Annotated in this window: 57 protein-coding genes and 3 pseudogenes (2 of these 60 cut by a window edge); 25 read left to right on the top strand and 35 right to left on the bottom strand. The window is 39.5% G+C overall.

What is annotated here, in order from left to right:
* On the top strand, positions 1–392 hold the 3' end of the coding sequence (locus tag FD735_RS01730; RefSeq protein ID WP_139658345.1) for a Na/Pi cotransporter family protein. Its footprint begins 1,240 nt before the window's first position; the window shows 392 of its 1,632 coding nt (coding positions 1,241–1,632); its start codon lies beyond the left edge, outside the window; it ends in the stop codon at positions 390–392.
* Between the two features lie 95 nt (positions 393–487).
* On the opposite strand, the gene FD735_RS01725 is transcribed toward FD735_RS01730, so the two are convergent.
* The 14 genes from FD735_RS01725 to treP all read right to left on the bottom strand — a co-directional run bounded on the left by FD735_RS01725 (position 488) and on the right by treP (position 12,000).
* Entirely contained in the window at positions 488–784 is a 297-nt protein-coding gene (locus tag FD735_RS01725) for a bacteriocin immunity protein (protein WP_084939593.1), read from the bottom strand.
* A gap of 20 nt (positions 785–804) precedes the next feature.
* Positions 805–1,869 carry a glutamyl aminopeptidase gene (gene pepA / locus FD735_RS01720; RefSeq protein ID WP_033629346.1) on the bottom strand — a complete coding sequence of 355 codons (1,065 nt, stop codon included), beginning with the start codon at positions 1,867–1,869 and terminating at the stop codon, positions 805–807.
* A 103-nt stretch (positions 1,870–1,972) separates the two neighbouring features.
* The gene (gene yidD, locus FD735_RS01715) at positions 1,973–2,224 is read right to left on the bottom strand and encodes a membrane protein insertion efficiency factor YidD (RefSeq protein WP_084944034.1); all 252 of its coding nucleotides are present in this window, start codon (positions 2,222–2,224) and stop codon (positions 1,973–1,975) included.
* Positions 2,224–2,946, bottom strand: coding sequence for a pseudouridine synthase (locus FD735_RS01710; RefSeq protein ID WP_001222228.1), 723 nt, complete (start codon positions 2,944–2,946; stop codon positions 2,224–2,226). Before FD735_RS01710 ends, yidD begins: the two co-directional genes overlap by 1 nt.
* On the bottom strand, positions 2,933–3,502 hold the full coding sequence (gene scpB, locus FD735_RS01705; protein ID WP_139658344.1) for an SMC-Scp complex subunit ScpB: 570 nt from the start codon (positions 3,500–3,502) through the stop codon (positions 2,933–2,935). Before scpB ends, FD735_RS01710 begins: the two co-directional genes overlap by 14 nt.
* Before the next feature lie 18 nt (positions 3,503–3,520).
* A complete protein-coding gene (locus tag FD735_RS01700; RefSeq protein ID WP_139658343.1) occupies positions 3,521–4,249 on the bottom strand; it encodes a segregation/condensation protein A in 729 nt (242 codons plus the stop codon).
* Positions 4,249–4,983, bottom strand: a complete 735-nt coding sequence (gene xerD / locus FD735_RS01695; protein ID WP_304364612.1) for a site-specific tyrosine recombinase XerD — start codon at positions 4,981–4,983, stop codon at positions 4,249–4,251. Before xerD ends, FD735_RS01700 begins: the two co-directional genes overlap by 1 nt.
* On the bottom strand, positions 4,980–5,441 hold the full coding sequence (gene cbpB / locus FD735_RS01690; RefSeq protein ID WP_139658341.1) for a cyclic-di-AMP-binding protein CbpB: 462 nt from the start codon (positions 5,439–5,441) through the stop codon (positions 4,980–4,982). The genes xerD and cbpB overlap by 4 nt, the downstream gene beginning before the upstream one ends.
* Positions 5,438–5,959 (bottom strand): metallophosphoesterase, encoded by a 522-nt coding sequence (locus tag FD735_RS01685; RefSeq protein ID WP_139658340.1) that lies wholly within the window; start codon positions 5,957–5,959, stop codon positions 5,438–5,440. The genes cbpB and FD735_RS01685 overlap by 4 nt, the downstream gene beginning before the upstream one ends.
* The gene (locus tag FD735_RS01680; RefSeq protein ID WP_139658339.1) at positions 5,935–6,906 is read right to left on the bottom strand and encodes a nucleoside-triphosphate diphosphatase; all 972 of its coding nucleotides are present in this window, start codon (positions 6,904–6,906) and stop codon (positions 5,935–5,937) included. The genes FD735_RS01685 and FD735_RS01680 overlap by 25 nt, the downstream gene beginning before the upstream one ends.
* The gene (gene racE, locus FD735_RS01675) at positions 6,903–7,697 is read right to left on the bottom strand and encodes a glutamate racemase (protein WP_049477818.1); all 795 of its coding nucleotides are present in this window, start codon (positions 7,695–7,697) and stop codon (positions 6,903–6,905) included. Before racE ends, FD735_RS01680 begins: the two co-directional genes overlap by 4 nt.
* A 205-nt stretch (positions 7,698–7,902) precedes the next feature.
* Complete coding sequence (locus FD735_RS01670; RefSeq protein ID WP_084881296.1) at positions 7,903–8,148, bottom strand: YneF family protein; 246 nt, start codon at positions 8,146–8,148, stop codon at positions 7,903–7,905.
* 144 nt (positions 8,149–8,292) lie between these two features.
* Complete coding sequence (gene treC, locus FD735_RS01665) at positions 8,293–9,918, bottom strand: alpha,alpha-phosphotrehalase (RefSeq protein ID WP_139658338.1); 1,626 nt, start codon at positions 9,916–9,918, stop codon at positions 8,293–8,295.
* Positions 9,919–9,981: 63 nt separating this feature from the next.
* Positions 9,982–12,000: a PTS system trehalose-specific EIIBC component gene (gene treP / locus FD735_RS01660; protein ID WP_176553045.1), complete on the bottom strand. Its 2,019-nt coding sequence runs from the start codon at positions 11,998–12,000 to the stop codon at positions 9,982–9,984.
* Between the two features lie 184 nt (positions 12,001–12,184).
* Between treP and treR the strand changes: the two genes are divergently transcribed.
* Positions 12,185–12,898 carry a trehalose operon repressor gene (gene treR, locus FD735_RS01655; RefSeq protein WP_139658337.1) on the top strand — a complete coding sequence of 238 codons (714 nt, stop codon included), beginning with the start codon at positions 12,185–12,187 and terminating at the stop codon, positions 12,896–12,898.
* Between the two features lie 247 nt (positions 12,899–13,145).
* A pseudogene (locus FD735_RS09995) lies at positions 13,146–17,936 on the top strand (SIALI-17 repeat-containing surface protein); the annotation flags it as partial.
* A 68-nt stretch (positions 17,937–18,004) separates the two neighbouring features.
* On the opposite strand, the gene mraY reads toward FD735_RS09995, so the two are convergent.
* The 4 genes from mraY to rsmH are packed head-to-tail and all read right to left on the bottom strand — an operon-like array spanning position 18,005 to position 22,524.
* Positions 18,005–18,985 carry a phospho-N-acetylmuramoyl-pentapeptide-transferase gene (mraY, locus tag FD735_RS01645; RefSeq protein WP_049505153.1) on the bottom strand — a complete coding sequence of 327 codons (981 nt, stop codon included), beginning with the start codon at positions 18,983–18,985 and terminating at the stop codon, positions 18,005–18,007.
* Position 18,986: 1 nt separating this feature from the next.
* Positions 18,987–21,242 (bottom strand): penicillin-binding protein PBP2X, encoded by a 2,256-nt coding sequence (gene pbp2X, locus FD735_RS01640; protein ID WP_125441686.1) that lies wholly within the window; start codon positions 21,240–21,242, stop codon positions 18,987–18,989.
* Between the two features lie 3 nt (positions 21,243–21,245).
* Positions 21,246–21,563: a cell division protein FtsL gene (ftsL, locus tag FD735_RS01635; RefSeq protein ID WP_000840795.1), complete on the bottom strand. Its 318-nt coding sequence runs from the start codon at positions 21,561–21,563 to the stop codon at positions 21,246–21,248.
* A gap of 10 nt (positions 21,564–21,573) precedes the next feature.
* Positions 21,574–22,524, bottom strand: a complete 951-nt coding sequence (gene rsmH, locus FD735_RS01630) for a 16S rRNA (cytosine(1402)-N(4))-methyltransferase RsmH (RefSeq protein ID WP_000159386.1) — start codon at positions 22,522–22,524, stop codon at positions 21,574–21,576.
* A gap of 162 nt (positions 22,525–22,686) precedes the next feature.
* Here rsmH and FD735_RS01625 point away from each other — a divergent pair, with 162 nt between their 5' ends.
* From FD735_RS01625 to FD735_RS01605, 5 genes are read left to right on the top strand one after another with little or no spacing between them, the layout of a single operon-like run.
* Positions 22,687–22,881, top strand: a complete 195-nt coding sequence (locus FD735_RS01625; protein WP_001082470.1) for a helix-turn-helix transcriptional regulator — start codon at positions 22,687–22,689, stop codon at positions 22,879–22,881.
* Between the two features lie 15 nt (positions 22,882–22,896).
* A complete protein-coding gene (locus tag FD735_RS01620; protein ID WP_139658336.1) occupies positions 22,897–23,439 on the top strand; it encodes a DUF3278 domain-containing protein in 543 nt (180 codons plus the stop codon).
* 10 nt (positions 23,440–23,449) lie between these two features.
* A complete protein-coding gene (locus tag FD735_RS01615; RefSeq protein WP_139658335.1) occupies positions 23,450–23,791 on the top strand; it encodes a hypothetical protein in 342 nt (113 codons plus the stop codon).
* Positions 23,792–23,803: 12 nt separating this feature from the next.
* A complete protein-coding gene (locus FD735_RS01610) occupies positions 23,804–24,382 on the top strand; it encodes a DUF3278 domain-containing protein (protein ID WP_139658334.1) in 579 nt (192 codons plus the stop codon).
* Positions 24,379–24,855: a glutathione peroxidase gene (locus FD735_RS01605; RefSeq protein ID WP_070697442.1), complete on the top strand. Its 477-nt coding sequence runs from the start codon at positions 24,379–24,381 to the stop codon at positions 24,853–24,855. The genes FD735_RS01610 and FD735_RS01605 overlap by 4 nt, the downstream gene beginning before the upstream one ends.
* A gap of 22 nt (positions 24,856–24,877) precedes the next feature.
* Here the strand turns inward: FD735_RS01605 and FD735_RS01600 are convergent, their stop codons facing one another.
* The 10 genes from FD735_RS01600 to FD735_RS01555 form a co-directional block, all read right to left on the bottom strand.
* A complete protein-coding gene (locus tag FD735_RS01600) occupies positions 24,878–25,186 on the bottom strand; it encodes a DUF5960 family protein (protein WP_139658333.1) in 309 nt (102 codons plus the stop codon).
* Entirely contained in the window at positions 25,179–25,541 is a 363-nt protein-coding gene (locus FD735_RS01595; RefSeq protein ID WP_125422848.1) for a hypothetical protein, read from the bottom strand. Before FD735_RS01595 ends, FD735_RS01600 begins: the two co-directional genes overlap by 8 nt.
* A complete protein-coding gene (locus FD735_RS01590) occupies positions 25,538–26,953 on the bottom strand; it encodes a Y-family DNA polymerase (protein WP_139658332.1) in 1,416 nt (471 codons plus the stop codon). The genes FD735_RS01595 and FD735_RS01590 overlap by 4 nt, the downstream gene beginning before the upstream one ends.
* A gap of 3 nt (positions 26,954–26,956) precedes the next feature.
* A complete protein-coding gene (locus FD735_RS01585; protein ID WP_139658331.1) occupies positions 26,957–27,643 on the bottom strand; it encodes an XRE family transcriptional regulator in 687 nt (228 codons plus the stop codon).
* 204 nt (positions 27,644–27,847) lie between these two features.
* Positions 27,848–28,813: a hypothetical protein gene (locus tag FD735_RS01580; protein ID WP_042902005.1), complete on the bottom strand. Its 966-nt coding sequence runs from the start codon at positions 28,811–28,813 to the stop codon at positions 27,848–27,850.
* Between the two features lie 847 nt (positions 28,814–29,660).
* On the bottom strand, positions 29,661–30,518 hold the full coding sequence (locus FD735_RS01575) for an FRG domain-containing protein (protein WP_139658330.1): 858 nt from the start codon (positions 30,516–30,518) through the stop codon (positions 29,661–29,663).
* A gap of 102 nt (positions 30,519–30,620) precedes the next feature.
* Positions 30,621–31,310 (bottom strand): hypothetical protein, encoded by a 690-nt coding sequence (locus tag FD735_RS01570; RefSeq protein ID WP_139658329.1) that lies wholly within the window; start codon positions 31,308–31,310, stop codon positions 30,621–30,623.
* A 61-nt stretch (positions 31,311–31,371) separates the two neighbouring features.
* On the bottom strand, positions 31,372–32,034 hold the full coding sequence (locus FD735_RS01565; protein WP_139658328.1) for a hypothetical protein: 663 nt from the start codon (positions 32,032–32,034) through the stop codon (positions 31,372–31,374).
* A 16-nt stretch (positions 32,035–32,050) separates the two neighbouring features.
* Entirely contained in the window at positions 32,051–33,556 is a 1,506-nt protein-coding gene (locus FD735_RS01560; RefSeq protein WP_139658327.1) for a serine/threonine-protein kinase, read from the bottom strand.
* Positions 33,557–33,569: 13 nt separating this feature from the next.
* Positions 33,570–34,343, bottom strand: coding sequence for a hypothetical protein (locus FD735_RS01555; RefSeq protein ID WP_139658326.1), 774 nt, complete (start codon positions 34,341–34,343; stop codon positions 33,570–33,572).
* 284 nt (positions 34,344–34,627) lie between these two features.
* Here FD735_RS01555 and FD735_RS01550 point away from each other — a divergent pair, with 284 nt between their 5' ends.
* Positions 34,628–35,377 (top strand): hypothetical protein, encoded by a 750-nt coding sequence (locus tag FD735_RS01550; protein WP_139658325.1) that lies wholly within the window; start codon positions 34,628–34,630, stop codon positions 35,375–35,377.
* A gap of 58 nt (positions 35,378–35,435) precedes the next feature.
* Here FD735_RS01550 and FD735_RS01545 read toward each other — a convergent pair whose 3' ends face one another.
* Positions 35,436–38,231 (bottom strand): DNA methyltransferase, encoded by a 2,796-nt coding sequence (locus FD735_RS01545; protein WP_139658324.1) that lies wholly within the window; start codon positions 38,229–38,231, stop codon positions 35,436–35,438.
* 175 nt (positions 38,232–38,406) lie between these two features.
* Here FD735_RS01545 and FD735_RS01540 point away from each other — a divergent pair, with 175 nt between their 5' ends.
* The 6 genes and pseudogenes from FD735_RS01540 (at position 38,407) to FD735_RS01515 (ending at position 43,695) form a co-directional block, all read left to right on the top strand.
* Complete coding sequence (locus tag FD735_RS01540; RefSeq protein ID WP_139658323.1) at positions 38,407–38,943, top strand: hypothetical protein; 537 nt, start codon at positions 38,407–38,409, stop codon at positions 38,941–38,943.
* Between the two features lie 81 nt (positions 38,944–39,024).
* Entirely contained in the window at positions 39,025–39,339 is a 315-nt protein-coding gene (locus tag FD735_RS01535) for a hypothetical protein (RefSeq protein ID WP_139658322.1), read from the top strand.
* Positions 39,339–40,415 carry a cell division protein FtsK gene (locus tag FD735_RS01530; RefSeq protein WP_139658321.1) on the top strand — a complete coding sequence of 359 codons (1,077 nt, stop codon included), beginning with the start codon at positions 39,339–39,341 and terminating at the stop codon, positions 40,413–40,415. Before FD735_RS01535 ends, FD735_RS01530 begins: the two co-directional genes overlap by 1 nt.
* Before the next feature lie 879 nt (positions 40,416–41,294).
* Positions 41,295–41,858: pseudogene (locus FD735_RS01525) on the top strand (replication protein); the annotation flags it as partial.
* Positions 41,859–42,079: 221 nt separating this feature from the next.
* Positions 42,080–42,340 (top strand): MerR family transcriptional regulator, encoded by a 261-nt coding sequence (locus FD735_RS01520; RefSeq protein ID WP_139658319.1) that lies wholly within the window; start codon positions 42,080–42,082, stop codon positions 42,338–42,340.
* A gap of 89 nt (positions 42,341–42,429) precedes the next feature.
* Entirely contained in the window at positions 42,430–43,695 is a 1,266-nt protein-coding gene (locus tag FD735_RS01515) for a site-specific integrase (RefSeq protein ID WP_139658318.1), read from the top strand.
* A 191-nt stretch (positions 43,696–43,886) separates the two neighbouring features.
* Here the strand turns inward: FD735_RS01515 and FD735_RS09870 are convergent, their stop codons facing one another.
* Positions 43,887–44,072: a FanG protein gene (locus tag FD735_RS09870; RefSeq protein WP_082242376.1), complete on the bottom strand. Its 186-nt coding sequence runs from the start codon at positions 44,070–44,072 to the stop codon at positions 43,887–43,889.
* Positions 44,073–44,100: 28 nt separating this feature from the next.
* Between FD735_RS09870 and FD735_RS01505 the strand changes: the two genes are divergently transcribed.
* The 10 genes and pseudogenes from FD735_RS01505 to xerC all read left to right on the top strand — a co-directional run bounded on the left by FD735_RS01505 (position 44,101) and on the right by xerC (position 51,946).
* Positions 44,101–44,715, top strand: a complete 615-nt coding sequence (locus FD735_RS01505; RefSeq protein WP_000615750.1) for a CadD family cadmium resistance transporter — start codon at positions 44,101–44,103, stop codon at positions 44,713–44,715.
* An 11-nt stretch (positions 44,716–44,726) separates the two neighbouring features.
* A complete protein-coding gene (gene cadX / locus FD735_RS01500; RefSeq protein WP_000711078.1) occupies positions 44,727–45,065 on the top strand; it encodes a Cd(II)/Zn(II)-sensing metalloregulatory transcriptional regulator CadX in 339 nt (112 codons plus the stop codon).
* A gap of 50 nt (positions 45,066–45,115) precedes the next feature.
* Positions 45,116–46,531, top strand: a complete 1,416-nt coding sequence (locus tag FD735_RS01495; RefSeq protein WP_061428479.1) for a helix-turn-helix domain-containing protein — start codon at positions 45,116–45,118, stop codon at positions 46,529–46,531.
* Positions 46,532–46,849: 318 nt separating this feature from the next.
* A pseudogene (locus tag FD735_RS01490) lies at positions 46,850–47,298 on the top strand (RNA polymerase sigma factor).
* Between the two features lie 199 nt (positions 47,299–47,497).
* Complete coding sequence (locus FD735_RS01485) at positions 47,498–47,818, top strand: hypothetical protein (RefSeq protein ID WP_000874693.1); 321 nt, start codon at positions 47,498–47,500, stop codon at positions 47,816–47,818.
* Positions 47,818–48,918, top strand: coding sequence for a type IV secretion system DNA-binding domain-containing protein (locus tag FD735_RS01480; protein WP_045610914.1), 1,101 nt, complete (start codon positions 47,818–47,820; stop codon positions 48,916–48,918). Before FD735_RS01485 ends, FD735_RS01480 begins: the two co-directional genes overlap by 1 nt.
* Positions 48,915–49,520 (top strand): hypothetical protein, encoded by a 606-nt coding sequence (locus FD735_RS01475; protein WP_000208709.1) that lies wholly within the window; start codon positions 48,915–48,917, stop codon positions 49,518–49,520. Before FD735_RS01480 ends, FD735_RS01475 begins: the two co-directional genes overlap by 4 nt.
* 211 nt (positions 49,521–49,731) lie before the next feature.
* Positions 49,732–50,385 (top strand): replication protein, encoded by a 654-nt coding sequence (locus FD735_RS01470; RefSeq protein WP_061418095.1) that lies wholly within the window; start codon positions 49,732–49,734, stop codon positions 50,383–50,385.
* Between the two features lie 13 nt (positions 50,386–50,398).
* Positions 50,399–50,662 carry a helix-turn-helix domain-containing protein gene (locus tag FD735_RS01465; RefSeq protein WP_061418099.1) on the top strand — a complete coding sequence of 88 codons (264 nt, stop codon included), beginning with the start codon at positions 50,399–50,401 and terminating at the stop codon, positions 50,660–50,662.
* A 66-nt stretch (positions 50,663–50,728) separates the two neighbouring features.
* Positions 50,729–51,946: a tyrosine recombinase XerC gene (gene xerC / locus FD735_RS01460; RefSeq protein WP_061418102.1), complete on the top strand. Its 1,218-nt coding sequence runs from the start codon at positions 50,729–50,731 to the stop codon at positions 51,944–51,946.
* A 106-nt stretch (positions 51,947–52,052) separates the two neighbouring features.
* Here xerC and rpsI read toward each other — a convergent pair whose 3' ends face one another.
* The 5 genes from rpsI to pheT all read right to left on the bottom strand — a co-directional run.
* Entirely contained in the window at positions 52,053–52,445 is a 393-nt protein-coding gene (gene rpsI / locus FD735_RS01450) for a 30S ribosomal protein S9 (protein ID WP_000075973.1), read from the bottom strand.
* Positions 52,446–52,463: 18 nt separating this feature from the next.
* Complete coding sequence (gene rplM / locus FD735_RS01445) at positions 52,464–52,910, bottom strand: 50S ribosomal protein L13 (protein WP_001044624.1); 447 nt, start codon at positions 52,908–52,910, stop codon at positions 52,464–52,466.
* 214 nt (positions 52,911–53,124) lie between these two features.
* Positions 53,125–54,324 carry an ABC transporter permease gene (locus tag FD735_RS01440; RefSeq protein WP_139658314.1) on the bottom strand — a complete coding sequence of 400 codons (1,200 nt, stop codon included), beginning with the start codon at positions 54,322–54,324 and terminating at the stop codon, positions 53,125–53,127.
* Entirely contained in the window at positions 54,321–55,214 is an 894-nt protein-coding gene (locus FD735_RS01435) for an ABC transporter ATP-binding protein (RefSeq protein WP_139658313.1), read from the bottom strand. The genes FD735_RS01440 and FD735_RS01435 overlap by 4 nt, the downstream gene beginning before the upstream one ends.
* A 249-nt stretch (positions 55,215–55,463) precedes the next feature.
* Positions 55,464–57,671 carry the 3' portion of a phenylalanine--tRNA ligase subunit beta gene (pheT, locus tag FD735_RS01430; protein WP_139658312.1) on the bottom strand. The gene runs 198 nt beyond the window's last position, so the window shows 2,208 of its 2,406 coding nt (coding positions 199–2,406); its start codon lies off the right edge, out of view; it ends in the stop codon at positions 55,464–55,466.

Here is a 57,671-nt window from a genome sequence, read left to right as displayed (position 1 = left end):
TCCTGGATTCATCTCGTGATTTGGAACGGATTGGGGACCACGCAGAAGGCTTGCTCAACCTAACAGACTACCTCCAACGTAAGAATGTTCAATTTTCTGATGCTGCTTTAGAGGAATTAGCTGAGATTTATCAAGCAACAACTGCATTTATCAAGGAGGCCCTTGATAGTGTGGAAAACAATGATATTGAAAAAGCTCAGAGTCTGATTGGACGCCATAAAGAAATCAACAATATGGAACGCGTTCTCAGAAAGACCCACATCAAACGCCTTAACAAGGGTGAGTGTTCTACACAAGCTGGAGTCAACTTTATCGACATCATTTCCCACTACACTCGTGTGTCTGACCATGCTATGAACCTAGCTGAAAAGGTCATCGCTGAACAAATCTAATAAACAAGAAGCTATCCTGAATGGGATGGTTTTTTTCGTCTCCTCATTAAGAATTTCTTTCGGAGCATATAAAAATGCTTTGATTCACAATGGAATCAAAGCATCTTAAAGAGTTCACCAAACATGATAGCAGAAACTGCCGTGCCCCTGTACTTAGCCTCTTCTCTTTTGATAAAGCGCGCCAAGTTGATCAATTCAGGTGCTGGATGTTTGGGATTGATGAGCAATTCACGATTGACAAGTCCTGAGAGTTGGACTGCTAATAATTGCTCATTTGTAGTTGGTAGTTTTTTAGCAGTCTCTAGGAGAGCAGCAACTAAATCTTCACTCAAACCCTGACGAGCATGGTTGTAGAGATCTCTTATAAGGCTTTCTAGGTTTGGTTCTGCCATCCTGATCACCTCCCTTATGCTTAATAATTTTTAATCAAATCAACCGTTGAACGATCCAATTTTTTCACCAAGGCTTGCAAGAAGGCTTGAGCTTCTAGGAAGTCATCCATAGCGTAGAGGGTTTGGTGAGAGTGGATATAACGAGCGCAGACACCGATGGTTGTTGATGGGACACCACCATTTTTCAGATGAGCTGCTCCAGCGTCCGTTCCACCTTTTCCACAGTAGTATTGGTACTTGATACCCGCTTCTTCAGCCGTTGTCAAAAGGAAATCCTTCATTCCTGGGAGAAGCAAGTGACCTGGATCGTAGAAGCGAATCAAAGTTCCATCCCCAATCTTGCCTTGGCCACCATAAACATCACCAGCAGGTGAGCAGTCAACGGCTAGGAAAACTTCTGGATCAAACTTAGTTGTAGATGTATGAGCACCACGCAGACCAACCTCTTCTTGGACGTTAGAGCCAAGATAGAGTTCATTTCCCAGTTTTTGACCTGACAAGGCTTCTGCTAGCTCGCTTACCATGAGGACACCGTAGCGATTGTCCCAAGCTTTTGAGATGATATTTTTTTCATTGGCTGTCAAGATAGCAGAGCTATCAGGGACAATGGTGTCACCTGGACGGATACCAAAGCTTTCTGCCTCAGCCTTGTCCGCAAAACCACCATCAAAAATGATATCTGAAATAGCTGGCATGGTTGGCCCACCTGTTCCACGTGTCAAATGTGGAGGAACAGAACCTGAGATCACGGGAATTTCACGACCGTCACGAGTAAAGAGTTTAAAGCGTTGACTGCTGACCACCATAGGGTTCCAGCCACCGATTTCAACCACACGGAAGGTTCCATCTGGCTTAATCTCGCTGACCATAAAACCAACTTCGTCCATGTGAGAAGCGACTAAGACGCGTGGTGCATCCGCAGCTTCTGAATGCTTGATACCGAAAATACCACCCAAGCCATCTGTCACCACTTCATCCACGTGTGGTGTCAACTTTTCACGAAGATAAGTCCGGACAGGCGCTTCATGACCTGAGATTGCAGCAAGCTCTGTTACTTCTTTGATTTTTGAAAATAATGTTGTCATATCAGTTCCTTCTTTCTGTCCTCCATTTTACCACTTTTTATAGGAGAAGGATAGTGGGAAATCTTAATCTTCCAACTTCCTTTCTAGAGTATACAAAAAAGAATCAGGCTGATTCTTTTTGTTTATGATTTCGTTTGAGGGAAAAGTGGTCTGGGACGGGGTCTTTTCCTATTGGCGACCAGGGATGACAACGTAAAATTCGAGCCAAGCCCATCAGAACACCCTTGAAGCCATGTTTTTCAATAGCCTGAATCATGTAGTTGGAACAAGTCGGCTCAAAGCGGCATGAGGGCGGAAAGGCTGGCGAGATAAAACGTTGGTAAAAGCGTACTGGCGCTATTAAGATTCGTTTCATTATTTCTTGGTTACAGCCATGGTGTGTAGTTGGCTGATTTCTTTTTTATTAAGACGACGGGATTCTCCAGGACGCAGACCTGTCAAGTCTAGGTGTCCAAAACGTGTCCGAGACAACTTATCCACTTGCAGACCGACGGCTTCAAACATCTTTTTAACCTGATGGTTGCGTCCTTCATGGATAGTCAACTGCACTACTGAGCGATTTTTGACTGGATCCACTTTGAGAATTTCATAAACAGCTGGCTTGGTTTTCTTGCCATCAATCTCAAGACCACGGGTCAAAGGGCGGAGATTGTCCTTATTAGCCACACCTTTAACACGCGCGACATAGACTTTGTCAATCTCATTACGGGGATGAATCATTTCATCCGTAAAGTCCCCATCATTGGTCAAAATTAAAACACCTGATGTATCCCAGTCCAAACGTCCAACCGGGTAAATGCGCTCCTTGACATTGGGCAAGAGGTCCACAACAGTCTTGCGGCCCTTGTCATCTGTCACACTGGAAATCACTCCACGTGGTTTGTTAAGCAAATAGTAGACCTTTTCTTCGTTGTAGATAGGCTGGCCCTCAACTTCGACCTTGTCACCTGACTTGATGGTCGTTGCGAGTTCACGCACTACCTGTCCGTTGACGGTTACCAAGCCTTGCTTGATCAACTCTTCTGCTTTTCTCCTACTGGCCACACCTGCGTGGGCAATATATTTATTGATTCTCATCTTCTTCTATCCTTTCACCAAATAATTGGCTCTCTTGAGCTTGAATCTCACGCTCATCAATCACTGGCAGTTCTTCCAAATGGTTAATTCCCATGTAATCTAGGAAATAATCCGTAGTCACATAGAGATTGGGACGACCCAACACTTCTTTTTTTCCATCTTCTCGTATCAAGTCAAAAGCTTGTAGCTTAGCTAGAGCTCCACTAGAATTGACCCCACGAATAGCATCAATCTCAATTCGGGTAATCGGTTGCTTGTAGGCAATGATGGACAAGGTTTCAAGAGCAGCCCGAGACAAACTTTGGTTGATGGGTGCCTTGGAGTATTCCTTCAAAATCGCTGCAAATTGAGGTTTGGTGACCAATCTGTATGCACCACCTGTCTCGATCAGGGACAAGCTCGACTCTTGGTCTTTTTCATACTTCTGGGCTAATTTTTCTAAACTCTGTTGGATGCCTGTCGGTGGAAGTGAGAGGAGTTCAGCCAACTGACGAACCCGAATCCCATCTTCACCTGCCACAAACAAGAGCGCTTCTATTTCTGCTAAAGTACTCATCTTTCCTCTCTATCAAGTCTAGCTTTGTGCCTCTTGATTTTCTTCCTTCTTTTCCATGAGATAGATATCTCCGAAACTCTTCTCTTGCACGAGGATTAATTCCTGGGTTTTGATTAACTCTAGGGTTGCCAAAAAGAGGGTAATAACCTCTTGGACATTCTGGGCTTCCTTGAACAAATCCTGCAAGCGCAACTGGTCTCGTCCAGTCAAGGACTCTTTTACGATGACCATCATGTCCTCAATCTTATACTCATCCCGCAAGATGGTCGTGTGATTCTGAGCGAATTCCTCTTTTTTCTTGGCTAGGATATTTGAAAAAGCCAAAAAGAGGTCAATGGTCGTCTTGTCATGTACAAGCTCCGCATCCTCGTAAATCAACTCTGTTGGCGCTTTGGAATAGTACTGGGCCCGATCTTGGTGCTTAGCCTCCAAGTGCTCACCCAAGAGTTTGAACTTGCGGTATTCTTCGATTTGAGAGAGAAGGTCCTGCTCCAGGTCATCCTCTAAGTCTGTCACTTCTGCTACCTTTGGTAAGAGCTTGCGACTCTTGATTAGCATGAGCTGACTAGCCATGACCATATACTCGCCCGTCACTTCCAGACGCATGGCCTGCAGAGTTGAGACATAGGCTAGATACTGTTCGATAACTTCTGTAATAGGCACATCGTAGATATCCATCTGGTACCTAGAAACCAAGTGCAAGAGCAGGTCCAGGGGCCCTTCAAAATCTTTTAATTTAATATCCATTATCTATATTTTTCTAAGGTCAGGACTGTTTTTAATCCTAATTTTTTTGCAATTTCGTACAAATCGACCTTGTTTTCTATCTGTCTTAGAATGAACTGTTCCCGTAGGGCTTGGGCTGATAGTTCTGGGAAACCTTTCTCCTTGACAAAGGACTCCAGCTGACGAAAGGCCCACTGACGAGAATAGGTTTTCCCACTCCTTTCAAAGAGATAGGTCTGCCCCATCAAGGGTTCCAATTCTGAAAGCAAGGTCCTAGGAATGGCTACAATCCTCTGTTGGGAAGCCTTATTAATTCGCAACACCTGAAAATCCAGATTGATATCTGCAACCTTGAGGGCTAAAATCTCACTTGGTAAGAGCCCTATTTCCAAGATAAGAAGCGCCAGCAAGCGTCCTTCTGGATAATTACTTTCCTGCCAAAAAGAGTCTAGGTCTAGAATCTCTGGCTTTTCAGTCTTCTTTTCAGCTTGTTTGGCTAATTCCAGACGGTAAAAACTGTCCACTTCTCCTTTTCGATAGAGAAAGTAGAGAAATTGGTTGCAGGCCGAAAGTTTTCGCTTCTGGGCGCTGATTTTTAGATTGGCTAGCTGGGCTTGGTAAATCTTAAGACTGGTCTCAGAGATCCGATCACCTACAATGTCTAAAAATTGCTCCAGATCATACTTATAGGACTGCTTGGAATTGGCAGACAAGCCCTGTTTTTCCTCTAAAAAGGCTGAAATCCTATCTCTCATTTGCATCGAATCTCATATTCCTTACTAAAGTCATGTAAGAGAGCATTGACAGCCTTAAGGATAGACTTGCGCGTGATGATTCCTTGGAAAATTCCTTCACCATCTACGACTGGCAAGAAGGGTTCATCTACCAGTTTATGGAGGACCTCTGTGATGTTATAGTCTGGAGCGACAACTGCCACATCCGTCTTGGTCATATGGACGATATCTGTCGTTGCCATCTGCTCATCCGTCAAACCTTGCTCCATTTGATAAGCCAAAATGTCTCTCAGACCAATGGTTCCGACAAAGCGTTTGTCAAAAGTCACAACAGGGATACGGGTATAAGTGATTTGGCTCAACACCAAAATCGCATGATCGGCATTATGGGTATCAATCAAAGCTGCTAGATTCTCAGCAGGGGTAAGAAAAGTCTCTTCCTGCTCCAATAAAAATGCTTCAAATTCCTTGGCAATCATCGAGCAAACTCCTTGGACAAGCCTGGATAAACCTCATGATCACGTGTCAAAAAGTCTACTTTGAAATAGCTGTCATCAATTTCCACACGGGCATAGAGGCATTCTCTGATGGTTCCTCTTGGTTGGCTGATGGAGCCTGGATTTAAAAAGAGTGTTTTGCCTTCCATCCAAGCATTTGGCACATGCAAGTGACCATAGAGACAGATATCGGCATCTTCTTCCTGAGCCCAGTAGTCCAACTTTTGAAAGTTGAAATTGATGTCAAACAAGTGTCCATGCGTCTGGATGATCTTGGTTGGACCAAGTTGAGTTACCAAACGTTCTGGGTAGCCAGCATAAAAGTCCATATTTCCTTTGACGACATGGATGCCTTCCCAGAGAGGAGAGTCTGGACGGAGTTCTGAGTCACCATCGTGAAAAATGGCATCAACTTTCCCCAGATAGCAGTCACGAATTTCTTCCACAATCAAGCTATCGCCATGGGAGTCACTCATTACAATGATGGTTTGCTTTGCCATGATGGAAATACCTCCAAAAGTTTCTTAACGGCTAAGGCACGGTGGGATTGGCTATTTTTTTCTTCAAGGGTTAATTCAGCTGCTGACTTGCCTGTCTCTCGCACAAGGAAGAGGGGATCATAACCAAAACCATTCTCCCCCTTGGGTTCAAAGTTGATATAACCTGGCCAGTCAGCTTCGACAACCAAGCTTTCCTTGTTTGGACTAGCTACGACTAGGGTTGTATGGAATTGAGCTGAGCGGTCCTTGAGTTCAAAGACCATGGCCAATTCGTGCAAGAGCTTGGCATTGTTTTCACGATCGGTCGCCCCCACTCCTGCAAAACGGGCTGACCAGACTCCTGGCAAACCGCCAAGGACATCGACTTTAAGACCAGAATCATCTGCTAAAACCATCTTGCCTGTTAATTGGGAAATGGTTTCTGCCTTCAGGCGGGCATTTTCTTCAAAGGTCATGCCTGTTTCTGCTACTTCAGGCAGACCTGGATAGTCATTGAGATTTTCTACATCGTAGCCTAACTTGTCAAAGATAGCTCGGAATTCCTTGGTCTTGCCCTCGTTACGAGTTGCAATCAATAAGGTTTCTCTGACCTTGTTAGTTTCAAAGAAGGCTTCTACATCGACTCCTTCTTTAGGCAATTCGACATGCAAAAGCTTTCCATTTTCAACCAAGAGCAGGGCACCCTGACGTTGGATGACTTCTAGATTGCGACCTGCTTCTGCATTTAAAATCTCAACGATAAAGGAGAGCAGACGGAAGTTAGAAGACCAGCGCATCACCGTTATCGTAATCGGAAAGCCATTTTCTTCGTCACGAAAAATCCGCGCCAAATCCATAAAATCAAGCTCGAGAGGATCTTTGATAAGGCTATAGATGCCTCCATAGACATCCCAGACACCGACATACCAGTCCTGGTCATCCTTGTATTCATAAATTTTGTTTGTCATAAAGTTACATGCTCCACATGAATCTCTTTTTCCAGCCATTCTGCTCCAATTTGGGCAAAACTTTGGCTATTGGCTGTTGTGTAAAAACGATGTTGAAGAGGTCCCTCATCTCGGCTACGATTGATTTCAAAATAGTTAAGCAAAACCGAGATATCCCGCACACACTCTGCCCCACTATCGATGAGCTGAACCTTTGGTCCCATGACATTTTGGATGATAGGGCGAAGGAGTGGGTAATGGGTACAGCCCAAAATCAGGCTATCCACCTTTCCAACCAAGGGACGCAGGGTTTCATAGACCACTTTCTTAGTTACACTGGTTGAAAGGGCACCAGACTCCACCAAGGGGGCAAACTTGGGACAGGCCAAACTTTCCACCTGTAAGTCTGGATCCAAATCATGGATTTTTTGACGATAGATGTCTGATTGGACCGTCATGGGTGTTCCAATGACCCCGATTTTCCCACCTTGACTGGACTTGATGGCTGCCGAAGCTCCTGGCAAAATCACACCTAGAACGGGAATGTCTAGTTGGGCCTTGATTTCTTCCCAGACAACCGCAGTCGCAGTATTACAAGCAATGACAATCATTTTGACATCCTTGGTCAAGAGAAAGTTGACCAACTGCCAAGTATATTCACGAATTTGCTCAGCAGGACGGGGACCATAGGGTGCCCGTGCCGAATCTCCAATATAGACGATTTCTTCATGGGGAAGCTGGCGCATGAGCTCACGAACAACGGTTAAGCCCCCGACACCCGAATCCAAAAAACCAATTGGTCGATTATCCATATAGTCTTCTTTCTAGTCTTTTTTCTGATTGATAGTTCATCATAATTCCTTGTCCTGAACGATCGGATAGACAGCTTGATAAAATGTCAACTGCCTCTCTCTTAATCATAATCAAATATCAATAGAATGCAAGGAAAAAGTCTTATCCTTGAGAACTATTGAACATAGTGAGAAGTCTGGAACTTTCATCCCAGACTTTTCCTATTTATTTCTTTTTGTTCTTAGCAAGGGCTGCTTTTTGTTGGCGGATAATTTGGTGGTAAACTTGTTGTACCTTGGCTTCGCTTGGTTTTTGACCATTTGCACTCAAGAGAGCACGAACTGCCTCAGCGTTCAAACGTGGGTTGTCCGCAAATTCTTTTTCGATTTGCTTACGAACCAAGTACATCCCTCCAAGAGCTCCTCCTAGAAAAGCTAGCACAATCAAGATAATTGCTAAAAGTAAATCCATTCTTTTTCTCCTGTTTCTTTTTGAGTCTTCTATATTATACCACAAAGTGACTTTCCTGACTAGTTTGTTTTACGCTTTCAAGAAGGGCAATAGGCGACAAAAAAGGAGCTCCTCATTTCGATGAAAGAGAGCTCCTTGCTGTGTTTATTTTACATAAATAGCCAGTGTTTGATAGGGTTTGAGTACCATTTTTTCAGATACTTCTGTAGTTTCATAGTTAGAAAGCAAAATTTGTCCATTTTGGTAGTCTACTGGTAAGTCGATTCCCACTTCTGTGGCATAAAAGTTATTGAGGACCAGTAACTTTTCATCCTCATACTGACGTTCAAAAGCGTAGACTTGCTGACTGTCTTCAAAAGCTGGTTTGTAGTTTCCTTCTGAAATGATTGGCATTTCTTTACGAAGTCGAATCAAGTTTTGGTAGAAGGTGAAAATTGGGCCTTGGATGTCATTTTCTACGTTGATATCTTTATAGGATTTACCAGCTTTCAACCATGGAGTGCCTGTTGAAAATCCTGCATTTTCTGAAGCATCCCACTGCATGGGAATGCGTGAATTATCTCGTGACTTGGCCTGAATAATCTGGAAGGCTTCTTGCTGACTTTTTCCTTCTTTTAAGAGCATCTGATAGGCATTGATGGACTCGACATCCACATAGTCAGCCATGGAATCATAGTCTGGGTCAACCATTCCGATTTCCTCACCCATGTAGATATAAGGTGTCCCACGTGACAGGTGAATACTTGCCGCTAGCATGGTCGCCCCTTCATTGCGGAAATGTTGAATATCGACAAAACGATTCAATGCTCGTGGTTGGTCGTGATTGTTCCAAAAGAGGGCGCTCCAGCCGTTTTTGTCACTCATTTCCTTACCCCAGCCATGATAAAGACTTTTCAACTCTTCGAAATCAAAGGGAGCTAAAGTCCACTTCTGCCCGTCCTTGTAGTCCACCTTGAGATGATGGAAATTAAAGGTCATGGATAATTCTTGACGGTCAGGTGACGAATAGAGGACACAGTTTTCCATGGTGGTTGAGGACATTTCCCCAACTGTCATAAAGCTATCATCTGATCCAAAAGTGGCTTGATTCATCATGCGCAAATAGTCATGAACGATGGGCTTGTCTGTGTAAGCTGGCTTCCCTTCATTTTCAGGACAATCCACTAAAACCTCATCCTTGCCGATCAAATTGATCACATCAAATCGGAAACCTTTGACTCCCTTGTCGCGCCAGAAATTAACTACCTTGAAAAGCTCCTTGCGAACATTGGGATTGCGCCAATTAAGGTCAGCCTGAGTCTCGTCAAAGAGGTGGAGGTAATATTTTCCCGTATCCCCGAAAGGCGCCCAGGCAGAGCCGCCAAACTTAGACTGCCAGTCTGTTGGTTGGTCTTGGATGAAGAAAAAGTCTTGGTAGTACTGGTCGCCAGCTAGGGCTTTCTGAAACCATTCGTGTTCTGTCGAACAATGATTGAGTACCATATCCAGCATAAAGTCAATCTTGTGCTCCTTACCGACACCGATCATCTCCTCAAAATCAGCCATATCACCAAATAGAGGATCCACTGCCATATAATCTGAAATATCATAACCATTATCCCGTTGGGGGCTTGGATAGAATGGATTGAGCCAGACCATATCCACGCCCAGTTTGGCTAGATAGGGGATCTTTTCGATAATCCCACGGAAATCGCCAATACCATTTCCAGTGGTGTCTTTGTATGATTTTGGATAGATTTGATAGACTACTTTTCTTTTATCAAGTGCCATCTGTTTCTCCTTTTCTGATAAAAGGGAGGAACTGATGTTCCTTCCCTGTTTGTACTATTTCGATTAGATTCGTGTAGCGACCATGAGAGCTTCCCCAGCTTGGATAGTTGTTGGATAAGTTCCAGTAATAGTCGCTGTATAAGCATCTTGATTGGTAATGATAACAGGAGTTTCTGTTACGAGACCTGCAGCCTTAATAGCATCTATATCAAAACGAATCAATTTCTGGCCAACTGTGACGTGGTCTCCTTGGGCTACAAGACTTTCAAAACCTTTGCCATCAAGACCTACTGTATCCATACCGATGTGGATGAGCAATTCTACCCCCTCATCAGAGACAATACCGATGGCATGCTTGGTAGGGAAAAGAACTGTCACTGTCCCATTGACTGGAGAAGTCAACTCACCTTGGCTTGGTTCAATGACTAGGCCTTGTCCCACGACACCTGATGCAAAAACAGGATCCGTCGCTTGACTCAATTCTTTCACTTGACCAGTCAGTGGGCTGAAAATTTCTACTGGAGCGAGGGTTACTGGTTCATGACTGACAAATTCTGCCTCTTCTTGGGCAACGAATTCTGCCTGTAAGGCTGTATCATCCTCTGTCTTTGTAAAGAGACCGACTTTGCGGAAGAAGAAAGTCAAGAGTATTGGTACAACAATAGCAACTAGCATGGTTCCTGCAAACGGCAGCATGTATTGAGGTTGAATAGAGAGGATACCTGGCAAACCACCGATACCAATAGAAGCCGCCGTTACATTGAAAGTAACGGATAACATCCCTGCAAGGGCTGAACCAATCATCCCAGCTACAAATGGATAGATGTATTTGACATTGACCCCAAAGAGGGCTGGTTCTGTAACACCGAGATAGGCTGAAATGGTTGCAGGAAGTGAAATCTGAGCCTCACGCTCATCATGACGATGCATGAAATAATAGGCAAATACAGCAGAACCTTGAGCAATATTAGAAAGAGCAATCATTGGCCAGAGGGCAGTTCCGCCAGCATCCGCAATCAATTGTGTGTCGATGGCATTGGTCATATGGTGCAAACCAGTGATGACAAATGGAGCGTAGAGGGCACCAAAAATCGCACCGAAGAGCCACTTAACAGGTCCAGTCAAGCCTGCCAAGACAACTGCTGAAAGTCCTTGCCCAATCGTCCAACCGATTGGCCCCAAGACAGTATGAGCCAAAATCAAGGCTGGAATCAATGACAAGAAAGGCACAAAGATCATGGAAATGACTTCTGGAATATGCTTACGCCAGAAAATTTCAAGATAAGACAGACTCAAACCTGCAAGCAAGGCTGGAATAACTTGAGCCTGATAACCAATACGATTAACAGTAAAGTAGCCAAAATTCCAGACCCAGTTGGCTGCGATTTCTTCTGTTGAAGTAGAAGCAACTGCATAGGCATTCAGCAACTGTGGTGAAACCAAACAGATCCCGAGAACAATTCCCAAAATTTGGCTGGTTCCCATCTTACGAGAGACAGACCAGGTAATTCCTACTGGCAAGAACTGGAAGATCGCTTCACCAGGCAACCAGAGGAAGTGATTAACCCCTGCCCAAAATGGGGACACGTCGGTAATCGTGTTGTAGATAGGCTGACCGTCTTGGGTTACCTGAGCTACTCCATCAACGATTTTTTGCCCTAACCATTCCCAATGCACACCTTCCAAGACATTGCGGAAACCGAGGATTAGTCCACCAACAATCAGAGCTGGAATAATCGGTGTAAAGATTTCTGCTAGAGTGGTCATGATACGTTGAAGCACGTTTTGATTACTCTTAGCTGCAGATTTGGCTGCTTCTTTGGAAACACCCTCAATGCCTGAAACAGCTGTAAAATCATTATAAAAAATCGGCACGTCATTCCCGATAATCACCTGAAATTGACCCGCGTTGGTAAAGGTCCCTTTGACGACTGGAATTGACTCGATGACCTTGACATTGGCTTTCTTTTCGTCTCCGAGAACAAAGCGCATCCGTGTCGCACAGTGGGTAACAGCAGTGACATTCTCCTTGCCTCCGATTGCTTGAAGCAGATCTTTGGCTTCTTGTTCAAATTTTCCCATTTGATTCTCCTTATACTTGTCAAAGCAAGCTTGACTTGATAGTTCTATTGTAAACGATGCCAAACTTGTAGGCAACTTGTTTGCTATAAAAAGAGGATATTTTTGTATATTTTCTAGCACTTGTATGGTAAAATAAATACAAGTATGTATGAAATAAGACTCAAAACTCATTTAAGGAAGCAATATGAAGAAATACCAACAATTATTTAAGCAAATCCAAAAAACCATTCAAAACGAGACTTACGCTATCGGAGATTTCCTCCCCAGCGAACACGAACTCATGAATCAGTATCAGGTGAGCCGTGACACCGTCCGAAAAGCTCTGTCCCTCCTCCAAGAAGAAGGATTAATCAAAAAGATAAGGGGGCAAGGTTCTCAAGTCGTCAAAGAAGAAACCGTCAATTTCCCTGTCTCCAACCTAACCAGCTACCAAGAACTGGTACAGGAACTTGGACTTCGCTCTAAGACCAATGTGGTCAGTCTAGATAAAATCATTATCGATAAAAAATCCTCACTAATAACCGGCTTTCCAGAGTTTCGGATGGTGTGGAAGGTGGTCCGCCAGCGTGTAGTGGATGACCTGGTATCGGTTCTGGATACGGACTATCTAGATATGGAACTGATCCCAAATCTCACTCGCCAAATCGCTGAGCAGTCTATCTACTCGTATATAGAGGACGACCTCAAACTTAACATCGATTATGCTCAGAAAGAAATCACCATTGACCACACCAGTGACCGAGACAAGATTCTCATGGATATTGCCAAAGACCCTTATGTCGTTTCGATCAAGTCAAAAGTCTATCTCCAAGACGGGCGCCAGTTCCAATTCACCGAAAGTCGCCATAAATTAGAAAAATTTCACTTTGTTGACTTTGCCAAAAGACATCCGAAATAAACACCTACAGTTGGGGATACTCTCAACTGTTTTTTAGTAGTAAACGATCTAGTTGATAGTTGGAAAAGAGGGTCTGCTTGCTACTTATTCAACTATTTTAAGAAAAAACAACAGCAAATATGTATATTGCTAAAAAGTTCTTGACAAATGCTAAACGACCATTAGAATGGGAGGTGAGGAGATAAATAGAAACAAATTAAACGAAACTGCTCTATAAAATGTAAGCGGTTCTCAAAAAGAAAGATATAAAGCAAATCAGCCCGTGACAAAGCAAGAAAACTATCAACTCAACTACAATCAGCCAACAGCTCCCTCCTATGACGGATGGGAAAAGCAAGCTCTCCCTGTCGGAAATGGAGAGATGGGAGCCAAGGTTTTCGGACTCATTGGGGAAGAGAGAATCCAGTACAACGAAAAGACCCTCTGGTCAGGAGGACCACAACCCGATAGCACCGACTATAACGGAGGAAACTACAAGGAGCGCTACAAGGTCTTGGCGGAGATTCGTAAAGCCCTCGAAGCTGGAGACCGCCAAAAAGCAAAACAACTCGCCGAACAAAATCTAGTTGGACCAAACAATGCCCAGTACGGACGTTACCTAGCCTTTGGAGATATCTTCATGGTCTTTAATAACCAGAAGAAAGGACTAGATGCTGTAACTGATTATCATCGTGGGTTGGATATCACAGAAGCCACTACGACTACTTCCTACACCCAAGATGGGACGACCTTCAAACGTGAAACCTTCTCCAGCTATCCTGATGATGTCACTGTGACCCACTTGACCAAAAAAGGAAACAAGACACTTGACTTTACCCTTTGGAACAGTTTGACAGAAGACTTGCTTGCTAATGGCAACTACTCTTGGGAATATTCCAACTATAAGAATGGTCATGTCACTACAGATGCAAATGGAATCCTTCTAAAGGGAACTGTCAAAGATAACGGCCTCAAATTTGCATCCTATCTAGGAATTAAAACAGACGGAAAGGTGACTGTTCAGGACGAGACACTAACCGTTACAGGCGCAAGTTATGCGACCCTCTATCTCAGCGCCAAGACTAATTTTGCTCAAAATCCAAAAACCAATTATCGAAAAGACATTGACCTCGAAAAAACGGTTAAAGGGATTGTCGAAGCAGCGAAGGCCAAAGACTACGAGACACTGAAAAAGGCCCATATCAAGGACTATCAAAGGCTCTTTAACCGCGTTAAACTAAACCTAGGTGGAAGCAAGACTGCTCAAACGACAAAAGAGGCCCTTAAAGGCTATAACCCAGAAAAAGGGCAAAAATTGGAAGAACTCTTCTTCCAATACGGACGTTATTTACTCATCAGTTCTTCTCGTGATCGGACAGATGCCCTTCCTGCAAACCTACAAGGAGTCTGGAATGCTGTAGACAATCCACCTTGGAACGCTGACTACCACCTCAATGTCAATTTGCAAATGAACTATTGGCCCGCCTACATGAGCAACCTTGCTGAAACAGCCAAGCCCATGATCAATTACATTGACGACATGCGCTACTATGGTCGTATCGTCGCCAAGGAATACGCTGGCATCGAATCCAAAGACGGACAAGAAAATGGCTGGCTGGTCCATACTCAGGCAACACCATTTGGCTGGACTACTCCAGGCTGGAATTACTATTGGGGTTGGTCTCCAGCAGCAAACGCTTGGATGATGCAGAATGTCTATGACTATTATAAATTCACCAAGGATGAGACCTATCTCAAAGAAAAGATCTATCCAATGCTCAAGGAAACAGCTAAGTTCTGGAACTCCTTCTTGCACTATGACAAGGCCAGCGACCGTTGGGTGTCTTCTCCATCCTACTCACCAGAACACGGGACCATCACCATCGGAAATACCTTTGACCAATCGCTAGTCTGGCAGCTATTCCACGACTACATGGAAGTCGCCAACCATCTGAATGTCGACAAAGACTTAGTCACAGAGGTCAAGGCTAAATTTGACAAACTCAAACCCCTTCACATCAACAATGAAGGCCGTATCAAGGAATGGTACGAGGAGGACAGCCCCAAATTCACCAATGAAGGGATTGAAAATCACCACCGTCACGTTTCCCATCTAGTTGGTCTCTTCCCAGGTACGCTCTTTAGCAAGGACCAGGCTGAATACCTAGAGGCTGCGCGTGCAACCCTCAATCACCGTGGAGATGGTGGTACTGGTTGGTCTAAGGCCAATAAAATCAACCTCTGGGCTCGTCTCTTAGACGGCAATCGTGCCCATCGCTTGCTAGCGGAACAGCTCAAGTACTCAACCCTAGAAAACCTTTGGGATACCCACGCGCCTTTCCAAATCGACGGAAACTTTGGAGCAACTAGTGGGATGGCAGAAATGCTCCTCCAATCTCATACTGGCTATATTGCACCATTGCCAGCCCTTCCTGATGCCTGGAAAGACGGTCAGGTTTCTGGCTTGGTTGCTCGAGGAAACTTTGAAGTCAGCATGAAGTGGAAAGATAAAAACCTGCAAAGCTTGTCCTTCCTTTCAAATGTCGGTGGAGACCTAATTGTAGACTATCCAAATATCGAAACCAGCCAAATCAAGGTCAATGGCAAACCAGTCAAGGCAACGATCCTTAAAGATAATCGTATCCAGCTTGCAACACAAAAAGGTGACGTCATTACCTTTGAACACTTCCCTGGTCGTGTAACCAGTCTAACAGCCGTTCGACAAAATGGAGTCACTGCCGAACTCACCTTTAACCAAGTAGAAGGCGCTACCCACTATGTCATCCAAAAACAAGTGAAAGACGAAACTGGCCAAACCTCTGCGACCAGAGAATTTGTAACCAATCAAACCCACTTTATTGACCGGTCACTCAATCCTCAACATGCCTACACCTATACTGTCAAGGCTATGCTGGGCGAGCTTGCCACACAAGTTTCTGAACAGGCCACTGTCGAAACCTATAGCGAGTTGATGGACGACCGAGATAGCCGTATCCAGTACGGAGCTGCCTTTGGAAATTGGGCAGACGCAGAATTATTTGGAGGAACAGAGAAATTTGCTGACCTTTCAAAAGGAGATTACACAGACGAAGACCTCACTGCCACCATTCCTTTCACTGGTGTTGGTATCGAAATCTATGGACTGAAATCGTCTGAACTAGGTCTTGCCACTGCTAAAATTGATGGCAAAGAGGTCGGGGAGCTTGACTTCCATACTGCTGGAGCAACTGAAAAAGGTAGTCTCATTGGTCGCTTCGCAGGACTATCTGACGGACCTCACACATTGACTCTTAGTGTTAAACGTGAGCACAAAGGACGTGGTAGTGAGCGCTCGAAAATTTCATTAGACTACTTCAAGATCCTAGCAGGAACAGGCAATACGATTGAAAAAATAGATGATCGCGATTCGCGCATCCAGTATGGTGCCCAGTTTAAGGACTGGTCTGACCCTGAACTCTACGGAGGTACGGAAAAATACGCTGATATTAACAACAGCGACTCTAGTGCAGCTTCAGAAGCTCAGGCAACTATTTCCTTTACAGGGACGGGTATTCGTATCTTTGGCTTAAAGAGCCTCGCTCTTGGACGAGCACGTGTTACACTAGATGGCAAAGAAATGCCAAGTCTAGACTTCTACACTTCAGGTGCAACTGAAAAGAGAGCTTTTATTGGTGAATTTACAAACCTTACTGACGGTCCGCACACCCTGACACTACAAGTTGACCCAGATTCGCCAGAAGGTCGCAAGAAAATCTCTCTAGACTCCTTTGATATCATCAAAGCCCCTGCTGTTGGTATAGATAGCCCGAGCATTGCGCCTCTTAAGGAAAATGACAAAACCATTTCCTTAAGCCTACCAGCTGGAGATTGGGAAGCCATCGCAGTGACCTTCCCAGGTGTCAAAAATCCTCTAGTTTTGCGTAAGGTGGATGAAACACATCTAGTTACAAGTGGAGATCAGACTATCCTATCAATCCAAGACAATCAAGTTCAAATCCCAATCCCTGAAGAAACCGATCGCAAAGCTGGAAATGCCATTGAAGCTTATACCATTCAAGGAAATACCACAAGCAGCCCTATCGTAGCCGTCTTTACTAAAAAGGATGAGAAAAAGGTTGACGAGAGTCAGCCAACTACAAGAAAGGGGGACGAACCAGCTCCTACTGTTGAAATTCCGGAATACACCGATCCTATCGGAACGGCAGGGCAAGAGGAACCACCTACAGTGACAATTCCTGAATACACTAAACCTATCGGGACTGCAGGGCAAGAAGTGCCACCCACTGTAGAAATGCCTGAATACACCGAACCTATCGGAACGGCGGGGCAAGAAGAGTCTCCTACTGTAGAAAAGCCTGAATACACCGAACCGATCGGAACAGCAGGTCAAGAGGAAGCACCTACTGTTGAAAAACCTGAATACACCAAACCTATCGGAACTAGTGGGGATCAGGCTGCTCCAAGCCTTAGCCTTCCTGACTATCCAGTTCGAGTCTTAAAAGATAAGGAAACTGGAATAGAAATCATCGGTGGAGCCAGCGACTTAGAAGGAATTTCTCACGTTTCTAGCCGACGTGTCCTAGCTCAAGAACTCTTTGGCAAGACCTATGATGCTTACGACCTACAGCTTAAAAATCCAACCGATCATAGCTTGCAGCCAAAAGGCTCTGTCTTGGTTCGCTTGCCTATTTCAGCTAGCGTAGAAAACATCTACTACATCACTCCGACCAAGGAGTTGCAAGCCCTTGATTTCACCGTTCAAGACGGAAAGGCAGAATTCATCACTAGTCATTTCAGTACCTATGCTGTCGTCTATCAAGCTGCTGGAACAACCCCTAGTACAGATGAAAAACCAAGTACTTCAGATGCAGAAACCTTGGCACACGAGGCCGAACAACTTTCAGCTAGTCCGATCCCTGCGAAAACTGGAAATCATTCTCCTAAAGAAGAACTTCCAGCAACAGGAGAAGCGTCCAACCCACTCCTCTTCTTAGCAGGACTCAGCCTAGCCCTTACAGGCACTTTTATGTTAAAAGGAAGAAAGGATGACTCCAACTAACCTTTAAGCACACAAAAACAGGATGAAGATTCCCTTCATCCTGTTTTATTTTGTAATCAGAAATTATTTTACAGTAGGTATAAAAAGGCTAAGGTCAAGAGACTTGCTAGAAGCCCAACTCCCCAAAAGAAGAAGTCAACCTTCCACTCGCTCCAAGGATTACCCTTGCCTGAGAATCCTCCAAGCTCAAAATGGTGATGCACAGGTGTCATACGGAAAATACGCTTCCCACCACTAAGTTTAAAGTAGGTAACCTGCATCATAACAGAGCTTGTCTCAAAGACATAGATAATCCCAATCAGTAAAAGGGTCCATTCTTGGTGGAGGGCCATGGAGATTGCTGCCAACATCCCACCTAGAGCCAAACTTCCCACATCTCCCATGAAAACCTTGGCAGGCTTGTGGTTAAAGACGAAGAAACCTAGCAAACCACCAATCATGGCTAGAATCACAAGAAGAATATCCAGTTGATTTTGCATATAAGCAATCACACCATAAGCCGATAAACTAATCACCACTGAAATACTTGCTAAGCCGTCAATCCCGTCAGTCAGATTCACCGCATTTGAAAAGCCAACTAGCCAGAAAAGGGCAAAGAAAATATAGAAAATACCCAGATGTACTTGGTAGCCAAAGACTGAAAGCATATCGCCACCACGTTCATAAAAGAGGTAGAAAATCACTCCTCCAAGCAGCTGGAGAGCAAGTTTTTGCTTGGGATTTAAGCCTTCGTTGATTTTACGAAAGACCTTGAGGAAATCATCCAAAAAACCTACCAAACCATACAAAACCAAGATAAACAAAATCATGCCTACATTGTTGGTCAATTGTTGGGTAAAGAGAGCGACAAGGAAGCTCACAACAACTGCAACAATCAGGAAGACAAGACCTCCCATGGTTGGAGTCCCAGCTTTAGCTTGGTGTTGCTTGACATCCTCGTGCATCTGCTGTCCCGTAATCTGTGCTTTTCGATAAAATCGGATAAAGGCTGGAATACCTATCAAGGTCAATAGAAAGGCTAGAATTCCAGCACTAATGGAACTAATCATCTTAATCTCCTAAAGTTATTTTCATTTTTTTAATGTCTTTGAGGGCTGTATTGGCACGGACACTTTGTTTCTTGACCGTTTTGCCACTACCTTCCCACTCGACTTCTATATTCAGCCATTTAGCAAATGTTTGCACATTTTCATCTGTCCAGCCGTACATATCAGGCATTTCTTCGACCTTATCTGACAGGATCAAGATCTGCTGATTGGCTTCCAAATTATCTCCTTCAGAAACCGAGAGTTCCTTGATCTTGGTTCCTGTTCCGATAACAATTGGTTGGACCAGGTTTCGGCGCAATTCTTCTGCTAGGTCACCCGGAGTAAAGTCTTTGGTAGCCGGCATAGCATAGCTTGTCGTCTTGCTGACCTGATCCAAGTTCTTGGCAGTTGACTGAAGATTGAGGGATTCTTTCATAGCAGAAGCTCGCTCAAGGATTGGATTGGCAAACTCCCCAAGCTGAACGCCTGAATAATGCTCTGGCTGTTGCACCGTCACATAGAGGATAAAGTCAGGATTCTCTGCAGGATGCATCGACACAACAGAGAAGATATAGTTGGTTTCACCTGTCAGGTAGCCCCCATTCTTCTCATCGGCAATCTGAGCAGTCCCTGATTTCAGAGCGACATTCTGACCTGGAACATTGACATTTGGTTTTCCTGTACTGTGGTTGTACATGGTACCGTAGACAGGATCTGTTCCGACCATGACCATGTGCTCCCGAGTAGAGGACGCTGCTGTTTTTGACACAGGATTTCCGACAATTTCCTTTTGAGACTTACGAACAGACTGGTCATTTGGATCATAGAGGGCACTGATAAATTTTGGTTCCAACATAACCCCATCGTTGGCAATAGCTGTAAAAGCACGTAGCATCTGGGTCTGCGTTACAGAAATCCCCTGACCAAATGCACTCATGGCAATATTAACAATATTATCTGCAGGCAATTGACCTGAATACTCATCAGTCAGACCAAAACGCGTCGGCACCCCAAACTTAAAGCGATTGAGATAATCGAGCCAAGTCGCATCTCCCATTTTTTGTTCAAGTAGACTCATTCCAACATTACTGGAGTGAGCGAAACCTTGTGAGAAAGTCATCATCCCACCAGTAGTCAAACCATCATTAACATCCCAATCTCGAATCGTCGCATCCGCTATTTTTAATTCACTGCTATTGAAGTATTCTCCACCTGGGAAGGTATTGTTGTCAATAGAAGAAGCTAACGTCATGACCTTCATGGCTGATCCTGGTTCGTAGTTACTTTGATAGAGGATATCACGCCAGACAAAGTCTTTTGTGATGCCATCCTTGGTATCTGCATTGAAGGTCGGCCGTTGGGTTGTAGCCAGGATTTCCCCTGTTTTAGCGCTGACCAAGGTAGCCGTCATATACTTGCCTTTTACTTTTTCCTGGAAGGCATCCATCTGAGTTTCCATAAAGGATTGCAAGGGACTAGAAAGGGTTGTGTAGACATCTTTTCCATCTACTGTTTGTTGAGAAGCTTGATCTGTACCCGGAACAATATTTCCCAGACGATCTTTCTCATAGGTGATGATCCCATCTGTACCCGCCAGAATGTTATTTAAAGAACTCTCCAAACCAGATGTCCCAATCAACCGTTTGGTGCCATCCTCATTTTCATGGAGTTGCGCTAAACCGATAAAGGAAGAAGCAAACTGTCCATTGGGATAACTGCGGTTAGGGCTAGTTGTAAAGTCAACTCCCTCAACGCCAGCTGTTTTAAGGTCATTTTTAATGGCCATCATATTGGCATAGGTGATCCCATTTCCCTTGGTACCAAAAGACACCTGTTTTAGATCTGGCTGAGAAAGTTGTTCCTTGACATAAGACTCCTCCATATCGAGGTATTTATGGAAAATTTCAGCTACCTTATTAAATTGAGAATCTTCTACATAGAGAATTTTGCCTGTTGCTGACTTGTAGGTCTTGTCAATAACAGCATAGATATTATAAGAAGTTGCATCCTCAGCAATAGGCGTTCCATTACGATCGTAGATGGTCCCCCGCTTGGCTGGAATCGTCTTGGTTGTTTGGTGAACCTTTTTGGCCTCTTGAACCAAATCCTTACCAAATTTTTTACCCGTTCCGATAATGACCGCAAAGTTGACCAAAAAGACAGCGAAGAGTATGACAGCCAATAAACTCAGGCTTTTCCCTACTCTTCGGCGGTTTTCTTCTGGAGATTTACGGTTACGTACGGCATAACGGATGATTTTTTCTTTCCACTGTTTCATTTCTTACTCCGCTGCTCGGATATTTTCGTTATTCAGCTGCAAATCCTTGGAGTTTGCAATTTCTTTCAAACGTTCTGAACGAATCAATTCATTGACCTCTTGCTTGGCATCGTCTAGCTCTGTTTTCTTTTCTTCGATTTGAGCATTGACCTTGGTCAATTCATTCTGAACTTGTAATAGCTTGGTCTGCATAAACACAACGCTAATTGCCAGGATAATCATTGTTGCAGCAATCGAAACATAGAAGGCCTTTTCCACACGTGAAAAACCTTTAAACTTCGTTTGCAATAACTGGCTTGTTTTTTCGATTCTTTCTGCCATGTTTTTCCTCTTACTTGTGAATTTTTCTAGCCACGCGCAACTTGGCTGAATGCGAACGATTGTTGGCTTCTAGCTCTTCGGCACTTGGCAAGATTGGCTTGCGGGATACCAATTCCATCTTAGGCTTAAGGTCATCTGGAATGAAGGGCAAGCCTTTGGGAACTTCCACTGTTGAAGCTTCCTTGAATAATTGCTTGGTCAAGCGGTCTTCCAGCGAATGGAAGGTAATGACCGAGATTCTACCATCCAGAGCCAGCATGTCCATGGCCTGCTGGATAGATTCATCTGCAGCGCCCAGCTCATCATTGACTTCGATTCGGATAGCCTGAAAAATCTGCTTGGCAGGGTGCCCCTTTTTCTTGAGCTCCTTGGCAGGCTTGGCCGACTTGATAATCTCTGCCAACTCCGTCGTTGTCTCAATGGGTTTCACCTCACGCGCTTGCTCAATCTTACGAGCTATCTGTTTAGAGAATTTATCCTCACCATACTTGAAAAAGATCCGAACCAAGTCATGATAGTCATAATGATTGACCACCTCATAGGCCGTCAGACGAGCTTCCTGATTCATCCGCATATCCAGTGGCGCATCCTTTTTATAAGAAAAGCCACGTTCACGCTGATCTAGCTGAGGACTGGACACTCCCAAGTCATAACAAATTCCATCAATTTCCTGGACACCAGCCTCCTGCAATCGTGCCTGCAAATGACGGAAGTTGTCCTTGATAAAGGTTACCATCCCCTTTTCGATATAGGGTGCCAACCGTTTTTGCGCATTATCAATGGCATTCTGGTCCTGGTCAAAAGCATAGAGATGCCCTTTTTCGCTCAATTTACTTAATAAATATTCGCTATGGCCTGCTCCACCCAAAGTCGCATCAACGTAGATACCGTCAGGTTTTACGTCAAGCATATCAATCGTTTCATGAAGCAAGACCGTTACATGATGAAATTCTTTTGTCATATCTTATCTATTTTACCACAAATCTGACCAGCTTGCACTTGTCAGACAAGGCTAAGTTTCTTCGAAAAAAATTCTCAAAAATATGTCATATATACTTGACATCCCATCCCCAAAAGAATATAATATAGTCAAATATATACGACATATCAGAAAGGAGACCCTATGAATCGTGTCAAAGAATTCCGCAAGGAACTGGGCATTTCCCAGCTCGAGCTCGCCAAAGATATCGGTGTCTCGAGACAGACCATCAACATGATTGAAAACGACAAGTACAATCCAACCCTGGAACTCTGTCTCAATCTTGCCCGCAGCCTCCAAACTGACCTCAACAGTCTCTTTTGGGAAGACGATTTTTAAAAAAGGAGCAAACAAATGAAAAAAGAAACTCTCACTGACAAACTCATCAAACGCACATATGGCATTTCTGGCCCCCTTGACGAACACAAACGGCGCGAGGCCGATCGTATCGGGAATCAGGTCTTTATCGTTCTCTTTTATCTCATGATATTTGGCAACCTCATTCCCTTTGTCCTTGCTTATAAATACCCACAAATTGTCGCTATCGGCTATCCTCTCGTGGTGTTTGGCATTTCGATGATGGCTGCCCTCTATGTGGTCTCTCAAACCAAGAAAACGGGCATCACAGCTATTGATCCCGAAATGTTAAGTAAGAAAGAAAGTAAACAACTGCATTTTCCTGGTCTAAAAGCGGGCCTAATCTATGGAATAGCGATATTTTTTATAATGCCACTCATCGATACCCTAACCAGTGAAAATCCAAATTTCATCAGTTCTCTTCTGAATTCAAAACATATTTTAAAAACGATACTGGGAGCGTTCTTTTTTGGACTGATGATGCAAATTATCGTCTCTCTTCGCATTCAAAAAGCAAAGAAAGACCAAGAAGACGACTAGGAGGTGCCTTATGAAATCACTAGCTAGACTACTGATCAGTCATGTTTTTATCAGTATCTTTGTTACCTTTTTCCTACTTTCTGGACATATTGAGCATCCTTTCTTGATTATCTTTCTTTTATTCCTTCCTGTATTGAACAAGGGACAGAGATTCCAGAAAATCCAATCAAAAAAAATACGTCTTCTAAACGCATCTCTCTGTTTTATCCTCGTATCCTTTCCACAACTTTTAACAAATCCTAGGGATTGGAGATACCTGGTATTTCTAATAATCTGTATCATTTTTAGTTTGGTTTACTTCTATACTCTCTATCAACTCTTTAAAGAAGTCAATCAAAAATCGCTCATTTAGGAGATTACTCCCATGAAAAAAGAAGATCTCACCACTCGCTTACTCAAACTATTCTTTCACATACAAGGGCCTTTTGATGAATGCCGTCAAGAGATGATTTACAAGGCTTGTGCCCGTGCCTTGATCCAAATCGTTTACTCCTCCCTCCTACTCTTCTTGTTCTATCTCCTATTTGGACGCTTCATAGAGTTGGTTCGAGATGCCATGCCCTACCTCTATTTTGGACTTATCTTCGTCCTCGCATCTAGGGCGAGACTAGCAGTTCGCAACTTACATTTAGACAAGGATGACCCGTCCGAAATCCATCACAAAAGCTACAGCAAAAGCCAAATCAAAGTTCGTAGTTGGGGTGTATTCATCAGTATTCAGCTTGGTCTCTTCCTCTTACTAATCTTTCATAAACTCTTTGTTCAGCATCTTCCTCTCGACACCTTTTGGGACAATCTCTCCCAGTTCGATAAAATGCTCCCTTTACTAGTCTTGGGTTTAGGAATTGGAGCCATCTTTGGAACCATGACCTATGCCTTTTTATCGGAACACGAGGTGAAACACTCTGAATCAGGAATGCATAAGGAGAATATAGAAAAATGACCAGTGTATATGATTTTTCTGTTTTGAACCAAAATAACCAAGCAACTCCCCTGGAGAGCTATCGTGGCAAAGTTCTCTTGATTGTCAACACTGCTACTGGATGTGGTTTAACGCCCCAGTACCAGGGGCTTCAAGAACTCTATGAACGCTATCAAGATAAGGACTTTGAAATCCTAGATTTCCCTTGCAATCAGTTCATGGGACAAGCACCTGGCAGCGCAGAGGAAATCAATAGTTTCTGTAGCCTACACTATCAGACAACTTTCCCTCGCTTTGCCAAGATTAAGGTCAACGGCAAGGAGGCTGATCCTCTTTATGTTTGGCTAAAAGACCAGAAGTCTGGCCCGCTAGGAAAACGAATCGAATGGAATTTTGCTAAGTTTCTCATTGGCCGAGATGGGCAAGTCCTTGAGCGCTTCTCTTCCAAAACAGACCCCCAAACCATCCAAGAGTCTCTCCAAAAAATACTCTAATTTCTTTTTAAAACGTATCCTTTCAAGCAAAATAGAGATGTTGGTCAGTATTCTCGACTCCAGCGTATGCATAGGTTCGATTTCTGGGACACTCTTTTTCCGTCACTACCCTAAAATAAAAGCGATGCTCCCGCCCATCCTTGGCATTTTCCTTGTTTAAAACAAAGTAGTTCTTCTGATTCATCGCCATGGTGCGTAGGATATCATCGATCAAGAAAGTCAGTGGCACATTCATGGCAGAGTATTTTTGAAAATCTTCTTCAAAACGAATATAGGCTTCTGAAAAATAATCCATCTGCAGTTTGTTTTCATACAAGTCTTTTCTAGTCATACACTCCCTCCTCCCACAGTCGAATTTCGAGAACATCTGCTACCTCTATCAGCCTGTAGCCCTCACTTGTCCTAATAGATAGAGTTTGAGGTGATAATTCGCTTACCTCGCCGACGATAGTGGTTTTCTGCTTCTTTTTCTTGACCATAAAGCATCCCTTCAGTTGCCCGATATACAGCTGCGAAAGCAAGAGTAACTTCTCAACGGAATTCAAACTCGTCGAGAAAGCTACCCGATTTTTTTCTTCACCGAGTGAGCTAGTATGCTCTGATAGGAAAAAGCCCATCCACTTCTGCATCCCTGGATCTTGATAGTCACGTGCAGATTGAAAGGGTAAATAAGAACGATCAATCATTTTAGTCCATCTAATCCTCCAGCAGAATGCCCCCCAATCAGCTTGCTTCTGGCAAGACTCCTAGAGGCTTCTTCCAGTGCATTGGCCTTTAAGAGGGAGGTAAAACCAAATTGTTCCCGAATGGCATCAATAGCCGTCTGGAGCCTTTCTTCTTTTTCTAACTTGTCAACATCATCAAAGAGGGAGATTAAGCCAAAGGACTCGTCCACAAATCCTGAATAGTTGACTCCGACACTTCTGACCGCTCCAGAAGTGTATTTATTATGAAATAGCTTCAAAACGTGGTCTGTTAAAACAGCAGTATTATTAGTCGGTTCGACCTTCATTTGTGTGTGAATAGACGACCTGACCTCCTGCTTAGAGAAACCAACATAGATAGAGACAAGGGTTGTTTTCTTGCCAGCCCTTCTCAGTCTAATAGCCACCTGCTCCGCCATTTCTCGGAGAATAATTTCGATATCCCGTAGCTTTACGTAGTCTCTCGGCAAGATTTGAGAATTCCCAAACCCTTTGGACTTGGCTTTATAGGGCCTGTGAACATTGCTCTCATCAATCCCGTTAGCATGAAACCACAAACGCAGGCCAGCCTGACCGAGAGCTTTCTGTAGCTGGTCTGGATTACTGGTGGCCAATTCTCTGATGGAAAAAATCTCCAGAGCATGCAAGCGTTTCTCCATCCGCCTGCCAATCCCCCAAAAGTCCGTCATCTTGGGAATGGCCCAAACCTTCTCTTCCACATCCTGGTAAGACCAGTTGGCCCTCATGGTCGGAGTGTGCTTGGCCTCATTATCCAGAGCCAACTTGGCCAGTAAGGGATTGGCATTGGACATACCCACCGTAGAGTAGATCCCTGTCTGCCTCCAAATATCCCTCTGTATACGAGCAGAAAGCATATCCAGCTTGTCTCTGCGAGAGAGACTCTTGTCTGGGATAAAATAGTTGAGCGAACTAGTCAGATCGATAAAACCTTCATCAATAGAGTAGGGATAAATATCATCTGGACTGCCATAGTTTTGAAAGATTCGCTGGATTTCCATATTGACTGCGATGTACTCATCCATCCTAGGAGGCACAACCAAAGTCACTTGAGCCCAATCTTCGATGTAGCGAACATAGTCTGAGTCAGTAGGCAAGCCTTGCTTTCGAGCATTGTAATAAGAAAATTTGCGCGTTTTGATATCAAAAGGCAGATCATAGGCACGCCCAACATTTGACTTGCCAAAAATCTTCTTAAACATGGGAGAGGAAGCTAGGATAAGGCCGGTAGAATTATCCGCGCGACTCATGACACAAAGCGAGGTCTTCAGAGGATGCAAGCCCCTTTTCACACACTCGACACTGGCATAAAAGGATTTCATATCGACAAAGGCAATGTCACTTTTGGGCTCTCTGGAATAATCAAAGTAGCCCATAGGCTAGCCCTCCATCGGCACAAAGTTCCCAACGATAATCCCCACAATCCGAGGATCTTCCTCATAGGAAATGAAAATATCCTTATATTTGGGATTGATAGAGACCAGACGCAGGCCATCTTCCTCCCGATAGACCCGCTTAATATAGGTCTGGTTGTTACAGACCACTGCATAAACTGCCCCATCATAGTCAAATCCTGTCTCCCGAATCAGAGCCACTGAACCATTTTGATATTTTGGTTCCATAGAGTCCCCAGCTACCCAGGACGCAAAATCATGGGCCAACTCCTCGTTAAAGTAGACCGTATCAAAATTCTGATCATCGTAGACCGAAGCCCCGATCCCTGCTGACATACGTTCATAGACACGGTACTCGTAGAGGCGCTCTGGCATGGTCGCCACCTTCTGAGTTTGTTCTTCTTGAGCCAGATTGCGAGCATAGAGCACAACCTTGTCCTTCTCTTGCTTGGAGAGGCTATTGTAGAGACGAACAATCTCAATCTGAGTAAAATACCCTTTTTCTACTTTTAAAATGTTCTCTAGCTGGGCAACCTTCTCCTTGGATGGTTCCTTAATTCCACGTTCCCAAGCCGAGTAAGCCTGAAAACTAATCCCTAATTCCTCTGCAATTTCCTTCTGTGTCAATTTTAACTCTTTTCTCCGAGCCTTGAGTTTTTCTGGTTGGTACATGATTCACCCCCTAGTGTGATGTTTTATTGAGAATATCTCTCTTAGAAAAACAAATCGACGGTTGAGCTTACACCTCTAAAACTCAACCAATTCGGTTTAGTTTTATTATATAAAAAAAGTGGACGATTGTCCACTGGGAAAATCAAATTTTAACAACTGCACCTGGAGATTCTGAACAAAAAACTTACCTAGCCCTAACAACTCCTACTCTAATTTTTGCAACAGCTTTACAACTTGACGATTTTCAATCCTCACATAGTATACACCACTATCACTGACAAGTTTATCCTCTTTATATTTAGCAATTTTGACAGCATAAAGACCGCGTGGTAGGGGTTGGTTGGCAAAAAATTCCTTCATGAGCGCTTCAAGCTCTTTTAGATAGTCATCATACAAGAGATCTCTTTTTTCTTTTGGAACGAAATACTGAAATTCAAATGTTGGTATAAAAATCTCTTTTTGGAACAGATATTGAGCATCCATTGGATACATTCCTTGCAGAGCTTGGCCCTTGCTTTGATTTTCCTCTAATATTTCATTATAAAGATAGATATTATCAGATTGGTTATTAAATTCAAAATCAATACCTTGATACTTCAAATCAGGAAGTTTAGGATCTTTGATTGAACTGTCCAGTGTTTTTAAAAACTCGCTGGTGCCTGGACTAACCTCAATTCCTAAATAGGCTAATTCTGGGAAAACATCATAAATTTTTTTACCATTTTTGTAATCAACCTCTGCATCTGTCTTTCCATATGTTTCACTTTTTGAAAAGCGAGTATAGTATTTAAATCGAGTTTTAACCTGATAGGTTTTTCCAGCTATATTTTCACTATAGGTACCATGGATTATAAATCCTCCCACACTTGTATAGTTTTTCTCGTATTTTTCTAACTCAAACTGTCCTGTAAGACCGTAATCTTGATAAGAACGATGCACAGCTTGCTCAATCTCAGTTCGACTTGCATGGGCAAACAGCCCCCACATATCCATTAGAGAAAAAATCGGACTGAACACTGTGAAGATTACCATTGGGATCACTATGGATAAGCAACCTATTAATAGCCAATTTCTTTTCTTGGCATTTCCTTCAGATTTTTTAGCAGTTTTCTGTTTCCTTTTTAAGATTAGAATGAGCAAAACCAAAATCCCTAATACTAATAAAACCAATCTACAATCTCCTTTTACTTTTGACAGTTGTTAACAGGTAGATAGGAGACTGACAGAAATACTCATCTCACCTGCTAACTTATCCTAAATTCCATAAACTCGTCTAAAACGAGGAACAATCCTTGTCTCATTATACCACATGAGAGATACCGTGAGAAGATGAGAGAAGCAAAAACACCCCATGGTGTGAACCATGAAGTGTTTCGAAACGTTGATAGTACCGTATTGATTAACGTTCTGAGGCAACTGACTTTGTCAGATTGCATCAATTTAGTATGAAAATATAAAAAAGAACACCCCGAAAGGTGCTCTCTGTAAGTATAGTAATTCTCTCGAATTAACGTTTACTAAATTGTGACGCTTTACGAGCTTTCTTAAGACCTGGTTGGGGCACCACTTATTTTATCCAATTTCAAAATGCTTTAAAATCAACGTTTTCATAAGTTTCTAAAAATTCAAATTTTAATTAAGTTCAATCACTTTCATTTAAATAAGGTAAACTTTCATTAAAAATAAGATAAAATCGAACCAGAATATCAAAAGTTTACCTTATTTGGTTTTTACAGAAGTTAAATAGTGGGTCATTACGTTTCAGTAGAAACGAAAAAACCTTGATTTAACGTGATTCTTGAATTTTCAAAATTCAATGTATTGCAATAAAAATCAACCGAATGACTACATTTTTGACTACATTTTTTGTGAAATAAATTAGATGTTCGGATATATAGAAAACGCTCTAGTCATATTGTCTAGAGCGTTTTCTATATCATAAAATTTATTCAATCTATTATTTAGATAATTTCTTATAAAAAATTGTTAGAATTTTTGTTTAAATGTTAAAACCAACCTATATTTTTTCAGTTTTATTGGCAATTTCTTTTGCTATCTGTGATAACTCTTTACTATCAACTCCAGTTCCATAAATTGTAGCTTCATTAATGTTTAATGAATTTAGATGTTTTCTTATTTCTACAGCTTTTTGGGGATTGATTTTAAGTGCTATACCAAAATCCGGAATTCTAGCAAACCAATCGGGAGATTTTAAGTGCCTAGCTTCATGAAGCGTAAAGACACCAGATTGTCTAGAAATTCTATGACACTGCAAATCCAGATTACTTCTCACTGCAAGTGGGCAAAAATCGAAGGGTGTATTATTTAAATCCTTAAACCACTCCATGAAACACTCATCATTTAGTTCCTCAACAATTAGAGGTTTAGTAATATTACGGTCAACACCCTCATTCGAATGGACCAACTTTGAATATTCATTTAAATTATTAGGATGTAAAACATATATGACTGGAAATGGGCCATCTTCAATATATTCATAGTTATCTAAAGCAAAATATAAAGCTACAAGAGGATCTGTAGACCAGTCTAGTGCAGGTGTTTTTAATCCATAATGTTGACCAATAAATGTATAATGGAATAAATTGAAATCAGAGTTATAATTTTTTTTATATTTAAATTGATTTCTAAATTCTATAATCTCATCTTTAAAATTTATAAAATTTTTATACTTAATTGGGTGAACCTTATTATCAGCAGGCATATCTAAAATTTGATCTCTAAAAATATTAGGTCTTAAAGCCCAAGAGTCATCTCTATGCCCTCTATACCAGAGTTCCGTATTAGATTCCGAACTATATTCTCCAATAAAATCTATGTAATCTTTTAAACTATCTATTTCCTTTGTATATCCCATCGTTTAATTCCTCTCAATTATCAAAATAGTATTAGCTTTTTAATATATCCAAACACAAAGTTGTAAAATTGCTTTTTTTATTGATATGTTTAATAATAACATCTATTTACGGCATTCTGGAATAAAAACATGAGTAAAATCTGGATTTCCAGATGGCCATTTTATGAATATTCTCCGACCGAATACTTTTTGATTAAACTTGATTTCTTCTATTTCATAGTATATTTCATCATCCATATTAGTACTTTTGTTTAAGAAATTTAAGATTTTTTGTTCAAATTTCAATTGTCCAGTATATGCTTTAGAATTTCTATTTGCTCTATAATCTTGAGGTGAGACGTTGCTTTTATTCCCTAGACCAAAAAATTGTTGAACTTTGAATCCATTTTCCTTAAGTTCATTCTCTGTAAGTAGAAATTTATCAAATGAATCGGCAATAAAATGCCCTTTGTCCTTAATGCTCTCTTCTGAAGTAGAATTTATTTCAGCATTATTACTTCCAGTAATATTATGATTTACAATATTTAGGCTAGAAACGAAATAGTTAGCGTTTGGTTTTTTTCTAAGTATAACCTTCCACATTATTGGGTTTTCCCGATATATAGGTTCTTGGGTCACTCTACAATCTATTTCTACTTTCTTCAAAAAATTATAATATTTACCATCTTTAATTGGTAGCATTTTCCAATTTTTAAACTCACAATTCCAATCATCAATGTTCAACTCATCACCATATTGGTTATGAGCAATCGATATCAATGTGATATCTGAGTTAATACTATTTGTTGTCATAATTCATTTCCCCTCTATTATTTATTTTTTATCTTCGTAATTATTGATAGTTTAATATAGCTCACATTAATTCAAAAATATCTTTTTGTTTATTATCAAAAACTTTTTTTGAATCAATGATTTTTTGGTAAAAATCATATTCAATCTCTGTAAAGTGACAGAATACTTCAGCACACTCAATTAAAATAGGATTTAGTTTTTCTCTTGGGGGTAATCCAACTGAAAATTTAATTTTGTCTTCTTTTTCAAAACGTTCGGTCCAAAAGACTTCATGAAATGCGACTTCAGACAAATGAACATAACCAGATGATTTATTGTAAATTTCTTCAATCTCAGGATAATACTTCGACATCCTTTTCTTAAGATTGGCATCAGTCATCTTTTCATTTTGATTATCTTTCATATTCCTAATAGGTGTACCACTTAATGTCTCTTTAATAAATGATCTTCTGTCCTCGGATATAAAAGCTGCAAAGACTCTCATAAGGTTATCAAGTTGTGTTCGTACTATAATTCCTGTACAAGTAAGATTTCTTGTTCTTAATAAGTTCATTATCCCATCAATAAATTGAACTCGTCTGTTAAGTGCAGAAATAAAAAATAAATCATCTTCAGTAAAGTTTTCACCAATAATACCTGCAGCTATTGACCTTGATTCTTCGCGATATTCTCTAAATTTATTAAAATATGTCTCTATTTCATTGAAATATTCATCATTTGTCATTACATTTCCTCCTAATCTATCTTTCTAATATTGACTCAATCAATGGTTCAATCCCATTTTCAATCAAATTATCTACCTTACGCTGAGCAGAAAAGCGCCCAACTTCATAGGCTACATAGTGTAAAATCTGAGCAGCCACTTCTTTAACATTGAATGAAAATTGTCCCTTTAAAATTCTATAAGAAAGAGAGGCGAAAGGATCTGCATCTTCAAATCGTTTCAAATATTGCTCGTAGTTAGAATGAATCGTCTGAATGATATAAATCGAGTGCGCATCATCTAACTTCATAAAGACCATTAAGCTTTCAATAAAAACATCACTTTTTTTGATGCATGCTCGACATAACTCTCTTGCTGTCATTTCGTAAATATAGTTTTCTATGTCATCATCAAAAATACCGTGATCAATTTTTTCCCATATAGTTTTCTTAAAAGTTTCGCCACTTCTAATGCTCAGCCAAGCATTTAATGCATTCAGCATTTCAGTAGCGTCTTGATACCTATAATCAGGTTCTAAATTCGTAGCTTTTTCACTAACAGAACGAAGAGAATGTGAAAAAATATTAGGATTTTTAGTCATAACAAAATTAATAATACGCCCCAGTGAATACACATCACTTCGTTTATCTGCATCTTTTAAGAGCGATAGTTGCTCTGGTGCGCAATAAAATAGTTGACCAAAAGAAGTTGTATCCATTGTTTGATGAGAAGTCAGAGTATTTAGGTTTTTTCCTAATCCAAAATCAGCAATCTTAATTATCCCATCCACGAAGAAAACATTGGTTGGACTCAAGTCTCTATGTAGAACATCTCTTTGGTGGACAAGAGACATAGTATAAAGTATTTGACGCAATATATTGAGTTTAGAATCCTCTGTCAGCTCACTTGCTTCAATATAATTTCCCAATGTATCATCGGCTTTTTCCATTGTGTATGAACAATTACTACTATCGAAATCAAATACTCGAATAATACTCTCAATATCCGAACAAGACTTAGTTATTTCATACTCTCTTTTTAATCTACTTCTCAACGATTGTCGTCTCACAGATTCCTCATTTAGTTTTTTTACCACTAATCCTGTAGATTTTTGGAAATAAATATCAGCAAAGCCACCCTTTCCAATCTCAACTAAATCTAAATCAATTTCTACTAAATAAAATTCATTTCCTTTTCTTGAGAGTTTTAAAGAATAAACAGAACAAATTTTATCTAATTCATTTATTATTTTCTGCTGATGCTCTATAGCATCCACTTCACTTATCTGACGCTCTGTTAAAAGATATTGTTTGCTGAGTATAAGGTTGAAAAATGAATTGATAATGCCTCTAGATGAAAAGTCCAACAGCTTGTCATTCACATATATCCATCTTGTAGGAAAACCCTGACCATAACTATCTTGAGTATGGAAATGGGTATTGAAAAAAGAAACTAGCTGAGACCCTGATTTATAAGTAAACAGCTCTGTCTCATCTCCACAGAATATCTTTGCTAGTCTTTTGTAAAAATCTGAATTGATCAATAACTCGTCCTCCTTATAGATGGTAATTCTTTAATTTAATAAATGTAGGCAGTAACATACAATCTACTTTCTCAATTAAACAGAGTGTGTCGTCCAGAATAGAAAAAATATAAAGTCTATCTTGAAATATGGTTACAAAATAGGTATCAAATCCCTTCGCTTTTAAACTTCTGTATTCAAATAGTGAGTGGAAATCATAATTTAACGCGCTTACAATAATATCATCCGAATTATCTGTCTCGAGTATATCAATCAGCTCAAACGAATATGGAAAAAATAATAAAAGGTTTTTCTGTTTTTCAAGCATTTTCAACACTTTTATGATATCTCTTTCAATACCATACTTTCTAATATTTAAAAAGTTTTCCCCTAATCGAGTGAGCTCTGATATATCTCTTGTTCGGAATGCAACATGAATCTGAGTAGCTTTTACTTCACCGAATTTCTTTTTACTTTCATGAATACCAATTATACCATCGCCATAATTGCTAACGCCCGGAGAAAACAAATGACTAGCTTGTAATCTAGTGCTAGATGATAATAATTTAAAGTCTATTTCATAATTTTTCGATATTGCATCACATTGACCATTATTTTCATTTAACGGTTTAGAGAAAAGAGATTGACCTTTTTCTTTAAAATGAGATGACTTATTAAGTAGCTCTAGCAAATAGTTCTCATAATTACAATCAGGTTCTCCGTCAACAAAATTTTTAATAATAGTAGCTGGTGGCAGCAGTTTAAATTTTATTCGTGGATCAATATTAGGGTTTAAATTTTCTTCCATAGTAATTCCTCTATGTTATTATACCATTAATGTGTTAAGGAGTTGGTTTGTTGGAGTAATAACTCATTATAAAATTAATTTAGATGTATGATTCTAAATATGGCTCTTAACTAGTAGAATTAATTATTTATAGCTCTTACGATATTATTAATTTCTTCTGTTTATCAATATTTTAACCAAAAATAAGATTTCTATAATTCACTTTCAAGTTTATAATAGCATTTTCTTTGAATTAGGTATAATATAGTATATATGAAATATTATCGAGTTAAGGAGTAGGTAAAATGGGAGAGAAATTTAAAGAATTCTATTTCACTGGGGATCAAAGACTTCATAATTTAGATGAATTAGAAAAGGAATATGAACAAAAAAGTGGAGATATATCGAGTTACCGAGGTAGAATATTTTGTCCAGAATGTAGGATTGCTGAGCTAGCATTTACTCATAAAACATCAAAAAAAAGAGCTTTTTTGTCTACATTACCGTCGTCAGATCATATGGCGAATTGTTCTCTCAAATATGAATCTGTATCCAGGAGGGAAATCAGGGATTATGTTAGTAATTTAGGTGAGGAGGAGATGCAAGATAGACTTGAAGCAATGTTGAATCGAATGTTGCCAAGAGAACGAGAAGAAAATCAAATTCCTGCTAATGATGAAGGTGATAATCCTTTTACAGTATTAGTCAGAAGAGAAGGTCAACCTAATACTAGAAAATGTATCCCCAGAAAATCTTTGAAGAGCTGGTTTGATAAGGACGAAGAAAATAACGTCTTTCTATTTTATGGGAGCGTCCATTTAGAAGTTAAAGAATTTAAAACTAAATTGGGGGAGACTCAATACAGATTGATTGTGAAGACCAAACAAGATGGCGAGTGGAGAATAAAGACAACTATATATAGAGGGAAAAACAAGGATGAAATAGACCAACATCAAAATTATGATCTTGCTATTATTGGGCAAATCGAATTCTATAACAACCATCCACAAATTAAAACTGTATCTAGTTCTTCAATCATGTTCAGAATAAGGTGAGAATAAAATTAAAAAACCTCGGAAGATTACTTCTGAGGTTTTTTGTGCCATAAAAATATTAATTGGTTTTTTGTATAATTTCTTCATACATCTCAAATAATCGTGCAACTGTCTCACTTTCAGTTAACCAAGTTCTCTTACCATCTACGATTTTTGTCATGTCATAAGCTTCCATGACAGCTTTATCGTTAGCCTGGTGAGCTCGTCTAAGTTCGACTGGCATGGTTAACTCATCATAGAGATCTGCCAATGAGCTATCTGGATATAGCGCACGTGCATCGAGAATGGCTTGAGCAGTCTTAGAAATCTTATCTTTTTGAACTTCCGTCACTTCCGGCCAAGGGAAATTGTTGTAGACTATCTTGGCTGAATAACGATAATCAGATTTAAGACGCCCAGCAACCGTACGCATCCAAGCCATATGGACATTAGAGGTTAGAATACCAAAATCGTAGAGAGAAGCGTTGGGAATTATTTGGACTGCATCACTTGAAACTTCATTTGGGGACATAAAGCCTATGGGAATATAACGACGCCTTTCAGAAGTTACTCGAGGAATGATGATATACGGAGCACCATCAGGTTGTGTTAGCTGAGCAAAAAGATGTGGTACTTTAGCATAACCTTGAGTTGTTTTAGCATTTGATGATTCTCTAAACTCCCTTACAGCATTAACACGATCATATATAAATTTATTGTTTCGAATTTCTACTGGAGAGGCATGTTTTAACCAAATACACCATCGATTTATGTTATTGATAAATTCATTTGCTCCGATATACGGTCTAAACCACTTCGACAATTGTGGGTTGTTTTTAATAAGTTCCTGGTATTCATCATCAGAAAAAATAAAATTACCACCATCCCGTGGTTGATTGCCGAACTTCATTTGAGGGACATTGCTAATTGGTTTATTTCTACTTTCAATCAATACGTTACTTGTCTCAGTTAAATAAGGACTTATATTTTTCACCTTAATAAAGCCAGAATTTGTGAATAGTTTTTTTTCAGGGTTATTGACTTGGGAGAATCCGATAATAACACAATGTACCGCTGCTTGCTGTAATGAATCACTTGTCCACTTAAATGTCTGATAAGCAAAGTTAATTTGTATTTGATATTCTTCAAAAAGTAGCTTCCAAAGAATTGGGACTTGTGCCCCTTGGACTATTGAATTCGTTGATACCAAAGCAACTTGTATACCAGTTTCAAAAATAAATTCAGCTGCTTTTTTAAACCAACACGTTACATAATCCATCATTTGTACATCATTCTTACTGAGAGTTGAAAAAATAGCTTGAACAGATTTTTTTTGATTATCGCCCATATTTCTCGCTCCTAAAAACGGGGGATTACCAATAATATAGCTCAGTCTATCTTTAGGTACTACCGTATCCCAGTCGACTCCTAAAGCATTTCCTTCAACAATATTTGTATAAGACTTAAGTGGCAAGAAATCAATATTCGCAAACACAATATCTTTAGTTTCTTCCAGCATCTGGCTTTCTGCAATCCAGAGGGCCGTTTTAGCAACAGAAACCGCAAAGTCATTGATCTCGATACCATAAAATTGATTTAATTTCACTTTAACAAGGTCTTGACCTAAGTCTAATGCTACTGTATCCCCCATATAAAGCTTAATAGCTTCATTTTCTAAACGTCTTAGGGATATATAAGTTTCTGTAAGGAAGTTACCTGAACCACAAGCTGGGTCAAAGAATGTCAGACTAGATAGCTTTGACTGAAACTGTTTAGCTCTTTGTTCAACCGTTTTAAATTGCTTGAATTGACGTATCTCATTCAATTCATCTCTTAGTTCATCCAGGAAGAGTGGATCAATTACTTTATGGATGTTTTCAATGGAGGTATAGTGCATACCACCGCTTCGACGTGTTTCTGGGTTGAGTGTAGACTCAAATACTGCTCCAAAAATCGTAGGACTAATTTCAGACCAGTCAAAGCTAGATGAAGCATGCTCCAAAATTAACTCACGTAGTTCATCCGTAAAGTTTGGAATTTCTAGCCTATTCTCAGCAAACATCCCTCCATTAACGTAAGGAAAAGCAAGAAGCTCCTCATCCAAGTACGGATCTCGTTCTTCAATCGGAGTATCTAAGATAGAGAAAAGGTCAATTAACCCTCGTCGGAAGTCACGGCTGCTAAAACGAGCCAGGTAATCATGAAACATCATGTGATGTCCAAAAATTCCCGCATCTTCAGCATAAAGACAGAATACTAGACGCACAACAAGTTGGTTAATCGCATGAAGACTATCTGGACTATCAGGATTGATATACTGCTTAAGCAGCCCCTCGTAAATCTCTCCAACGATTTCTCCAGCCTCAATAGAAACCTTCATCTCACGTTCTAGGTGTTCATTTGTCTTATCTATCAGAAATTCTAGACGATAGGCTTCTTTATCCAGGTCAGCTAGTTTAATGACCTTGGGTTCACCGTTTGGTTGTTCCATATCATAGACATAAAACTCTTTAAAATTACATGTTACAATCCAACGGGGTCTTTGAGAATACGGTAAATCTGTGGCATATCGTTTAGCTTGTTGAAATGGTGTTAGATAAGTACCATCAGACTGTTTAATAGCTTTATTTAAGTCCTTGTGAGAACCCTTTTGTTCAATCAAAACCTTTGTCGCATCAATAAAACCATCAATAAAACTTGTTTTGTCAATCTTAACTGTATTTTCAAATCTTATGTATTCTGTAGGTTTTTCAATCCCATATACTGACTGAAGTAGATCAAGCCAAAAAGATTGGCTATCTTGTCGCTCGTTCCCACGATTTTCCCAACGTTTAATAAACGCCTGGGCATTTTTCTTCTGTTGCTTGATATCCATTTCATCTCCAATAATATTACTACTTGATGTTATTATACCATTAAAAATAATCAATTTGTTTTTTTATGAAATTTTATAAATCGTTTTTTGTGGCATACTACTACTGCAAATTAAAAAATCAAAGAGCCATCGGTCGGATGGCTCTTTTTTTTTGTCCAAAAAGGAGAGTAGTAAAATGCTAAATAAAGAAATCATTTTTCCAATATATTCAAAAATATTAGGAAAGTATTTAAAAGAGGAAATGAAAAAGAAAGGTCTAAGTCAATACGATATTTCTTTTGCATATTCTAAAGAAGATATAAAATGTATAGATAATAGAACAGTTAGAGGGATTTTGAAAGGGAGTCGAAACATGACAGTAGATTCACAGACAGGATTTCAGGAGAGTCTTGGAATTAAGACACCAAAAGATCTATTTTTTCCAAATGAGCAATTTTGTTTGAGCCTTATTTCAGAAATCTTGGAAGTTTTAAAAACAGATTCACATTTTAAAAAATCATCGCTCAGACGACAACTATTTAATTTTTTAAATAGAAGATATGGGTGTAATGATATTAAATTTGAAAATTTTGAAAAACATATTATTGACAAATTTATCGAAAGTTTATTAAATTTTTTCCCAGAGTTTCCAAATGAAGAATCGTCTTTAGAAATTTCAGAGAAAATTAGCGACTGGTTAGTTGAGTTAGCTTTTCTGCTATCAGAATTATAATTCAAAACCGGCAAAAATTTTGCCGGTTTTGAATTAGTAAGTTTGATAAACTGTAGTCATCTAAGAAAAGGAGGTACGTTTATGCGTACAAATAATCGTAAAAATGGCTATTCAGCCAACACAGCTAAACAATATGTTGATCAGAAGCAACCAATTCATTGTCTAAGTACTGAATTTGAACCGCAAATCAAGTTTGAAGATAGTCAGCCAACTGGTGAGATTATCGGACACAAGGCCTGGTTCTCTCAGAAAGGGTTGCCGCCATTCCAAGTCAAATTCGAAACGGAAGTTGCTCTTCCACCATATTTAGCGATGGTTGATTTTGATAATCTAGAGGCTTGCGAAGTTGGCTACAATGTCTATTTTCGTGCGAATGGAATCAAAGAGGTTAAATAATGACTGATAAAGAGCTTGCTCAATACTTGCTCCAAGCCCTAAATATGGGGCTTGGCAGTATTATGCAGGGAGAAAGTAGTTACACGAGCAGCTTCTCAACGCGGATTTTGCAAGATGGGTTTCTATTTATCCCACGATTGCCAGCTGGGTACATCATTGATGATGAACTCTACCAGAAGATTTTTCTGATTGCTAACGCTGCTCTTTATCCACGATATACAGTACTTAAACAAAATTCTGCTTACTTTGTTGCTCTTGAAACCGATGATATCCACGTTCAAAGAGGATTATTTTTCCCTTGGAAAGTAGGAATTTCAGAAAGACTTGTAATTTCAGATTTAGATCAGTTTGTTTTGAAGCAAGAAATTAACACAGTACCAATAATGAAAAATCTAACTCTGGATTTTAATAAAGTAACTTCTATAGCTATCGCAGGAAATAGTGGTTCTGGAAAATCTTATGCTTTGACTTATTTTCTAAGTTTACTGAAAAATTTTTCCGATTTAATCATTGTGGATCCTAAGTTTGATACACCTAGTCGTTGGGCCCGGGAAAATGGATTTCCTGTTCTCCATCCTCAAAGAAATCGATCTAAATCAGATTTTGTATCAGAGATAAATGAAAATCTTAGTTCATGTTTGAATCTTATCCAAGAACGTCAAGAAATTCTCTATGATAATCCAGATCAAGAGTTTAAACATTTAACTATTGTCATAGATGAAGTTCTAGCGTTATCGGAAGGTGTCAATAAAACGATAAAAGAATCTTTCTTTTCCCTCTTATCCCAAGTTGCACTTCTTGGACGTGCGACCAGAGTGCATCTTTTATTAGTTAGTCAACGTTTTGACCATAACACAATCCCGGTCTCTGTTCGAGAACAAATGAATGTACTCATTCAAATTGGGAATATCAACCAAAAAACAACACAATTTTTATTTCCAGATCTGGATCCAGAAGGGATTGTGATTCCTATTGGCAAAGGTACAGGCTTAATTCAAATCATTGACAGTGAGCACCCTTATCAAGTATTACCGTTGTTATGTCCGACCTACTATACAAAGAAAGGAATTTTGTAATGGAGAAGACATTTTTTCAGAAGACATTTAATCTATCCAGATATCTATTAGTTTTTGTAATTCTTAATACTGTCTTGAGTATAACTTTTCGTCTTTTAATCCTTTTATTTAATAATGAAGTTTTTTCAAGAAAAATTGTCGTAATACAAAATAAATTGTATTTGCTTTCTATGATATTTTTATTAATTGTTATTATGCTGTTTTTACTTCTTTCAATTTTATTAACAATTGAGCTGACGGATAGATATAAAACAGACAAAATATCCAACTATTTTGAATCAGTGAAACAAACTATCAGACTACGTTATTTTTTAATACAACATGAGACTATCTCAACTAGTATAAATAGTTTTCAAAAAAATTCAATTATACAGGATTTTAACAAATCTGTTGCTGGTAGTATTGTTGATGTAAGAAATGAAAGTGTAGTAGTTGTTCTAAAGTATCCTACTTCTCAGCAATCACAGCAAATTTTTAGGAATATGGGATCACATATAAAAGAAGAAATCTCGAATTGCAATCCCAAATTTTATTTTTCATCTCCGATTAGAATCGGGAATAAATTGTTTTACAAAGGTTCGAAAAGATAGTGAAAATAGAGTTTTTGACACACGTAGTGGATGTCAAAAACACTCTATTTTCATGGATTATTCAATATGTATAAACCACTACGACAATGGATCAATAATCAACGATCAAAAAGTTAAGTCGGTTTACGAAAATTATCATATTTATTTGGAAAATACAGTGAGGAAAAAACGATGTTAAGTTGCAAACGAACCAACCAATATTTTGTATTGTTAAATAGAGGTAGCCCATGTATAAAATTCATTGATTTAAATAATAGGGAAAATTTTATTAATAAAAGAGGTAATATCTATGATTAAAAATAGACGTGCTAATAAGTGGACTTTCTTGCTTTATCAAGATAGCGCTCCTGATAATCATAAAGAAATTCTTGACAGAATGGGAGTTCCTTTCGTTCTTAGCCCATGGCATGATAAGGATATCAATGAAGAAACTGGGGAATTTAAAAAAACTCATCGACATGGTGTGCTTTTCTTTGATTCGCTCAAGAGCGAAAGTCAAGTTTCTGAGCTTCTGACTGAAAAATTAAATACACCAAAGCATATCGAAGCTGTTATGTCCCCGACCGGAATGTTTCATTATTTGACTCATGCTCAAAATCCAGAGAAAACTCAGTACGACGCTAAAGACATTGTTGCAGGTTGTGGATTTGATCTCGAGCAGTTTATTATTGAGAACAGTAAAGATAATTATTTAGAAACTGCTATTGATATCATTAATGAATATAATTTTACAGAGTTTGGTAGTCTAGTAAATTATGCACGTAAAAACGAGCCTATTCTCTTAAAATTGATTGTTCAGAAGCCGTTCTTTTTTGTTAAATTGTTGGATTCACTCCGTTATAACAAGAATAAACAAGATTACATGATTAAGCAGATTAAAGAAGATGAGGCATTCTATCGTAAACAATATCGTGAAAATAAAGAACAACAGAAGAAGAAAGAAGCCGAATTACTTTATCTCAAACAGGATTATATTAGAGAAAAAAAACGTTTGAAAGAGAAGAATGAGGAATATAGGCGTAATCAAAATTCTCAAAGAGAAAAGAATTCTTTGAAAGACGAAGAGATGAATAGATGACCTCCAATCAATTATTAATATTGAATCGAATTGAACAGATTTTGACTTGTTTACTTGCTATGATGCAGAAACAGCAAGATATTCAAAAGAATGTGAGTATTCTAACTCAGAAAGAGCTGCTTTCTATACTTAAGATTTCTCCAAACACATTGAAGTCTTGGGAGAAGACGGGACTTAAGCGTCTAGAACCACCGATTGAGGGGACTAGAACTGTTTTTTACAAAATGGAGGATGTGCTAAACTATTTAACTCCCTAATTATAAGATTGTGCTAAAATAGTAATATCACATAAATAGTGTGAGGTTGTTATTTTAGCCTTTTATATATCCGAACGTGAAAGGCTACTATGCAGAAAGAAACTATCATTCACAACAATCGAAAAGTCATTAAAACTACCAAAAGTAACGGGACTATTAGCTATACGCAACGTGGTGTGTATATTGGTGTAGATGTTAAAACTGGTAAAAAAGTTACATCATCTATAACTGCTAAAACTCTAAAAAGTCTTGATAGGAAAATCATTCAAACTCGGATTGATTTTGAAGCGAAGGGATCAACTCAAAAAGAGACTTTGTTGATCAATAACTTCGAAGAGTTAGCGGAAGCCTGGTTTGTCAGTTTTGTAACTTGGGTGACTTCTCAGAATACGATTAACCGAGTTCGAAGCTATCTTGATACCTATATCATCCCTAAGTTTGGAGAATATAGACCTGAAGAGATAAAATCTGCAGATATTCAGATTTGGGTTAATAAATTAGCTCAGCAATCTAAAAAGTCTGTTGAATCAGGTGTTAAAAAATCCAAAAAGGGACACGCAAAAGATTTCGGTGCAGTTATCTATAAGCTTAGTGATATTTTTGATTATGGAATCACGAATTTCGAACTTTCTCATAATCCAGCTCGAACAGTAAAAATCCCTCCAAAACCGAAGGTGGTAAAGGAGAGAATCATGGTATTGCATGGAGATGACTTGGCTACTTGGTTGAACTATCTTGATACTCTTCCTGATACTCGAGCAAATCGACGATTCAAAGTTATCTGCGACACGCTGTTAGCTTCTGCGCTTCGAATCAATGAACTTCTTGCTTTATCAATCCATGATCTTGATTTTGATTCCAATGAAATTATCGTCAATAAGACGCTAATGTGGAAAGCTGGAAATAAGAAACTTGGGATTAAGGGCGAGATTGTTTGTAAGAACAGTGCCAAAACGGATGCTGGTAACAGAAGAGTTGCAATCCCGAGACAAGTCTTAGATGACTTGAAAGCTTTTCATGCTGAGATGAGTGATTATTTTGTGAGTCACGATTTACCAACTGTAGACTTAATTTTCCCTACAATTTACGGGAATTATATGTGTGACAGGAATGAACGTGCAACACTTAAAAAGCGTTTGACCGAGTTAGGACTACCAAACTATGGTTTTCACCTTTTCCGCCATACACATGCTTCTTTAATGCTGAATGCTGGTGCAAACTGGAAAGAGCTCCAGATAAGAATGGGCCATAAGTCGATTAAAACGACAATGGATACTTATGCTGAATTGGCACCGAAAAAGAAAGCAGAAGCAGTTGAAATCTACCTCAAAGAAATTGCAAAATTGACGGCTTAGCAAAATGACTACATTTATGACTACATTTTCTATAGAACAATCTAAAAACGTTGATATAACAGCGTTTAAAGGGTGCTAAAATAACATTCACAACCTTTACAGAGGTGAAGTAAGGGTTTCAGTACACGTCAATAGACGTCAAAATATTGATTTAAAGTGATTTTTGATTTTTTGAAACTCATTATATCGCACTACAAATCAATAAAAACTCTACCTTTTACTCTACCTTTTTTAGATAAATATATCATCTGGATATTGAAGTTAAGCCCTGCTATCATTTCGATGGCAGGGCTTTTTAATATTTGGTACACTAACGCCTTATCTATATTTTGGTGAATTTTAAGTTGACATCTACAAAGTTTAATGTTAAAATACATTCAAAAATATATTTGAATGAGGTGTTTTATGATTCAAAATGTTGTTACTTCAATAATACTGTATTCTGGGACAGCCGTAGACTTACTTATTATCCTAATGTTATTTTTTGCCAAAAGAAAAAGCAGAAAAGACATCATTAACATCTATTTAGGACAATTTCTAGGCTCTGTTAGTCTAATATTGCTAAGTTTGCTTTTTGCATTTGTCTTAAATTATATTCCTAGTAAAGAGATTTTAGGTTTACTCGGTTTGATTCCAATTTTCCTAGGTCTCAAAGTTTTGCTTTTAGGAGATTCTGATGGAGAAGCTATTGCCAAAGAAGGTTTGCGCAAAGATAATAAAAACCTGATATTTCTAGTCGCTATGATTACTTTTGCAAGTTGTGGTGCTGACAATATTGGTGTCTTTGTTCCATATTTTACTACCTTAAATTTAGCAAATTTGATAGTAGCTTTACTTACCTTTCTAGTCATGATTTATCTCTTGGTTTTTTCTGCCCAAAAATTGGCACAAGTCTCTTCTGTTGGAGAAATTTTGGAAAAATATAGCAGATGGTTTATTGCCGTTGTTTATTTAGGATTGGGGATATATATCCTGATTGAAAATAACAGTTTTGACATACTATGGACTATATTAGGCTAGGAGAAAATATTATGAAAAAAGATAGTATCTGTCAAGTGGATGTTATAAATCAACAAAATGTTACAACCGCAACGAACTACCTTGAAAAGGAAAAAGTCCAAAAATCACTTCGCATTTTATCAAAATTTACCGATAATAAACAGATAAATATCATCTTTTATCTCCTTGCCGTCGAAGAACTCTGTGTCTGCGATATAGCCTGTTTATTAAATCTCAGTATGGCATCTGCCTCCCACCATCTTCGTAAACTAGCCAATCAAAACATCTTGGACACTAGAAGAGAGGGGAAAATTATATATTATTTTATAAAAGATGAGGAAATCAGAGATTTTTTTAATCAACTAGGATAACAACTATTTTTACTACTTTCTACTTTTCCATGATTATAGGGGGATTATATATGAAATTTTTTGAAGAAAATTATTCACAAGAAATACCTACTCGTATCAAAAATTTAAGAAAAAAATACAATATTACACAAAGCGAACTAGGCAATGCAGGTCAAGTTAGTCAAGTTGAAAGTGGTAAGCGACCAATTACGAGTTCGATGTTAGTTTATTTAAATGCTCTAACCGCTTCGAGCTATACGTATATCGTTTTTGGAGAGTTAGATGAGTTTATTGAGAATCTGTTTCATTATTTTTTCAGTTCTATTTTATATAGAGATTTAGAGGCTGTAGATGAAAAACTATATTCTTTCATGAGTGATGATTTAATTTCAATCCAATCAAGTTGTCTAAGTATTGCCAAGACATTTGCAAATTTCAATATTCAAAGAAAAAGATTTATGATTTCTACTGAAACTGAAATGGATACTTTTCACAAGAAAGATGACATTGACGTATGGGTTGGTGGAAAAAGTTATAACCCCGCTAGAAGTTTTAGAACCCGTACCATCAATGAATTGACTGTCATTGATTTTGAAGAAATGTTTGATATTCTTTGGTTGATGTTAGGGGATAATTTAATTAAATCATTTGAAGTTAATGTCTGTGGTATCCTATTTGAATTAGGCGGAAATGACATACCCTCAACATTTAGGCAAGAAAACATTGATCCTCTCATCAATAAATGGTGGTATGATAATGTTTCGACAGAAATTATCCCTAATCTAATAAAAAAACTCAAAGAAAATCCCTTGTTTAATATCGGATTTATGGTAAATGATATATTAGAAAGAATGTATAAAGAGAATATTCCAAAATCTTACCTTACATCCGTCCCGTTAGTTATTTCTCAAAAAGGAAGAACAACCTCTTCGTTTAGTATGACTGGTGGTCAACAAATAGATGGAGTAAAATTCAAACAGATATCTGAGGACTGTATGAAATTACTCAGTCAAGGTAAGGATATCACAGAGTTATATCAAAAATATTCTAAAGAAGAGTTGGCAAATCTAGGCATTAATATTTATCAATCCAATGATATAGAAAGGACTGAGGAAAGAACTTTTGATGAAATTATCAGTTGGGTTTCCAACCCTTATGCAACAAGACCAATTCAAGAAAGGCACACTATTCAATTAGAGCCAACAAGATTTTCACTAGAGGATAAGAAACGTATTGAAAAAATTGCCTCTCAGGGAATAAACGACATCGACCTTGTTGATTTAGTTGAACTCTATGATATCAATTTAGATAATACAAATGTCACTCGCTATATTGAGGGATTATTGACGAATAATACACAAGTAACATACTATTTCCAAGAACAATTAAACGAGGAATTACTCGCAATGGCTTCGGCTTTAGATAGAGTTCAACAAGCATTTATTAAACTATTAAGCGAAGAAGAGATACGAAAATTTGCTCTTTAAAAACTAGGTGAATCGCCTAGTTTTTTTTGCACTTCGTTTTACAAATTAGTTTATTGAAGTAAAAAAAGAAGTAAAAAATAAAAGAACATTATGCCTTATACTGAATATATCAAGAAAAACTCTTGATAAAAATTTTAATAGTCCAAATTGATGGCCATCAAAGGACAGATTGAAACAAATATGATGATATGACGATAAAGGTCATGTCTTGCATAGAATTGTTTCGCTGTTTCTTTGTTGTGCCTTTTAGCATACTCAGCGTTCAATATTTGCTCATTTTGTTTCCTTCTGTCCAAGGACGGAAAGGAGCTCATCATTATGAGCAATAAAGTACAAGAACGCCGTGAGCGTAAAATCAAAGAAGCTATTAAAGCTAAAAATTGGAATGAAGTAACTCGTTTGCTTCAACAAGAACAAAGTAATGCAGAACGGCGTGACCGATACCACCATAAACGAAGTATGGAAGAAAGCATATCTCGTAATGACGGTAAACGACGTGAACGCTATGAAGTAGTTGCAAGTTCTGATTTGAATCCCGAAGAAGCTTTAATCCTAGCGGAGTTAAGACAAGCTATTCGTGAAGCTAAAGCATCCCTATCAGAAATTGACAGTAAGATTGTTGAAATGATAGCGGAACAAGGTTCAAGCTATAAAGAAACGGCTCGCTATATCACTGAACATTACAAGAAAATGAGTGATGTAACTGTCAAATCTCATTATTGTAAAGCACTAAAAAATTAGCTCCTTTATTAAAAAGTTATCGCTAATACCTCAAATCCAGTGTCTCTGTCACTGGATTTTTTATAAAAAAATTAAAAATTTAACAAATAACTTTGCGTTTGGTTGTCTCATTCTCCTTAGTAATAAGGAGGTGATACATAACTAGAGCAACTACGTCCAGCTCACGACCAAAACCGAGCAAGTCTCATTCGTATTATTTCTCAATAATAAAGGAGGAACAACCCTATGGCGTTTAAAATGAAAACAACAAAAGGTGGTTATACAACTACATTGGCTGATAAAATTATCAGTCAAAAACAACCGATTTACTCACTTAGTACCGAACTTGAACCACAACAACGGTTTGAAGAAGGAAAACCAACAGGAGAAATCGTAGCCTATAAAGCATGGTTTGTACAGGAAGGGCAAGACCCTTTCCAAGTAAAATTCGAAGATACGATTGAGCTTCCAGCGTTTCAATCCATGATTCAATTTGACACCCTACAAGCCTGCGAAGTAAAATATAACGTTTACTTCAAAGCAAATGGTATCAAGGAGGTTCGGTAATGACCTCACAATCTCGTGATGTGCTGAACCAATCTTTCCTGCAATCTTACCTGCTCCAGAGCCTAAACATGGCTCTAGGGGCTTTAATGCAGGGGGAAACCAGCTATACTAATTCTTTTAACGTCATTATTCAAGAAGACGGCTTTGTCTTTGTCCCTCGCCTACCGTGCGCTTATATCCTCGATGACGACTTATACAAGAAAATCTTTCTGATTGCCAATGCTTCACTTTACCCACAATATACGCTTCTAAAACAAAATGCTACCTATTTTGTCCCTCTAGACACAGATGACTTACACATTCAACGTGGTTTATTCTTCCCTTGGAAAAGAGGGATTTCAGAACGTTTAGCGATTCCTGATTTGGATAAGTTTTCAGCCAGATTGCCACATGGGAAAATCCCTATCATGAAGCACTTTGAACTCAATTTAGACAAGGTCAATCACTGGGCTATTGCTGGAAATTCAGGTTCTGGGAAATCGTATGCTCTCACTTACTTCTTGAGTGTACTGAAGCATATGTCTGACTTGATTATCATTGACCCGAAATTTGATACCCCAAGTCGTTGGGCAAGAGAAAATCATATTTCCGTTATCCACCCTGTCGAAAACCGTTCAAAATCTGATTTTGTATCACAGGTCAACGAACAATTAAGTCAATGTGCAAATCTCATTCAAAAACGACAAGCTATCTTGTATGATAATCCCAACCATCAATTTACCCATCTAACTATTGTTATTGATGAAGTCCTAGCTCTATCAGAGGGAGTCAATAAGAATATCAAAGAAGCATTTTTCTCCTTACTCTCACAGATTGCCTTGTTAGGACGTGCTACCAAAATCCATCTATTTTTAGTAAGTCAGCGTTTTGACCACAATACTATCCCAATTTCAGTAAGGGAACAGCTAAACGTATTGTTACAAATTGGAAATATCAATCAGAAAACTACTCAATTTTTATTTCCTGACCTCGATCCAGAGGGGATTGTCATTCCAACAGGACATGGTACAGGTATCATCCAAGTTATCGACAATGAACACCCCTACCAAGTTCTGCCCCTACTCTGTCCAACCTACTACACTAAGCGAGGTATCCTATGACCACAAAAAACTACTTTATAAGAAGTTTCAATCTTATACTATATTTGGTTCTCTCTACTCCTATCTGCTCTGTCTTCGGCTGGCTATTCAATTTTCTTTCCGTCCAATTAGCCAACATCTCATTTGTCAACCTAGATTCAGTTAAAAACATTACTGATACCATTAGTTCTGTAAGTCACAAATCCGCTCTTATTTCACTACTACTTGCCTTACTATTGACTGGATTAGAGATAATACAACGGTTGAAAACAGATAGTCTTCGGAACTATATCCAATCTGTCTATCACACTTTCCTGTTGCGACACTTCCTGTTTCAGCGTGAACGAGTACAGAAGATAAGCAACCTTGAACACCAGACCGTTACCACCATCAATCCAATCCATAAAGGATTTAACCGAGCTGTTCGCAAGTGTATTGTAGATATACGAAAAGATACCATCACTATTTTTCTAAAAGTCCCTAGAGACCAACAAGGGCAAAAAATCCTAAAAGAGATGGAAGCACAATTAAAAGAAGAAATCGTCAGCCAACACGCAGACTATTATTTCTCCTCTCCTATTCGAGTTCGTAACCAATTGTGGTTCACTGGACAAAAACGTTAATCCCTTGGGGCTGTGGCTTGCGTTAAGCAAAAGCCAGACAGTCCCTTTTTATATTCTTTTCTATCATGACCTATTGGGGTTACTACGACCCCGTTAGTCCAATAATCAATAATCACAAAAATATCAAATAAAGCGTGTCCCACCTTCCGAAGACACCCCTCTAAATCTCCTTATAGATAGAAATACAATTTGAAAGCGAGACATATTGAATATGGCAAAAGAACAACGTTCTAATAAATGGGCTTTTCTTTTCTACAGAGAGAGCGCCCCAGAAAACTATTTGGAAATCCTTGAAGGTTTTCATATCCCCTTTATCTTATCACCTTGGCATGATAGAGATATCAATCGAAAAACAGGGGAACTTAAGAAAGCTCATAAGCATGGAGCCTTTTTCTTTGATTCGCTTAAAAGCTATAATCAAGTATCTGAACTCATCAAGGATAAATTAAAGGGGCCTGCTCATGTAGAGCCCATTATGTCTCCCAAGGGGATGTATGACTACTTTGTTCATGCGGAGAATCCTGAAAAGACTCAATACAAAATTGATGATATAGAAATAGGATGCGGATTTGAATTAGACAAATTCCTCATAAACAATAACAACGATGATTTTCTATCAGCCATCATTGATGTGATAGACAAGAAGAATTTCACAGAGTTTAATCATCTGGTTAGATATGCGAGAGAAGAAAATCCGATCTTATTAAGGCTTATCGTAGATAAAACTTACTTTTTTGCTAAGTATTTAGATTCACGAAGGTATAGCACAGACAAAAGCAAAATAACTTCATCAGAAAATTCTTTGACGAATACCCCGAATGAAACTAGTGACGTCATATCAAGCACTACTTCAATAGAAGTATAATGGAGGAAAAGCTATGCAAGTAATCTTACCAGATGAGCAAATTCATCAAATTCAACTTTTACTCTCTAATCTTATAAATAAAGAAATCAGAGAGCAATTAGACAAGAGCGGTATCGATAGCCCCTATTTGAACAAGCAACAAGCTTGTAACTATTTAGGTATATCAAACAATACACTGGATTCTTGGATTGTAAAAGGCCTACCCAAAATCAAAATCGGTAAAACGATTCGATTCCATAAAGACGCTATCGACCAATGGCTAAACTCACATAACTAGAAATATCAAGATTTTTGTTTTATAATAGTCATGATATTTTCTGGTTCGATACACAAGGATAATATCATGACTATCACTAAAACAAAAAATGGTACTTATCGTTTAAAAATCTACATTCCAATAGAAGCTCGAATGCCACTTGGAATCGTCAGCAACAACTACTACGATAAACGATTCAAAACAAGAAAGGAGGCACGACAAGCAGAGATAGACTTACTCACGAAGTTAAACCAAATTGAAGACAATGCGTTTTCAGGACTAGGAAAAGAAGATATTCTTTTCTCAGACTTCTATAATAATATTTGGTGGGAATCCTATAAAGCAGGACAAACTACATCAACTTCTAAGCCACCAAGCAGGTCAACAATTGCTAATACCAAAACATGTTTTGAAAAGCATATACTACCACTTCTTGGCAACTATACGATTCAATTTTTAAACCAAAATAAACAGGTTATTCTAAATTTGATGACGGCAAAAGCCAACGAATATGCCAACTTCAAAACTTTACGAAGTTACGTTATTTCTATTTTTGATTGGGCAGAAGAACTTGAATATATTGAAGCAAATAGAGTTGCAAAAACTTTAAGACGAATTAAGGCTGTTAAAAAAATTCAACTTGCAGAATCAAAACGTGATGAAGATTTATATTTAACTCATGAGCAACTCCAAGAATGGTTCTCAGCCTTTAAAGAGGATTTAGAGAATGATAGAATATCACTCAAAGATTACGTCCTTTTCTATCTCACTTTTTTCCTTGGAGATAGAAAATCAGAAACATATGCTCTCCAGTGGAAACATATCGACTTTTCAAAATCTCAGATTCAGTTAATTCAGGCTTTAGATAGATACGGACAAGTAAAATCTACCAAAGGAAATAAAAAAACTATCTTTTCTATTTCTAGCGACTTGCTTCAACTCCTAACCTTATGGAAAAAACAACAAAAATATGAACTAGCAAAGTTTGGTATCATCAGTAATCCAGAACAATTCATCTTCACTTATATAGATACCAGAGGGAATATCAATAAACCCCTACATTCTGACTATCTTAATAATAAGATGCAAACTATCAGAAAGCGACACCCAGAGCTTACACACGCTACACCACATAAACTACGTCATACGGGAGCAACGCTCGCTAAACAGGCTGGAATGAGCTTAGAAGCCATTTCCGAAGCTCTAACACATAGCGACACAGGTACAACACAGATTTATGTCAATACTTCTAACGTAGTCCCTATGGCAGTCGGTGAATTTGCCTTAAAGTCTCTAAAACAATAAGGTTAAAATAAGGTAAACTTTGAGGTGAACTTTTTCAAAAAACACAAAAAAAGCACCCATGAGGTAAACTCTTGAGTGCTTTGAAACGTTGATATAATCGTATTGATTAACGTTTTGAGAATTGTGATGCTTTACGAGCTTTCTTAAGACCTGGTTTCTTACGTTCAACTTTACGTGAGTCACGTGTAAGAAGTCCTGCGCGTTTCAATGAATCGCGGAAGTCTGGGTCTACTTGAAGAAGGGCACGAGCGATACCATGACGGATAGCTCCTGATTGACCAGCGTATCCACCACCTACAACGTTAACGAAAACGTCGTATGAACCTACAGTTGAAGTAACTGCGAATGGTTGGTTGATAACGAGACGAAGGTCAGCGTGTGGGATGTACTCTTCAACATCTTTTTTGTTAACAGTGATTTTACCAGTTCCTGGAACAAGGCGAACGCGTGCAACAGCGTTTTTACGACGTCCAGTACCTGCATATTGTGCTTGTGACATACTTTATTGTTCCTTTCCTTAGATAAGTCCTGAAATATCAAGAACTTCTGGTTGTTGTGCAGCGTGAGTGTGCTCAGCTCCAACGAATACTTTCAATTTCATACCTTGAGCACGGCCAAGAGTATTGTGTGGAAGCATACCTTTAACTGATTTTTCGATCAAACGTACTGCATTTTTAGAACGAAGTTCACCAGCAGAGATTTGTTTCAATCCACCTGGGTGGTTTGAGTGAGTGTAGTAGATCTTATCAGTTGCTTTTTTACCAGTCAATTTAACTTTTTCAGCATTGATAACGATTACGAAGTCACCTGTATCAGTGTGTGGTGTGAATGTTGGTTTGTTTTTTCCGCGAAGTACGCTAGCAACAACTGCTGAAAGGCGTCCAAGAGGTACATCAGTTGCGTCAACAACGTACCATTTGCGTTCTACTTGGCCTGGTTTAGCCATGAATGTAGTTTTGTTCATGATTTCTCCTATATGAATATCGTTTTTGTTTACTGGGCGGATGTTCCGGTCCGCGGGGTATTTGAAAGGTTCCGGGGCCTTACAAATGGGGTAAACAATACCGTCTACTATCATACCAAATTTTACTACTAAAAGTCAATAGATATGAAAAATAATTTTCCCTATTTGACCTTTAAAATATCACAAAAACCTCGTGAAAACGAGGTTTCTACTACTATTTGTAAGCCAAGGCACGTTTAAAGCTTTTCCATAGACCTAAGTCATCTGTCTGAAGGACTAGGCTGGCATACATGCGTCCGATAAAGGCTGTTGCAGTGACTGCAAAAGCGACTGTAATCGCTAGTGAAATCCAAGCTTCTAAATCACTTGCATAACCATTGATGGCTCTAAATGGCATAAAGAAGGTCGAAATAAAAGGAATGTAAGACCCAATTTTCAAAACCAAATTGTCTCCTGCAGCGCCCAAGGCTGTTACCCCCATAAAGCCTGCTATAATCAAGATCATCAATGGCGACAAGGCCTTACCGGCATCTTCAGGACGAGAAACCATGGAACCAAGGAAGGCTGCCAAAACTACGTACATAAAGAGGCTCACTAAGATAAATAATAAGGTATTGACTGTGAAGGCTTCTCCCAGATGTTTTAGAATACCTGAATTTGCCAAGAATGGTAAGTCTTTGAAGAGAAGTAGCGCAGCAAGTCCACCCACTACGTAAATGCCAATATGAGTCAAAATCACAAGAAGCAAGGCAATCATGCGAGCGTAAAAATAATGACTAGCTCGGATACTAGAAAAGACCACTTCCATGATTTTGGTTCCTTTCTCGCTAGCCACTTCCTGAGCAGTGACACTAGCATAAGTAATCAAGATCATATAAAGGAAGAAACCAAGCCCCGCAGCCGCAATGGTTTGGACCATCTTTTTATTTTCCTTGGATTCATCAATCTTCTCGGTAAAGTCAACAGTTTGAGCCAGGCGTTTTTCCTGTTCTTGGGACAAATTAGCCGCCGAGCGATTGAGTTGGTATTGAAGCTCATTGAGCTTATTGCTTACTGCTAGCTTGATGCCTGTTTCAAGAGAAGTTTCACCATGGTAAACGGCTTTGATGACACTATCCTCTTGATCAATGGTTAGATAACCCTTGATTTTTTCATCCTTGATGGCAGCTTGGGCACTGGCTTCATCCTGATAGTCAAAGTTAATACCATTGGTATCCTTGAGCCCTTCTGCTACAGATGGTACAGTTGTTACCACAGCTACCTTGCTATTTTTAGCCATAGAAGATCCTTGAAGATAGCTAATTCCTCCAGTTAGAGCGATAAAAAAGAATGGTGAAATGACCATAAAGAAGAAACTCCAGGACTTGACATGTCGCAGATAAGTTTCTTTAATAACTACCCACATATTTCTCATACTTCCACCCCTGATTCTAGTTTAAAGATTTCATCGATTGTTGGAGCTTGCTGGTCAAAGGTCGCGATGTATTGACCTTGAGTGAGGATTGGGAAGAGTTCTCTTCCAGCGCTCTCATCATCTAGAATCAATTTCCAACTACCTTGCTTGGTTAAGCTCACCTGTTTGACATGAGGAAGTTTTTCCAGTTCTTCCTTGCTTCGTTCACTTGAAACAAAAAGACGTGTTTTCCCGTATTGATTGCGAACATCCTGAACTGGTCCATGCAAGACCACACGCCCATCACGAATCATCAGGATATCATCGCAAAGTTCCTCAACATTGGTCATGACATGGTCAGAAAAGATAATGATTGCACCGCGCTCTTTCTCTTTCAAGATGACCTGTTTGAGCAACTCGGTATTGACTGGATCCAAACCACTAAAAGGCTCATCCAGGATAATCAAGTCTGGCTCATGGATCAGGGTGATAATCAGCTGAATTTTCTGCTGATTCCCTTTGGAGAGGCTCTTGATTTTGTCGGTCAATTTGCCCTTCACTTCGAGTTTTTCCATCCATTGCGGGAGTTTCTCCTTGACCTCCTTGGCATCCATGCCTTTTAGAGTCGCCAAGTAGCGAACTTGTTCAAGGACTGTCAGCTTGAGCATAAGACTGCGTTCCTCAGGCAGATAGCCAATCCGAGCATAGGTTTCCTGACGAATTTCCTGCCCATCCAGACTGATCTCTCCTTGATACTCTAAAAATTTCAACATACTGTGGAAAATCGTTGTTTTCCCAGCACCATTTTTCCCGACCAAGCCCAGAATCCTTCCTGGACTTGCCTGAAAATCGACACCAAACAGGACTTGCTTGGAACCGAAACTTTTCTCTAGATTTCTTACTTCTAACATTTTCCACCTCCGAGATATGTTGCACTTATTATACTCCTTTTTGATAGCCTTTACAACGATTTATGTCCATTTTATCGGATTATGAGTTGCAAAAGTGTCCTATCTTTAATAAATTTTAAGTGCTTCAGTGATATCTTTAGTATAACTCATTAAAGACTTTCTGAGATGGCTTCCTCCTCAACTATCGCTTTTCTCTTCTGAACTGTCCTTTTGAAACTAAAAATCCACCCCGAAGGATGGATTGATGAGTTAACGTACTTCTGCATGGACTTTTTCTTCGAGTGATGCTTGGATTTTTTCCATGTAGCGTGCGACTTCTTCGTCTGTTAGGCTGTCTTCTGGATTTTGGAAGGTCAAGCTATAGGCCATTGACTTCATTCCAACTCCCAGTTTTTCGCCTGAGAAGACGTCAAAGAGTTTGATATCTGTCAAACGTTTCACACCTGCAGCTTGGATAGCGTCTACAACTTCTTGGTGAGTGACTTCTGCCTTGAGGAGTAGAGCCACATCACGGCTGACTGCTGGGAATTTGGTGATTTCCACAAATGGAGCAACTGGCTGAAGCGCTGCTTCGATGGCTGAAAGGTTGAGCTCTGCTACATAAGTTTCTGGGATATCGTAAGCCTTGGCAGTAACTGGATGCACTTGGCCAAGGAAACCAAGAACTTGGTCACCGAGTGAAATCGCGGCTGTACGTCCTGGGTGAAGGCTAGCAATCTCAGCTGTTGCTGTATAAGTCACTTCTAGTCCCAAGCGAGTAAAGAGCGCTTCAAGGATTCCCTTAGCATAGAAGAAATCAACTGGAACTGCTGCCGTTTGGAAATCTTTTTCTGCAACCAAACCGGTTAAGGCAAAGGCAAAGCTATTGATCTCATTTGGTAGATCTTCTTTTGGATTGCCTGTTTGTTCAAAGACTTTTCCAATCTCGTAAAGAGCCAAATTTTTGTTCTTACGAGCCACGTTATAGGCTACCGTATCAAGGATACCAGAAATCATATTTTGACGAAGGACAGAACGGTCCACAGTCATTGGCCACATGAGTTCAGTAAGATTACTTAGTTGAGCTATAAACTCAACTGCTTTTTCAGGAGTTGTCAGAGCGTAGGTAATAATCTCTGTCAAACCTGCTCCTTCAGCGATGGTACGGACTTGACGGCGAAGTTTTTGTGTCGCAGTCAATTCACCAGCTGTACCATCATCTTTTGGAAGACTAGTTGGCAAGCGGTCATAACCATAGATACGAGCGATTTCTTCAAAGAGGTCCGCTTCGATGGTAATATCCCAACGACGACGGGGTACGCTGACTGTAAATGATTCTTCATTGCCAGAAAGACCAAAACCAAGACGACGGAAGACATCTTCTACATCAGCGTATGAAAGTTCCGTACCAAGGACACGATTAACGTCTGCAAGAGTCGAAGAAACTTCCACATCTGAAGTATCAAGCTCACCTGCTGAAACGATGCCCTTACGCACCGTCGCACCTGCAAGTTCTGCAATCATACTAGCTGCAGCATCAAGGGCTTCATTAACAGTTGCCACATTGATCCCTTTTTCAAAGCGAGAAGATGATTCAGAGCGTAGGTTAAGGCGTCCACTGGTCTTACGGATGGATTTTCCATTGAAAACAGCAGCTTCAAGGACAACGCGACTAGAATTTTCAGAGATTTCTGTAGCTTGTCCGCCCATGACACCTGCAAGGGCTACTGGCTTGTCAGCCACAGTAATGACTAGGTCATTTGTTTCCAAGTCACGTTCTTCACCGTCCAAGGTCACCAACTCTTCACCAGCACGCGCTTCACGTACACGGATGTCAGTCCCTTCAAAGGTATCCAAGTCAAAGGCGTGCATAGGTTGACCAAAGTAGAGTAGGATATAGTTGGTCACGTCCACTACGTTGTTGATAGGACGGATACCTTCATTCATAAGAAGGTTTTGCAACCATTGTGGACTTGGTGCGATGGTCACATTGTCCAAGATACGGGCCGCATAGTATGGCGCCTTGTCTGTGTCAATATTGACAGAAAGAGCATCTGCTGCGGCTTGGTCCGTTTCTACAAGAGAAAACTCTTTAAAGCTAACTGCCTTGTCATAGATAGCTGCCACTTCGTGCGCTACTCCACGCATAGATAGAGCATCTGCACGGTTTGGTGTGATAGAAAGTTCGATAATCTCATCATCCAAGTCTAGGTATGAGAAGACTTCCTCACCTGGTACTGCATCTTGAGGCAAGATTTGAATACCATCTGCGAATTCCTTCGGTACGACCGAGTCAGAAATACCTAATTCACCAAGCGAACAGATCATTCCAAGTGACTCTAAACCACGGATTTTCCCTTTTTTAATCTTGTAATTGTCAGCAATACGAGCTCCTGGAAGAGCCACCATGACCTTAATCCCAGCACGTACATTTGGGGCACCACAAACAATCTGACGGGCTTCTTCCTCGCCAACGTT

Source organism: Streptococcus sp. 1643 (assembly GCF_006228325.1).
GTDB lineage: Bacteria > Bacillota > Bacilli > Lactobacillales > Streptococcaceae > Streptococcus.
The sequence above is the reverse complement of the archived record's forward strand: the minus strand, read 5'-3'. Positions and strand labels throughout refer to the sequence as shown.

What these genes read in the sequence shown, in the direction of transcription:
- FD735_RS01725 (WP_084939593.1), bottom strand. Translation starts at nt 784, where the DNA reads ATGGCAGAACCAAACCTAGAAAGCCTTATAAGAGATCTCTACAACCAT.
- pepA (WP_033629346.1), bottom strand. Translation starts at nt 1,869, where the DNA reads ATGACAACATTATTTTCAAAAATCAAAGAAGTAACAGAGCTTGCTGCA.
- yidD (WP_084944034.1), bottom strand. Translation starts at nt 2,224, where the DNA reads ATGAAACGAATCTTAATAGCGCCAGTACGCTTTTACCAACGTTTTATC.
- FD735_RS01710 (WP_001222228.1), bottom strand. Translation starts at nt 2,946, where the DNA reads ATGAGAATCAATAAATATATTGCCCACGCAGGTGTGGCCAGTAGGAGA.
- scpB (WP_139658344.1), bottom strand. Translation starts at nt 3,502, where the DNA reads ATGAGTACTTTAGCAGAAATAGAAGCGCTCTTGTTTGTGGCAGGTGAA.
- FD735_RS01700 (WP_139658343.1), bottom strand. Translation starts at nt 4,249, where the DNA reads ATGGATATTAAATTAAAAGATTTTGAAGGGCCCCTGGACCTGCTCTTG.
- xerD (WP_304364612.1), bottom strand. Translation starts at nt 4,983, where the DNA reads ATGAGAGATAGGATTTCAGCCTTTTTAGAGGAAAAACAGGGCTTGTCT.
- cbpB (WP_139658341.1), bottom strand. Translation starts at nt 5,441, where the DNA reads ATGATTGCCAAGGAATTTGAAGCATTTTTATTGGAGCAGGAAGAGACT.
- FD735_RS01685 (WP_139658340.1), bottom strand. Translation starts at nt 5,959, where the DNA reads ATGGCAAAGCAAACCATCATTGTAATGAGTGACTCCCATGGCGATAGC.
- FD735_RS01680 (WP_139658339.1), bottom strand. Translation starts at nt 6,906, where the DNA reads ATGACAAACAAAATTTATGAATACAAGGATGACCAGGACTGGTATGTC.
- racE (WP_049477818.1), bottom strand. Translation starts at nt 7,697, where the DNA reads ATGGATAATCGACCAATTGGTTTTTTGGATTCGGGTGTCGGGGGCTTA.
- FD735_RS01670 (WP_084881296.1), bottom strand. Translation starts at nt 8,148, where the DNA reads ATGGATTTACTTTTAGCAATTATCTTGATTGTGCTAGCTTTTCTAGGA.
- treC (WP_139658338.1), bottom strand. Translation starts at nt 9,918, where the DNA reads ATGGCACTTGATAAAAGAAAAGTAGTCTATCAAATCTATCCAAAATCA.
- treP (WP_176553045.1), bottom strand. Translation starts at nt 12,000, where the DNA reads ATGGGAAAATTTGAACAAGAAGCCAAAGATCTGCTTCAAGCAATCGGA.
- treR (WP_139658337.1), top strand. Translation starts at nt 12,185, where the DNA reads ATGAAGAAATACCAACAATTATTTAAGCAAATCCAAAAAACCATTCAA.
- mraY (WP_049505153.1), bottom strand. Translation starts at nt 18,985, where the DNA reads ATGATTAGTTCCATTAGTGCTGGAATTCTAGCCTTTCTATTGACCTTG.
- pbp2X (WP_125441686.1), bottom strand. Translation starts at nt 21,242, where the DNA reads ATGAAACAGTGGAAAGAAAAAATCATCCGTTATGCCGTACGTAACCGT.
- ftsL (WP_000840795.1), bottom strand. Translation starts at nt 21,563, where the DNA reads ATGGCAGAAAGAATCGAAAAAACAAGCCAGTTATTGCAAACGAAGTTT.
- rsmH (WP_000159386.1), bottom strand. Translation starts at nt 22,524, where the DNA reads ATGACAAAAGAATTTCATCATGTAACGGTCTTGCTTCATGAAACGATT.
- FD735_RS01625 (WP_001082470.1), top strand. Translation starts at nt 22,687, where the DNA reads ATGAATCGTGTCAAAGAATTCCGCAAGGAACTGGGCATTTCCCAGCTC.
- FD735_RS01620 (WP_139658336.1), top strand. Translation starts at nt 22,897, where the DNA reads ATGAAAAAAGAAACTCTCACTGACAAACTCATCAAACGCACATATGGC.
- FD735_RS01615 (WP_139658335.1), top strand. Translation starts at nt 23,450, where the DNA reads ATGAAATCACTAGCTAGACTACTGATCAGTCATGTTTTTATCAGTATC.
- FD735_RS01610 (WP_139658334.1), top strand. Translation starts at nt 23,804, where the DNA reads ATGAAAAAAGAAGATCTCACCACTCGCTTACTCAAACTATTCTTTCAC.
- FD735_RS01605 (WP_070697442.1), top strand. Translation starts at nt 24,379, where the DNA reads ATGACCAGTGTATATGATTTTTCTGTTTTGAACCAAAATAACCAAGCA.
- FD735_RS01600 (WP_139658333.1), bottom strand. Translation starts at nt 25,186, where the DNA reads ATGACTAGAAAAGACTTGTATGAAAACAAACTGCAGATGGATTATTTT.
- FD735_RS01595 (WP_125422848.1), bottom strand. Translation starts at nt 25,541, where the DNA reads ATGATTGATCGTTCTTATTTACCCTTTCAATCTGCACGTGACTATCAA.
- FD735_RS01590 (WP_139658332.1), bottom strand. Translation starts at nt 26,953, where the DNA reads ATGGGCTACTTTGATTATTCCAGAGAGCCCAAAAGTGACATTGCCTTT.
- FD735_RS01585 (WP_139658331.1), bottom strand. Translation starts at nt 27,643, where the DNA reads ATGTACCAACCAGAAAAACTCAAGGCTCGGAGAAAAGAGTTAAAATTG.
- FD735_RS01575 (WP_139658330.1), bottom strand. Translation starts at nt 30,518, where the DNA reads ATGGGATATACAAAGGAAATAGATAGTTTAAAAGATTACATAGATTTT.
- FD735_RS01570 (WP_139658329.1), bottom strand. Translation starts at nt 31,310, where the DNA reads ATGACAACAAATAGTATTAACTCAGATATCACATTGATATCGATTGCT.
- FD735_RS01565 (WP_139658328.1), bottom strand. Translation starts at nt 32,034, where the DNA reads ATGACAAATGATGAATATTTCAATGAAATAGAGACATATTTTAATAAA.
- FD735_RS01555 (WP_139658326.1), bottom strand. Translation starts at nt 34,343, where the DNA reads ATGGAAGAAAATTTAAACCCTAATATTGATCCACGAATAAAATTTAAA.
- FD735_RS01550 (WP_139658325.1), top strand. Translation starts at nt 34,628, where the DNA reads ATGGGAGAGAAATTTAAAGAATTCTATTTCACTGGGGATCAAAGACTT.
- FD735_RS01545 (WP_139658324.1), bottom strand. Translation starts at nt 38,231, where the DNA reads ATGGATATCAAGCAACAGAAGAAAAATGCCCAGGCGTTTATTAAACGT.
- FD735_RS01540 (WP_139658323.1), top strand. Translation starts at nt 38,407, where the DNA reads ATGCTAAATAAAGAAATCATTTTTCCAATATATTCAAAAATATTAGGA.
- FD735_RS01535 (WP_139658322.1), top strand. Translation starts at nt 39,025, where the DNA reads ATGCGTACAAATAATCGTAAAAATGGCTATTCAGCCAACACAGCTAAA.
- FD735_RS01530 (WP_139658321.1), top strand. Translation starts at nt 39,339, where the DNA reads ATGACTGATAAAGAGCTTGCTCAATACTTGCTCCAAGCCCTAAATATG.
- FD735_RS01520 (WP_139658319.1), top strand. Translation starts at nt 42,080, where the DNA reads ATGACCTCCAATCAATTATTAATATTGAATCGAATTGAACAGATTTTG.
- FD735_RS01515 (WP_139658318.1), top strand. Translation starts at nt 42,430, where the DNA reads ATGCAGAAAGAAACTATCATTCACAACAATCGAAAAGTCATTAAAACT.
- FD735_RS09870 (WP_082242376.1), bottom strand. Translation starts at nt 44,072, where the DNA reads ATGTATTTTAACATTAAACTTTGTAGATGTCAACTTAAAATTCACCAA.
- FD735_RS01505 (WP_000615750.1), top strand. Translation starts at nt 44,101, where the DNA reads ATGATTCAAAATGTTGTTACTTCAATAATACTGTATTCTGGGACAGCC.
- cadX (WP_000711078.1), top strand. Translation starts at nt 44,727, where the DNA reads ATGAAAAAAGATAGTATCTGTCAAGTGGATGTTATAAATCAACAAAAT.
- FD735_RS01495 (WP_061428479.1), top strand. Translation starts at nt 45,116, where the DNA reads ATGAAATTTTTTGAAGAAAATTATTCACAAGAAATACCTACTCGTATC.
- FD735_RS01485 (WP_000874693.1), top strand. Translation starts at nt 47,498, where the DNA reads ATGGCGTTTAAAATGAAAACAACAAAAGGTGGTTATACAACTACATTG.
- FD735_RS01480 (WP_045610914.1), top strand. Translation starts at nt 47,818, where the DNA reads ATGACCTCACAATCTCGTGATGTGCTGAACCAATCTTTCCTGCAATCT.
- FD735_RS01475 (WP_000208709.1), top strand. Translation starts at nt 48,915, where the DNA reads ATGACCACAAAAAACTACTTTATAAGAAGTTTCAATCTTATACTATAT.
- FD735_RS01470 (WP_061418095.1), top strand. Translation starts at nt 49,732, where the DNA reads ATGGCAAAAGAACAACGTTCTAATAAATGGGCTTTTCTTTTCTACAGA.
- FD735_RS01465 (WP_061418099.1), top strand. Translation starts at nt 50,399, where the DNA reads ATGCAAGTAATCTTACCAGATGAGCAAATTCATCAAATTCAACTTTTA.
- xerC (WP_061418102.1), top strand. Translation starts at nt 50,729, where the DNA reads ATGACTATCACTAAAACAAAAAATGGTACTTATCGTTTAAAAATCTAC.
- rpsI (WP_000075973.1), bottom strand. Translation starts at nt 52,445, where the DNA reads ATGTCACAAGCACAATATGCAGGTACTGGACGTCGTAAAAACGCTGTT.
- rplM (WP_001044624.1), bottom strand. Translation starts at nt 52,910, where the DNA reads ATGAACAAAACTACATTCATGGCTAAACCAGGCCAAGTAGAACGCAAA.
- FD735_RS01440 (WP_139658314.1), bottom strand. Translation starts at nt 54,324, where the DNA reads ATGAGAAATATGTGGGTAGTTATTAAAGAAACTTATCTGCGACATGTC.
- FD735_RS01435 (WP_139658313.1), bottom strand. Translation starts at nt 55,214, where the DNA reads ATGTTAGAAGTAAGAAATCTAGAGAAAAGTTTCGGTTCCAAGCAAGTC.